General features: G+C 53.1%; 49 protein-coding genes and 1 riboswitch (2 of these 50 running past the window's edge). Of the genes, 25 read left to right on the forward strand and 24 right to left on the reverse strand.

All coding sequences use genetic code 11. The features are described from left to right. On the forward strand, positions 1-142 hold the 3' portion of the coding sequence (locus I2D83_RS03610; RefSeq protein ID WP_015841769.1) for a hypothetical protein. Its footprint begins 53 nt before the window's first position; the window shows 142 of its 195 coding nt (coding positions 54-195); the start codon falls outside the window, past its left edge; its stop codon occupies positions 140-142. A gap of 38 nt (positions 143-180) precedes the next feature. Here the strand turns inward: I2D83_RS03610 and apaH are convergent, their stop codons facing one another. The 6 genes from apaH to lptD all read right to left on the reverse strand — a co-directional run bounded on the left by apaH (position 181) and on the right by lptD (position 6,979). Beyond that, positions 181-1,026 carry a bis(5'-nucleosyl)-tetraphosphatase (symmetrical) ApaH gene (gene apaH, locus I2D83_RS03615; protein ID WP_015841768.1) on the reverse strand — a complete coding sequence of 282 codons (846 nt, stop codon included), beginning with the start codon at positions 1,024-1,026 and terminating at the stop codon, positions 181-183. Positions 1,027-1,028: 2 nt separating this feature from the next. Beyond that, the gene (apaG, locus tag I2D83_RS03620; protein WP_015841767.1) at positions 1,029-1,406 is read right to left on the reverse strand and encodes a Co2+/Mg2+ efflux protein ApaG; all 378 of its coding nucleotides are present in this window, start codon (positions 1,404-1,406) and stop codon (positions 1,029-1,031) included. Positions 1,407-1,418: 12 nt separating this feature from the next. Beyond that, positions 1,419-2,237, reverse strand: coding sequence for a 16S rRNA (adenine(1518)-N(6)/adenine(1519)-N(6))-dimethyltransferase RsmA (gene rsmA, locus I2D83_RS03625; protein WP_015841766.1), 819 nt, complete (start codon positions 2,235-2,237; stop codon positions 1,419-1,421). After that, on the reverse strand, positions 2,230-3,231 hold the full coding sequence (gene pdxA / locus I2D83_RS03630) for a 4-hydroxythreonine-4-phosphate dehydrogenase PdxA (protein ID WP_205947553.1): 1,002 nt from the start codon (positions 3,229-3,231) through the stop codon (positions 2,230-2,232). Before pdxA ends, rsmA begins: the two co-directional genes overlap by 8 nt. Further along, entirely contained in the window at positions 3,231-4,526 is a 1,296-nt protein-coding gene (surA, locus tag I2D83_RS03635; protein WP_015841764.1) for a peptidylprolyl isomerase SurA, read from the reverse strand. Before surA ends, pdxA begins: the two co-directional genes overlap by 1 nt. Positions 4,527-4,615: 89 nt before the next feature. Next, complete coding sequence (gene lptD / locus I2D83_RS03640) at positions 4,616-6,979, reverse strand: LPS assembly protein LptD (protein ID WP_241007269.1); 2,364 nt, start codon at positions 6,977-6,979, stop codon at positions 4,616-4,618. Between the two features lie 185 nt (positions 6,980-7,164). Here lptD and djlA point away from each other — a divergent pair, with 185 nt between their 5' ends. After that, positions 7,165-8,040, forward strand: a complete 876-nt coding sequence (gene djlA / locus I2D83_RS03645; protein ID WP_015841762.1) for a co-chaperone DjlA — start codon at positions 7,165-7,167, stop codon at positions 8,038-8,040. Positions 8,041-8,121: 81 nt separating this feature from the next. Here djlA and rluA read toward each other — a convergent pair whose 3' ends face one another. The 4 genes from rluA to I2D83_RS03665 form a co-directional block, all read right to left on the reverse strand. Beyond that, the gene (gene rluA / locus I2D83_RS03650; RefSeq protein ID WP_180741505.1) at positions 8,122-8,775 is read right to left on the reverse strand and encodes a bifunctional tRNA pseudouridine(32) synthase/23S rRNA pseudouridine(746) synthase RluA; all 654 of its coding nucleotides are present in this window, start codon (positions 8,773-8,775) and stop codon (positions 8,122-8,124) included. Positions 8,776-8,944: 169 nt separating this feature from the next. Beyond that, entirely contained in the window at positions 8,945-11,848 is a 2,904-nt protein-coding gene (gene rapA, locus I2D83_RS03655; protein ID WP_181829344.1) for an RNA polymerase-associated protein RapA, read from the reverse strand. Positions 11,849-12,056: 208 nt separating this feature from the next. After that, on the reverse strand, positions 12,057-14,423 hold the full coding sequence (locus I2D83_RS03660) for a DNA polymerase II (protein WP_205947554.1): 2,367 nt from the start codon (positions 14,421-14,423) through the stop codon (positions 12,057-12,059). Positions 14,424-14,535: 112 nt separating this feature from the next. Then, entirely contained in the window at positions 14,536-16,116 is a 1,581-nt protein-coding gene (locus I2D83_RS03665; RefSeq protein WP_194431108.1) for a sensor domain-containing diguanylate cyclase, read from the reverse strand. A 429-nt stretch (positions 16,117-16,545) separates the two neighbouring features. On the opposite strand from I2D83_RS03665, the gene I2D83_RS03670 reads away from it, so the two are divergent. Next, complete coding sequence (locus I2D83_RS03670; protein ID WP_181845837.1) at positions 16,546-17,316, forward strand: DedA family protein; 771 nt, start codon at positions 16,546-16,548, stop codon at positions 17,314-17,316. 35 nt (positions 17,317-17,351) lie between these two features. On the opposite strand, the gene ilvN (I2D83_RS03675) is transcribed toward I2D83_RS03670, so the two are convergent. Together ilvN (I2D83_RS03675) and ilvB are read right to left on the reverse strand one after the other, a co-directional pair. Next, the gene (gene ilvN, locus I2D83_RS03675; protein WP_015841756.1) at positions 17,352-17,663 is read right to left on the reverse strand and encodes an acetolactate synthase small subunit; all 312 of its coding nucleotides are present in this window, start codon (positions 17,661-17,663) and stop codon (positions 17,352-17,354) included. A gap of 5 nt (positions 17,664-17,668) precedes the next feature. Continuing rightward, positions 17,669-19,333 (reverse strand): acetolactate synthase large subunit, encoded by a 1,665-nt coding sequence (ilvB, locus tag I2D83_RS03680; RefSeq protein ID WP_205947555.1) that lies wholly within the window; start codon positions 19,331-19,333, stop codon positions 17,669-17,671. 534 nt (positions 19,334-19,867) lie between these two features. On the opposite strand from ilvB, the gene I2D83_RS03685 reads away from it, so the two are divergent. Then, positions 19,868-21,490, forward strand: coding sequence for a family 43 glycosylhydrolase (locus tag I2D83_RS03685; protein WP_205947556.1), 1,623 nt, complete (start codon positions 19,868-19,870; stop codon positions 21,488-21,490). 4 nt (positions 21,491-21,494) lie between these two features. Here I2D83_RS03685 and thiQ read toward each other — a convergent pair whose 3' ends face one another. From thiQ to I2D83_RS03705, 4 genes are all read right to left on the reverse strand, one after another. Next, on the reverse strand, positions 21,495-22,205 hold the full coding sequence (gene thiQ, locus I2D83_RS03690; protein WP_205947557.1) for a thiamine ABC transporter ATP-binding protein ThiQ: 711 nt from the start codon (positions 22,203-22,205) through the stop codon (positions 21,495-21,497). Further along, positions 22,192-23,799 carry a thiamine/thiamine pyrophosphate ABC transporter permease ThiP gene (gene thiP / locus I2D83_RS03695; RefSeq protein WP_205947558.1) on the reverse strand — a complete coding sequence of 536 codons (1,608 nt, stop codon included), beginning with the start codon at positions 23,797-23,799 and terminating at the stop codon, positions 22,192-22,194. The genes thiQ and thiP overlap by 14 nt, the downstream gene beginning before the upstream one ends. Beyond that, positions 23,775-24,758, reverse strand: a complete 984-nt coding sequence (gene thiB / locus I2D83_RS03700; RefSeq protein ID WP_205948137.1) for a thiamine ABC transporter substrate binding subunit — start codon at positions 24,756-24,758, stop codon at positions 23,775-23,777. Before thiB ends, thiP begins: the two co-directional genes overlap by 25 nt. Before the next feature lie 80 nt (positions 24,759-24,838). Further along, positions 24,839-24,936: riboswitch (TPP riboswitch) on the reverse strand. Positions 24,937-25,065: 129 nt separating this feature from the next. Next, positions 25,066-25,971: a LysR family transcriptional regulator gene (locus tag I2D83_RS03705; RefSeq protein ID WP_181845842.1), complete on the reverse strand. Its 906-nt coding sequence runs from the start codon at positions 25,969-25,971 to the stop codon at positions 25,066-25,068. A gap of 285 nt (positions 25,972-26,256) precedes the next feature. Between I2D83_RS03705 and I2D83_RS03710 the strand changes: the two genes are divergently transcribed. Then, positions 26,257-27,186: an aromatic alcohol reductase gene (locus I2D83_RS03710; RefSeq protein WP_205947559.1), complete on the forward strand. Its 930-nt coding sequence runs from the start codon at positions 26,257-26,259 to the stop codon at positions 27,184-27,186. Between the two features lie 49 nt (positions 27,187-27,235). Here I2D83_RS03710 and sgrR read toward each other — a convergent pair whose 3' ends face one another. Further along, positions 27,236-28,894 (reverse strand): HTH-type transcriptional regulator SgrR, encoded by a 1,659-nt coding sequence (gene sgrR / locus I2D83_RS03715; RefSeq protein ID WP_205947560.1) that lies wholly within the window; start codon positions 28,892-28,894, stop codon positions 27,236-27,238. 90 nt (positions 28,895-28,984) lie between these two features. Between sgrR and sgrT the strand changes: the two genes are divergently transcribed. Further along, the gene (sgrT, locus tag I2D83_RS03720) at positions 28,985-29,149 is read left to right on the forward strand and encodes a glucose uptake inhibitor SgrT (protein ID WP_015841746.1); all 165 of its coding nucleotides are present in this window, start codon (positions 28,985-28,987) and stop codon (positions 29,147-29,149) included. Positions 29,150-29,302: 153 nt separating this feature from the next. On the opposite strand, the gene I2D83_RS03725 is transcribed toward sgrT, so the two are convergent. Together I2D83_RS03725 and I2D83_RS03730 are read right to left on the reverse strand one after the other, a co-directional pair. After that, on the reverse strand, positions 29,303-29,860 hold the full coding sequence (locus tag I2D83_RS03725) for a helix-turn-helix transcriptional regulator (protein WP_205947561.1): 558 nt from the start codon (positions 29,858-29,860) through the stop codon (positions 29,303-29,305). A 28-nt stretch (positions 29,861-29,888) separates the two neighbouring features. After that, entirely contained in the window at positions 29,889-30,116 is a 228-nt protein-coding gene (locus tag I2D83_RS03730) for a hypothetical protein (RefSeq protein WP_181847207.1), read from the reverse strand. Positions 30,117-30,682: 566 nt separating this feature from the next. On the opposite strand from I2D83_RS03730, the gene I2D83_RS03735 reads away from it, so the two are divergent. The 4 genes from I2D83_RS03735 (at position 30,683) to I2D83_RS03750 (ending at position 34,520) form a co-directional block, all read left to right on the forward strand. Further along, positions 30,683-32,302 carry a methyl-accepting chemotaxis protein gene (locus tag I2D83_RS03735; RefSeq protein WP_182100542.1) on the forward strand — a complete coding sequence of 540 codons (1,620 nt, stop codon included), beginning with the start codon at positions 30,683-30,685 and terminating at the stop codon, positions 32,300-32,302. 212 nt (positions 32,303-32,514) lie between these two features. Next, positions 32,515-33,351: an AraC family transcriptional regulator gene (locus I2D83_RS03740; RefSeq protein WP_205947562.1), complete on the forward strand. Its 837-nt coding sequence runs from the start codon at positions 32,515-32,517 to the stop codon at positions 33,349-33,351. 126 nt (positions 33,352-33,477) lie between these two features. Then, entirely contained in the window at positions 33,478-34,212 is a 735-nt protein-coding gene (locus tag I2D83_RS03745) for an AzlC family ABC transporter permease (protein ID WP_015841743.1), read from the forward strand. Then, positions 34,209-34,520: an AzlD domain-containing protein gene (locus tag I2D83_RS03750; protein ID WP_181829330.1), complete on the forward strand. Its 312-nt coding sequence runs from the start codon at positions 34,209-34,211 to the stop codon at positions 34,518-34,520. Before I2D83_RS03745 ends, I2D83_RS03750 begins: the two co-directional genes overlap by 4 nt. Positions 34,521-34,588: 68 nt before the next feature. Here I2D83_RS03750 and leuD read toward each other — a convergent pair whose 3' ends face one another. Genes leuD through leuA form a run of 4 tightly spaced genes read right to left on the reverse strand, consistent with a single transcriptional unit; the run spans position 34,589 to position 39,297 of the window. After that, entirely contained in the window at positions 34,589-35,191 is a 603-nt protein-coding gene (gene leuD / locus I2D83_RS03755) for a 3-isopropylmalate dehydratase small subunit (protein WP_205947563.1), read from the reverse strand. Positions 35,192-35,204: 13 nt separating this feature from the next. Next, complete coding sequence (gene leuC / locus I2D83_RS03760; protein ID WP_015841740.1) at positions 35,205-36,605, reverse strand: 3-isopropylmalate dehydratase large subunit; 1,401 nt, start codon at positions 36,603-36,605, stop codon at positions 35,205-35,207. A 2-nt stretch (positions 36,606-36,607) separates the two neighbouring features. Further along, complete coding sequence (gene leuB, locus I2D83_RS03765; RefSeq protein ID WP_180776786.1) at positions 36,608-37,699, reverse strand: 3-isopropylmalate dehydrogenase; 1,092 nt, start codon at positions 37,697-37,699, stop codon at positions 36,608-36,610. Further along, positions 37,699-39,297, reverse strand: a complete 1,599-nt coding sequence (gene leuA / locus I2D83_RS03770) for a 2-isopropylmalate synthase (protein ID WP_015841738.1) — start codon at positions 39,295-39,297, stop codon at positions 37,699-37,701. Before leuA ends, leuB begins: the two co-directional genes overlap by 1 nt. A gap of 411 nt (positions 39,298-39,708) precedes the next feature. On the opposite strand from leuA, the gene I2D83_RS03775 reads away from it, so the two are divergent. From I2D83_RS03775 to cra, 4 genes are all read left to right on the forward strand, one after another. Beyond that, positions 39,709-41,514 (forward strand): AMP-dependent synthetase/ligase, encoded by a 1,806-nt coding sequence (locus I2D83_RS03775; RefSeq protein WP_205947564.1) that lies wholly within the window; start codon positions 39,709-39,711, stop codon positions 41,512-41,514. Positions 41,515-41,892: 378 nt separating this feature from the next. Continuing rightward, positions 41,893-43,611: an acetolactate synthase 3 large subunit gene (gene ilvI, locus I2D83_RS03780; RefSeq protein ID WP_015841736.1), complete on the forward strand. Its 1,719-nt coding sequence runs from the start codon at positions 41,893-41,895 to the stop codon at positions 43,609-43,611. 2 nt (positions 43,612-43,613) lie between these two features. After that, positions 43,614-44,105, forward strand: coding sequence for an acetolactate synthase small subunit (ilvN, locus tag I2D83_RS03785; protein WP_005975253.1), 492 nt, complete (start codon positions 43,614-43,616; stop codon positions 44,103-44,105). 396 nt (positions 44,106-44,501) lie between these two features. Then, positions 44,502-45,506, forward strand: a complete 1,005-nt coding sequence (gene cra / locus I2D83_RS03790; RefSeq protein ID WP_205947565.1) for a catabolite repressor/activator — start codon at positions 44,502-44,504, stop codon at positions 45,504-45,506. Between the two features lie 85 nt (positions 45,507-45,591). Here cra and I2D83_RS03795 read toward each other — a convergent pair whose 3' ends face one another. Beyond that, entirely contained in the window at positions 45,592-46,029 is a 438-nt protein-coding gene (locus tag I2D83_RS03795; RefSeq protein WP_015841734.1) for an L-alanine exporter AlaE, read from the reverse strand. A gap of 294 nt (positions 46,030-46,323) precedes the next feature. Here I2D83_RS03795 and I2D83_RS03800 point away from each other — a divergent pair, with 294 nt between their 5' ends. From I2D83_RS03800 to murG, 11 genes are all read left to right on the forward strand, one after another. After that, entirely contained in the window at positions 46,324-46,488 is a 165-nt protein-coding gene (locus I2D83_RS03800) for a hypothetical protein (RefSeq protein WP_205947566.1), read from the forward strand. Between the two features lie 423 nt (positions 46,489-46,911). Beyond that, positions 46,912-47,370, forward strand: coding sequence for a division/cell wall cluster transcriptional repressor MraZ (gene mraZ, locus I2D83_RS03805; RefSeq protein ID WP_015841733.1), 459 nt, complete (start codon positions 46,912-46,914; stop codon positions 47,368-47,370). Positions 47,371-47,372: 2 nt separating this feature from the next. Further along, a complete protein-coding gene (gene rsmH, locus I2D83_RS03810) occupies positions 47,373-48,317 on the forward strand; it encodes a 16S rRNA (cytosine(1402)-N(4))-methyltransferase RsmH (protein ID WP_015841732.1) in 945 nt (314 codons plus the stop codon). Continuing rightward, positions 48,314-48,634 carry a cell division protein FtsL gene (ftsL, locus tag I2D83_RS03815; protein WP_180741529.1) on the forward strand — a complete coding sequence of 107 codons (321 nt, stop codon included), beginning with the start codon at positions 48,314-48,316 and terminating at the stop codon, positions 48,632-48,634. The genes rsmH and ftsL overlap by 4 nt, the downstream gene beginning before the upstream one ends. Before the next feature lie 23 nt (positions 48,635-48,657). After that, the gene (locus I2D83_RS03820) at positions 48,658-50,421 is read left to right on the forward strand and encodes a peptidoglycan glycosyltransferase FtsI (RefSeq protein ID WP_180778509.1); all 1,764 of its coding nucleotides are present in this window, start codon (positions 48,658-48,660) and stop codon (positions 50,419-50,421) included. Further along, complete coding sequence (gene murE / locus I2D83_RS03825) at positions 50,408-51,895, forward strand: UDP-N-acetylmuramoyl-L-alanyl-D-glutamate--2,6-diaminopimelate ligase (protein ID WP_205947567.1); 1,488 nt, start codon at positions 50,408-50,410, stop codon at positions 51,893-51,895. The genes I2D83_RS03820 and murE overlap by 14 nt, the downstream gene beginning before the upstream one ends. Then, complete coding sequence (gene murF, locus I2D83_RS03830; protein ID WP_205947568.1) at positions 51,892-53,253, forward strand: UDP-N-acetylmuramoyl-tripeptide--D-alanyl-D-alanine ligase; 1,362 nt, start codon at positions 51,892-51,894, stop codon at positions 53,251-53,253. Before murE ends, murF begins: the two co-directional genes overlap by 4 nt. Then, positions 53,247-54,329: a phospho-N-acetylmuramoyl-pentapeptide-transferase gene (gene mraY / locus I2D83_RS03835; protein WP_015841728.1), complete on the forward strand. Its 1,083-nt coding sequence runs from the start codon at positions 53,247-53,249 to the stop codon at positions 54,327-54,329. Before murF ends, mraY begins: the two co-directional genes overlap by 7 nt. A gap of 3 nt (positions 54,330-54,332) precedes the next feature. Beyond that, positions 54,333-55,649 (forward strand): UDP-N-acetylmuramoyl-L-alanine--D-glutamate ligase, encoded by a 1,317-nt coding sequence (gene murD / locus I2D83_RS03840; protein WP_205947569.1) that lies wholly within the window; start codon positions 54,333-54,335, stop codon positions 55,647-55,649. Further along, on the forward strand, positions 55,649-56,851 hold the full coding sequence (gene ftsW / locus I2D83_RS03845) for a cell division protein FtsW (RefSeq protein WP_015841726.1): 1,203 nt from the start codon (positions 55,649-55,651) through the stop codon (positions 56,849-56,851). The genes murD and ftsW overlap by 1 nt, the downstream gene beginning before the upstream one ends. Further along, a protein-coding gene (murG, locus tag I2D83_RS03850; RefSeq protein ID WP_181845852.1) for an undecaprenyldiphospho-muramoylpentapeptide beta-N-acetylglucosaminyltransferase crosses the window boundary here: on the forward strand, positions 56,848-57,671 show its 5' portion. Its footprint extends 268 nt past the window's final position; 824 of the gene's 1,092 nt are visible here — the first part of the coding sequence; the start codon lies at positions 56,848-56,850; its stop codon lies beyond the right edge, outside the window. Before ftsW ends, murG begins: the two co-directional genes overlap by 4 nt.

Genomic DNA, 57,671 nt, shown 5'->3' on the forward strand with positions numbered 1-57,671 from the left:
CCGTGAATTACCCTCAGGCGATGTAGAAGCCGTTGGCCTGGCTGGGTTTCTTGGTGGTGGTATTTGGTCGATTCCCGCCGAGGAGTTAGCCGCTCCGCCGTCCAAAAAGGTTCAGTCTGGGACGGCCTTCCCCTTTCTGTAACGGTGGTGCGCTGCGCATGAGCGTATGAATCCGCACGTTCAGAGCGCGATATCACCAGAAGATTCGGTATTTGATGAAAGTGACGACTGCGTGAAATAGCGCTTATCGTCCCAACGCAGCATAGTCAACTCTCCCCCCCAACAGCACCCGGTATCCAGCGCGTAAATATTTTCCGGTGTGCCTTTCCCTTCCAGCGATGCCCAGTGACCGAAGGCAATAGCATATTCCCCGGCAACCTGACTTGGCAGATCAAACCACGGTTTTAGCAGAGAAGGGGCCTGACTCGGTGGCTCTTTACAGAGCATATCCAACTGCCCGCCGGAGAAGCAGTAGCGCATACGGGTAAAGACGTTGGTGCTAAAGCGTAGACGTGCCAGGCCGCTAAGTTCTGGACTCCAGTGGTTTGGCATATCGCCATACATGGCATCAAGGAAAAGCGGGTAGCTGTCGCTACTCAGGATCGCTTCGACTTCTCGAGCGCACATCTGTGCAGTAGGGAGATCCCACTGTGGCGTGATGCCCGCGTGCGCCATCACCAGTTTCAGATCGTCATCGACCTGTAGGATCGGCTGGCGGCGTAGCCAGTTGATGAGCTCGTCTGCGTCCGGTGCGGTGAGGAGGTCGCTGATACGATCTTTCGGTTTGTTGCGGCTGATGCCAGCATAAACGGCCAACAGGTGCAGATCGTGGTTGCCGAGCACCATGCGAACAGCAGAACCGAGAGAGCGAACGAAGCGCAGAACCTGAAGCGAATCCGGGCCGCGTGCGACTAAATCGCCGGTTAACCACAGCGTATCTTGCTCAGGATTAAAGGAAACTTGCGCCAATAGCGCTTTGAGTTCAACTAAACAGCCGTGAACATCGCCAACTAAATAGGTAGACATAATTAATGTATCAGTGAAGGGATAGCCAGACGGAAAACGGGGATGGAAACCTGAAACGCTTTACCCTGATGGTCAGTCATATGGTAGTGGCCTTCCATTGTACCGAGGGGCGTTTCTATAACGGCGCCGCTGGTATATTGGAACTCGCTGCCAGGGTGGATAATCGGCTGTTCGCCGACCACGCCTTCACCCTGAACTTCAGTTTGTCGGCCGTTACCGTTGGTGATCAGCCAATAACGCCCCAAGAGCTGGACTTCATGACGCCCCAGATTGCGAACCGTGATCGTGTAAGCAAACACGAAACGTTCTTCATCAGGCTCCGATTGTGATTCCACGTAGAAGCTCTGAACCTGTACACAAACACGGGGCGCATTAATCATGATGAACTCCAGTTATTCCTGTTTTGCCGGATGCTCACTTAACCAGTTCGCCAATCGGCAATATTGCTCAACGGACACATTCTCTGCGCGGCTGGTGGCATCAATCCCCAGCTCGGCGAGCACGTCTGGGGTGAACAGATTGCCCAGACTGTTACGCAGTGTCTTACGGCGCTGGTTAAATGCTTCCGTCGTGATGCGGCTTAGCACGCGAATGTCGCTGACCGGGTAGGGGATCTCGGTATGAGGCACGAGTCGCACTACGGCGGAATCAACTTTAGGTGCGGGCTTGAATGCCTCCGGTGGCACTTCAAGCACCGGTATCACCTGACAATAATACTGCGCCATGACGCTCAGGCGCCCGAACGCTTTGCTGTTCGGCCCTGCGACCAAACGGTTAACCACTTCTTTCTGCAACATAAAATGCATGTCGCGGATAGATTGAGTATAGCTGAACAGGTGGAACATCAGCGGTGTGGAAATATTATACGGTAGGTTACCGAAAACGCGCAGCGGTTGCCCAGCTTGCTCAGCAAGTGCGGCAAAATCGATCGTCATGGCATCTTGCTGAATAATTGTCAGCTTATCTTTCAGCGTCGGATGTGTTTCCAACCGCGCGGCCAGATCCCTATCCAGCTCAATAACGGTAAAACGATCCATCCGTTCGCCGACAGGCGCGGTCAGTGCGCCGAGGCCTGGCCCGATCTCTACGACTGCTTGACCCGGCTGAGGATGAATGGCCGACACAATGCTATCGATCACGAAGTGATCGTTTAAAAAGTTTTGCCCAAAACGTTTACGGGCGAAGTGACCTTGGTGTACGCGATTATTCATTACTGTGTTTTATCATTTTAATGGCAAGATTTAATGCCGTGATGAAGCTGCCGGGGTCGGCGCTACCCGTTGCGGCCAGCTCAAGTGCTGTTCCGTGGTCAACTGATGTGCGAATAAAGGGTAACCCCAGCGTGATATTAACGGCGCGCCCGAAGCCCTGATATTTCAGAACCGGGAGCCCTTGATCGTGGTACATCGCCAACACGGCGTCAGCGTGTTGCAGATATTTGGGCTGGAAAAGCGTGTCGGCAGGCAGCGGCCCAACCAGCGTGATGCCTTGTTGCCGAAGTTCGTCCAGCGCAGGGTTAATCACATCCAGCTCTTCACGGCCCATATGGCCGCCTTCACCGGCATGAGGATTCAATCCACAAACATAAATCTGTGGTTGAACGATGCCGAATTTTGTCTGCAAATCATGGTGCAAAATCGTGATGACTTCGTGCAGACTCTGGTGGGTAATAGCCGCAGAAACGGCCGCAAGCGGCAAATGCGTGGTCGCTAAGGCAACACGCAGTTCTTCCGTCGCCAGCATCATGACGACACGGTCACAGTGGCTGCGATCGGCGAAAAATTCCGTGTGTCCACTGAACGGAACACCAGCATCATTGATAATGCCTTTATGTACCGGGCCGGTAATCAGCGCGGCGAATTCACCGTTCAGGCAGCCATCACAAGCACGGGCCAATGTCTCAACGACATAAGCGCTGTTCGCGACATTCAATTGGCCGGCAATGACGGTTGCCGATGCGGCGATCGGCAGGATGGTGAGACTACCTGCCTGCTGTGGCTGTGCGGGCTGGCCGGGTTGATAGTCGCGCAATGTCAGCGGCATAGACAGCTGCAATGCGCGAGTTAATAACAGGTCAGGATCCGCACAGATCACTAGCTCTACAGGCCAGGCCTGCTGAGCCAGAGCAATCACCAGATCGGGGCCAATCCCGGCGGGTTCGCCGGGGGTGATCACAACGCGTGGCGTATTGCTCTCAGTCTGCATTAGTTCGTGGCGCCATTAATCACTTTGACATACGCCGATGCACGCTGTTCCTGCATCCAGGTTTGTGCTTCTTCGGCGAATTTACGGTTAAAGATCATACGGTATGCCTGCTCTTTTTGCGCCGCGTCGGTTTTATCCACCTGACGGGTATCCAGCAACTGAATCAGGTGCCAGCCAAAAGAAGAGTGAATCGGCTGACTGATTTCGCCTTTCTTCAGTTTCAACAGCGCATCGCGGAAGGCCGGATCGTACATGTCTGGAGAAGCCCAGCCAAGATCGCCGCCCTGATTCGCCGAGCCAGGATCCTGAGAAAGTAGTTTGGCTTGTGCGGCGAAATCGGTGCTGCCGTTTTTGATCTGCTGTGCCACGTCGGCCAGCTTGGCTTGCGCCTGACTGTCCGTCATGACGACAGACGGTTTGATCAGAATATGGCGAGCATGTGTTTCAGTTACCGATACGCTTTTGTTACCGCCGCGAATATCGTTCACTTTCAGAATGTGGAAACCCACACCAGAACGGATCGGGCCGACGACTTGGCCTTTCTGTGCTTGCGTTAAGCGTTCAGCAAACAGCGTTGGAATTTCCTGCAATTTGCCCCAGCCCATTTGGCCGCCTTTCAGCGCCTGAGAGTCAGCCGAATAGGTGATGGCCAGCTTTCCAAAATCCGCACCTTCACTGATTTGTTTCACCAGCGACGTTGCCAGGTTTTCCGCTTCATCAACCTGCTGTTGAGTGGGGTTTTCTGGCAATGGAATCAGGATGTGGCTCAGGTTCAGCTCATCGTTTTCACCGGTCTGGTTGGCGATCTGCTTAGCCAGCGTATCAACTTCCTGCGGCAGCACAGTAACGCGGCGACGGACTTCGTTGTTACGAACTTCCGAGATCAGCATCTCTTTGCGAATCTGGCTACGGTAGGTGTTGTAGTTCAGACCTTCATAGGCCAACTGGCTTTTTAGCTGGTCCAGAGACATGCGGTTCTGCGCGGCAATATTGGTAATTGCCTGCTCCAACTGCTCATCCGTCACCTGGATGCCCATCTTCTGCGCCATTTGCAGGATGATGTTATCCATGATCAGGCGATCGGTAATCTGATGACGCAGCGTGGCATCATCCGGTAACTGCTGTCCGGCCTGCTGGGCGTTCAGTTTTACCGACTGCAAAAGACTGTTTACATCACTTTCCAACACGACGCTGTTGTCGACCACTGCTGCGACTTTATCAACCACCTGTGGTGCTGCGAACGCGGTAGAGGCACTCAGTGCCAATCCGAGAATAAGCGTTCTCCAGTTCTTCATACCTTTCCCATTATTTCATCCGCAAGGCGGGTTAAAAGTTCCAACGTTTCAGTGAGACAGCCTGTTTGCTACTAGCACTCTGGATGACATCAGAATGCGCGCTGGTAAGGCAAAATACCTGAACGCAGCATTTTTTCAGAACCCAGACTGTAATTGCTGCTTAAACCACGTAATTCGATATTAAACGACACTTTGTTGTCGTATTCGCTGCTGCGGCTGGCGCTGTTCCAGTCGGTAATTTTACGTTCATAACCAACGCTCACGGCCCAACAGCAGGTATTGTACTGTAGGCCAATGAGCTGGTTTGCCGGCTGATTGGCTTTGGTATCGTAATAATAAGCGCCTACCACGGCCCAGCGTTCGACAATCGGCCAGCTCGCGGTGACGCCAACCTGTGAAATACCTTGCTGAGAACCCTGATTTGTTACGTTAGGCAACATATCGCGAATATATTCTGGGCTCGCGTAACGATAGTTCAACTGCACCAGACGTTCCGCATCACGGCGGTATTCTAACACGGCGTCGCCCAGTGCGACTTCGTTCAGACGGTTGTCATACTGCAGACCCCCGCGAATACCCCATCTGTCATCGATTTTCAGGAAAGTGTCACCAGCCCACACCTGGCTGCCGTTATTATCGCTTTTATCGAGTGACGTATTGCGGTCGCCGGTACGCGGACGATCAAAGTAATAGATTTGACCAATAGAAGCGTTAAAACGTTCAACCAACGCATCATCATAAATACGTGTGGTGACACCGGTCGCAATCTGATTGGCAGAGGCGATGCGATCCAGACCGCTGTAGCTGCGATCGCGGAACAGACCGGAGTAGTCGGTTTGCATCAGCGTGGAGTCATAGGTATGGATCCCGCTCTGATCGCGATAAGGGACGTATAGATACTGTGCACGAGGCTCCAGCGTCTGGGTATAGGCTTGCGACCAGTCCATTTCGCGTTCAAAAACCATTTTGCCATCCACTTTATACTGCGGCATGACACGGTTCACGGAACTCTGGAGCGCGTTTTTATTCACGTCGCTCACGGTAGGATCGGCACGATAGCGATCCAGATTGTCCTGCTGATAGTGCGTCGCTAATAGTTTGGCTTCGGTATTCAGGCTGGCCCAGCGGTTTGCCAGCGGAAGATTTAATGTTGGCTCAACGTGCAGGCGCGTCGCTTCTGGTCGGTTGTCGTTAACGTTGGTAAATTTTACCGCCTGACCATAAAGGTGCATATCAACCGGGCCGATATCATTCTGGTAATAATTGATATCGAGCTGCGGCTCAGCACGGTAGACATCGCGACTGGTCGCGTTGGAAAACACCTGGAACTGTCTGGTGGATACGGTGGCGTTCCAGTTTTGGTTCGCGTAACCCGCACTGAATTTTTGGGTGACGTAGCCATCAGTGGTTGAACCGTAATTCGAGTCCAGATCGGTGAAGTAACGGTCGTCGCTGACTTTTGTGTAGTCCGCGTTAAAACGCCATACCTGATCCATCACGCCGCTATGACCCCAGTGGAACAACCAACGGGTATCGTTATCGTCTTGCGGTGAGATTTTGGCGTATTCACGGTCACTAGGCAGCCAGTCGAACTGAACAACGCCAAGACCCGGTGTGGTCAGGTAGCGGAATTCGTTCTGCCACTGCATACCGCGTTTGGTTTGCAGGTGTGGTGTGATCGTGGCGTCAAAATTAGGTGCGATGTTCCAATAATAGGGTGTCAGCAGTTCAAAGCCATTGCTGCTACCATATTTGGCATTGGGGATCAGGAAACCAGAGCGTCGTTTATCGCCGATAGGAAGCTGTAAATACGGGCTATAGAACACAGGTACGCCAGCAATCTTGAAACGCGCGTTCCAGATTTCAGCAACCTGCTCTTCTCTGTCTTGAATCACTTCCGAACCGACGACACTCCAGCTATTATCTCCCGGCAGACAGGAAGTGAAGGAGCCGTTTTCCAGAATGGTGTAGCGATTGCTGTCACGCATTTTCATTTTGTCGGCGGAACCACGTCCTTGACGGCCTACCATCTGATAGTCGCCTTCATAGACGTCGGTATCTTTGGTGTTCAGGTTGGCCCAGGCTTTAGGGCCTTTCAGGATAACCTGATTGTCATCGTAGTGGACATTTCCCGTCGCAGTAATGGTTCGCGTGGGCGTGCTGCCCTGCGTTGCCGGATCCAACTGGTTCAGTTCCACCTGCTCGGCAGTCATGACGCTGTTGCCCTGCTGGATGTTAACATTACCGCTGAATTTGGCGCTGTCTGGGTAGTTGGCTTCGGTTTTATCGGCCTGAATATTGACCGGCAGCTGATTGGGATCGCCAGTGACCAGTGGTCTGTTGTACGTGGGTACACCCAGCATGCACTGTTCAGCGAGATCGGCCAGCGCGTGCTGGCTGTAAAGCGCCGACCAAACCAGAGTGGCCAGCAGAGTTGGGAAACTTTTTTTCATACGTGGTATCAGGTGTTCCGTCATCAGGGGCATCATGCCGGCAAACGGTCAGAGACTATATCACTCGTTAGCGTTGCGCCAGTGTTAAATCCCCACCGCCTATACGCACCGCCGTTAGGTGCAAAGATAAATGACAGGTATGATAAAGCAATTTTTGGCTGACGGCATGAGGATTTGAGGAGTATATGCGGTATTGGGGAAAGTTGCTGGGGTTAGCGCTGGGAATCGTCTCAAGCGCTGGCATCTGGGGAATGATCATGGGCTTACTGATGGGGCATTGGATTGACAAAGCCCGGGCATCGCGTCGCCGTGATTATTTTTCGGCCCAGTCTACCCGCCAGTCATTGTTCTTTCTCACCACCTTTCAGGCTATGGGGCACCTGACCAAATCCAAAGGTCGGGTGACGGAAGCCGATATCAAGATCGCGACCAAAATGATGGATCGCCTTGAGCTGTTTGGTGAGGCCAGAACCGCTGCTCAGCAGGCTTTCCGCGAAGGCAAGGCCGGTCATTTCCCTCTGCGCATAAAATTACGCAAGCTGCGCGATGCCTGCCTGGGACGTTTTGATTTAATTAAGATGTTTCTGGAAATCCAGCTTCAGGTCGCGTTTGTTGATGGCGTTTTGCACCCGAATGAGCGACGTGTGTTGTACGTGATTGCCGATGAACTGGGCGTGACGCGTGAACAGTTTGAATTTTTTATACGAAATATGGAAAGCTCCTCGGGGCAACAGTCCCGGCAGAATCAGTCACGACAGAACGGTAAATCGCATCAGCGTCGTAATAATGGCTATTCCAACGGTCACTCTTATGGCGGTCAGCGTCCTGCGTCACCGCCGCGCGGGCCAACGGTCGAAAGCGCCTGTCGTACGCTGGGCGTGCGTAGCAACGATGATGCCGCGACGATTAAGCGGGCTTACCGTAAACTCATGAGTGAGCATCATCCCGATAAGCTGGTCGCCAAGAAGCTTTCACCGAGGATGATGGAGATGGCCAAGCGCAAAGCGCAGGATATTCAGGCGGCCTATGAACTGTTGAAAAGCGCGAATCAGACAAAATAATCCACACCTTCCTCTTCTTTTTGCTTCCCTGCTTTACCACTCAGCTAAATCTGCTTTGCAAATACCGTCGGCGCGTTTGCCTCAGAAATCCGCTTCGCAACGAAAGTGCATCGGGGTATTGAACGCTGGGTGCGTAATTGCCAGTTCTTGTGCGTGCAGTAACAGGCGGGGCGCCATCGCTTTAGCATCAGGATGCGCATAAAAGCCATCGCCGAGGATTGGGTGGCCGAGTGCCAGCAGATGGACGCGCAATTGATGGGAGCGACCGGTAATCGGCATCAGCTTGACGCGCGTTGTTCCGTCATCGTCACGCGAGAGTACCTGATACTCCGTCTGTGCCGCTTTGCCTGTTTCAAAGCAGACTTTCTGTTTTGGCCGATTCGGCCAGTCACAGATCAGCGGCAGATCGATGACGCCTTCATCCTGCTCCATATGCCCCCAGACGCGGGCAAGGTAGGATTTCTTCGGTTCGCGCTCGCGAAACTGGCGCTTTAATTCGCGCTCAGCGGCTTTCGTGAGTGCGACGGCAATCACGCCGCTGGTCGCCATATCCAAACGATGAACGGATTCGGCCGTTGGATAGTCAGCCTGAATGCGGCTCATGACGCTGTCTTTGTGTTCTGGCGCACGGCCGGGAACCGACAGCAGACCGCTGGGTTTATTCACCACCATGATATGCTGATCCTGGTAAAGAATATGCAACCAGGGATCGGTAGGCGGATTATAGGGTTCCATCGGAGCACCTTTCAGGCAACGTATAATGTGTGATATTAGGGAGAACACGGGGGATGAGGTTCCCGCAGGGAGACTTCGCCCCGTGGTAGGCCCGTGTATCTCGATTTTGCAAACAACATGTCGTTATCGCAGCGGTATAGCATTATGCCTATACCGCTGTTAGAAACGCTTACTGATGCGTTACCACGACCAGACGGATCGCATCCAGACGCCAGTTGGCTTCGTGCAGGTTACTCAGCACCTGCTCACGCTGGTTTTCCAGCGCGGTCAGCTCATCTTCACGAATGTTAGGGTTGACGGCTTTCAGCGCTTCCAGACGTTCCAGCTCGCGGCGCAATTGTAGGTCAGCCTGCTCCTGCGCTTCGGTAATGAGCTGGCGTGCCTGCGCTTCAACTAATGCTTCCGCCTGCTGTAGCATGGCGTGGACGTCTGCTTGTACCGCATTCACCAGCTTGCTGGACGTATGCCGATTTACCGCGTTGAGCTGGCGGTTGAAGCTCTCAAATTCAACCTGTGCCGCCAGATTAGTCCCTTTACGATCCATGAGCAGGCGAACTGGCGTTGGCGGCAGGAAGCGGGTCAACTGCAGGTGCTTAGGCGCCTGTGCTTCTACAACGTAAACCAGTTCAGCCAGCAGCGTACCGACCGGCAGGGCTTTATTTTTCAGCAGCGACACTGCACAGCTTCCGGTATCACCGGACAGCACCAGATCGAGCCCGTTACGGATGAGCGGGTGTTCCCAACTGATAAACTGCGCATCTTCGCGGGAAAGTGCCTGATCGCGATCGAAAGTGATCGTACAACCGTCCTGCGGCAGGCCAGGGAAATCCGGCACCAGCATATGATCGGATGGCGTCAGGATGATCAGGTTATCGCTGCGATCTTCCTGATTGATGCCAACAATATCAAACAGATTCAGCGCGAATGTCACCAGATTGACGTCATTATCCTGCTCGGCGATGGCCTGCGCCAACAGCTGAGCCTGTTCGCCACCGTTAGAATGCATTTCCAGCAGACGATCGCGGCCTTGTTCAAGTTGCTGTTTCAGGTTGTCGTGCTGTTGGCGGCAGGTGTGAATAAATTCATCCAGTCCTTGCTGTTCACCAACAGTCGTCAGTCGCTCGATCAGCTGCGCATGGTGCGCATCATAGATGGTGCGGCCTGTCGGGCAGGTGTGCTCAAACGCATCCAACCCTTCGTGATACCAGCGCACCAGCATGGCCTGCGCGGTATTTTCCAGATACGGCACCAGAATCTGAATTTCTTTTGCCTGCCCGATACGATCCAGACGGCCGATACGCTGTTCCAGCAGATCGGGGTTGAACGGCAGATCGAACATCACTAAGTGGCTGGCAAACTGGAAGTTGCGGCCTTCGGAGCCGATCTCTGAACAGATCAGCACCTGGGCGCCTTCTTCTTCGGAAGCAAAATAGGCGGCGGCGCGGTCACGCTCCAGAATCGACAGTCCTTCATGGAAGACGGCGGCGCGGATCGCTTCACGCGTGCGCAGCACTTGCTCCAGCTGTAGCGCCGTGGCGGCCTGCGCACAGATCACCAGCACTTTTTCATCTCGGTTGGCGGTCAGGTAATTCAGTAACCATTCCACGCGCGGGTCGAAGTTCCACCAGGTGGCATCATCCCCTTCGAGCTGTTGATAAATCTGTTCCGGGTACAGCATGTCGCGGGCGCGGACTTCCAGCGTCTTATTCGCGTTCATAATGCCGGATACTTTAATGGCCGTTTGGTACTGTGACGGCAGCGGCAGGCGGATTTGATGCAGGATACGCTGCGGGAAACCTTTAACCCCCTGACGCGTGTTACGGAACAACACGCGGCTGGTGCCGTGGCGATCCATCAGCATGGCGATCAGTTCCTGACGCGCCTTCTGATTGTCATCGCTGTCGCTATTGATGGCTTTCAGCAGCGGCTCGATGTCCTGCTCGCCCAAGAGATCGCTCAGCGCATTCAGTTCAGCAGTCTGGGCTTTCTCGCCCGCTAACAGCAACGTGACGGCATCGGCGACCGGGCGATACTGCTGCTGCTCGGCAAGGAATTCCTGATAGTCGTGGAAACGGTTGGGATCGAGCAGGCGTAAACGTGCAAAGTGACTCTGTTGACCAAGCTGTTCCGGCGTTGCGGTTAACAGCAGAACAGCTGGCGTGGCGCGTGCCAGCGTTTCAACGGCCTGATATTCTGCGCTGGGACTCTCTTCGCTCCAGACCAGATGGTGGGCTTCATCGACTACCAGCAGATCCCAATCGGCGTTGACGAGCTGTGCAAAACGCTGGGCGTTGCGCTGCACAAATCCCAGTGAACAAATCACCAACTGTTCGGTTTCGAACGGATTACTGCTATCCAGCTTGGCTTCGGCATAGCGCTCGTCGTCAAACAGCGAGAACAGCAGGTTAAAGCGGCGCAGCATTTCGACCAGCCACTGATGTTGCAGGGTTTCCGGTACGATAATCAGCACGCGACTGGCTCGACCCGCCAGCAACTGCTGGTGGATGATCATACCGGCTTCAATGGTTTTCCCCAGACCGACTTCGTCCGCCAGCAACACGCGTGGAGCATGACGTTGGCCGACTTCATGAGCGATATGAAGCTGATGAGGGATGAGGCTGGCACGCATGCCGCGCAAACCGCCCCATTGTTGCAGCGCCTGCTCGTTCTGATGCTTGCGGGCGCGATAGCGCAGGGCGAAGCGATCCATACGATCAATCTGTCCGGCGAACAGGCGATCTTGTGGTTTATTGAACGTCAGTTTGCTGTCCAAAAAGACTTCACGCAGTTCCGCCGATGTTTCATCGTCCAGACGTTGGCCGCAATACACCAGCAACCCTTTTTCTTCTCGCACGTCATCAACTTTGAGCTGCCAGCCTTCATGGCTGGTGACGGTATCGCCGGGGTTGAACATCACGCGGGTGATGGGGGCGTCGCTGCGGGAATAAAGTCGGTTTTCACCGCTGGCAGGGAAAAGCAGCGTTATCATTCGCGTATCGACGGCAACAACCGTTCCCAGTCCAAGTTCGCTTTCCGTATCGCTGATCCAGCGCTGACCAAGTGTAAAAGGCATAAATTCTTAGCTCGATTTTCGTCTGTGTCGGGGGAATGTCTGATTACATTATCGGGTGTCGATAATGCTGCTGATGCAAATTCAGAAAGGGCGTTATGGTAATGGATGACGGTGCGTTCGTCACCCCTCAAACTTGCTGTACCGCGAATTAACACCTTTCATTTAAAAACAGGAATACACGTCATTTAAAAACAGGAAGGCGCATCATTTAAAACAGGCCCATCTGGCCTGTTACCAGTGTAGCAAAGTCATCATGCAGGAAAGGAAGAATGGCGTCCGCGACCGGCTGGAGCTGGCGTTCGACATAGTGCTGATAATCCAGCGGCGAATGTCGGGTTTCCAGCGGTTCGGGGCCGTTGACGGTCATCACATAGCTGATCCAGCCACCGTTTTGGTATTGCAGCGGTCGGCCTTGCTGACGGTTATAGTCATCGGCGATTTTTGCGGCTCTGGCGTGTGGCGGCACGTTACGCTGGTAGTCATCGAGCTGACGACGCAGCCGCTTACGATAGATCAGCAGATCGTCGAACTCTCCGTTCAGGGTGCGATCGACATAATCCCGCAGCCACTCCTGATAAGGCCGTTGCTGAAAAATCAGCAGATAGAGCTGTTGTTGAAACTGCTGCGCTAGCGGTGTCCAGTCGGTCCGCACGGTTTCCAGCCCTTTGAACACCATTTTCTCGCCTTGTGGTGTGTCGATAAGCCCGGCGTAGCGTTTTTTGCTGCCTTGTTCGGCACCGCGAATGGTTGGCATCAGGAAACGGCGGAAATGGGTTTCAAACTCCAGCTCCAGTGCGCTGGTTAACTGCTGAGTGTCGTGCAGATGCTGTGTCCACCACTGGTTAACGTGCTGCACCAGCGCGTTGCCAATCGTTGTGGCTTCCTCTTCGCTATGTGCGTGTTTAAGCCAGACGAACGTGGAATCGGTATCGCCATAAATGACCTGATAGCCTTGTGCCTCGATAAGCTCGCGCGTTTTACGCATGATTTCATGGCCGCGTAAGGTGATGGAGGACGCGAGACGCGGATCGAAGAAGCGACAGCCCGTTGCACCCAGCACCCCGTAAAAGGCATTCATGATGATCTTCAATGCCTGCGACAGTGGCTTGTTGTGGGTGCGCTTCGCGGCTTCGCGCCCCTGCCAGATTTGTTCGACAATCGCAGGCAGGCAGTGCTGTTCGCGCGAGAACCACGCGCCGCGAAAGCCGGGGACGGCGTGCTGCGCGTCTGGATTTTGCGTTCCCACCGCCAGCCCGACCGGATCGATCAGGAACGTGCGGATGATGGAAGGGTAGAGGCTCTTGTAATCCAGCACGAGCACCGAATCATACAGGCCGGGGCGCGAATCCATCACAAACCCGCCGGGGCTGGCTTCAAGCGCGACGTCGCCCAGATTCGGGGCGACATAACCCATGCGATGCATGCGCGGTAAATAAAGGTGGGAAAATGCCGCGACGGAACCGCCGCTGCGGTCGGCCGCCAGACCGGTGACGCTGGCACGCTCCAGTAAGAACGGCAGCAGTTCGGTTTTAGCGAAAATACGTGTGACCAGTTCGCAGTCCTGCAGGTTATAGCGCGCGAGTGCGGGCTTATCTTCGGCAAAGCGACGGTCTATTTCGTCCATGCGCTGATAGGGCGTGTCGATGGCTTTGCCTTCCCCCAGCAGCGACTGTGCGACAAATTCCAGACTAAACGAAGCAAAATTCCACGTCGCGGATTTGAGCGCTTCAATACCGTCAATAATCAGGCGACCGGTGGCGCGGGCAAAGAAATGCCCCTGCTTAAAGCCGTGCTCCCGCCATTCCAGCGCTTGGCCGTTGCGCCCCAGATTGAGCGGAATGTTGTAGCGCTCGGCATGTTTCTGTAAGACGCGCAGGTCAAATTGCACCAGATTCCAGCCAATGATGGCATCGGGATCGTGCTGCTGCATCCAGACATTCAGCTTTTCCAGCAGTTGCGGGCGGCTGGAGACGTACTCCAGCGTAAAATCCTCGTGTTCGGCAGGCGTGCCGTTCGGCGGGCCGAGCATGTAAACCTGGCGCTGTCCGCAGCCTTCCAGTCCAATGCAGTAAAGCTCGCCGTGGCGGTTGGTTTCGATATCCAGCGACACCAGTTTGAGCGTCGGGCGGTAATCGGGGTTAGGTTTCATACGGACGTCCGTCAGCAGGCCATCTGACGTGGGCGTACCGCTGAACCACACGGGCGCGGTGATAAAGCGCTCCATCAGAAAACGTTCCGTCGGGCGAATATCCGCTTCGTAAACCTGAACGTCGCCTTCACGCAGCAATTTTTCCAGCCGCAGTAGCTGCCGATATTGTGGGCAATACAGCCCCAGCAGCGGCTGATGGTGGAAATCCTGCATGGCGAGCGGTTTTAACTGCCAGCGTTTCTCCTGCTGTAAAAGCGTTCTTGCACGGGCTTCTTGCTGCGCGGGAATAAAGGCAACGGCCTGCTGTGGCGGCAGGCGTGCCAGCAGCGGCCCCTCATCGGTGGCCAACCAGAATTCAACCTGCGTGCCAGCTGGCGTGTCATTCCAGTGGCGGGTCAGTAGAAACCCCTGACGAACCTGAGTCACTAAGCGGCCTTTTATAGCGAGCGGGATAAGAAAGGATAGTGGGGTTAAGTATGGTTATTTATACAGGTGATGTCCAGCGACATCACCGATGATAAGAGAAGAGGAATTTGGATTACTGCTCGTTGCCGGAGGCAGACACCACGCGGTTGCGGCCTTCCTGCTTGGCTTGATACAGGGCTTCATCCGCCAGCTTAAAGGTACGCTCGATCGACGTATCGTTGGCACCCGGTTCCCACAGAGCAACGCCTAATGAGATGGTGATATTGCCCACGACAGGAATGGTTGACTCCTCCATGCGCAGCCGTAGCCGTTCAGCAATGCTGAGTGCGACATCGAGACTGGTTTCCGGCAGGAGGATCAAAAATTCTTCACCGCCGCTGCGGCACAGAATGTCGGAATCGCGTGAGCTGGTGCGAATAAGCTGTGAAAGATAGCGAATGACGTTGTCGCCTATATCATGACCGTAGGTGTCATTGATGCGTTTGAAGCGATCGATATCCAGAGCGATGACGGCAAAGCTTTTCTGCCCCATTTGCCAGTAGCGGAGGACGCTGTCCAACCCACGGCGGTTGAGCAGGTCGGTCATGGGATCTGAGTGCGCCTCAGAACGTAACTTACCGATTTTGCGCTGGAGTAGATCGATACCCAGCAGCATGGCCTGCTTGAGCTGTGAAGCCTCGAAATACCAGGAGTGGATATTTCTGATGTCGTCGGAGACATCCGTCGCATCCATCTTGTTGGCGCTGCGTGCCAGCAGCCACAGCGGCTGGGCGATGAGACGGGCAAGCAGCCAGACGCAGAATATGGTTAACAGCGCGAGTGGAAGCGTGTGGCGCAGCACGTTCAGCATCAGGCCATCTAACGGTTTCAGCGTAATGTCGGTTGGCCGGAGCGCCACGATCTGCCACTGTGAGGTAGACTCAACGGCATAGCCCGCTAACATCTTCTCACCCAGATAGTTCAGCATGTGCTGGCTACCGTTATGCTCATGTTGTGCGTCGATCTGTAGATTGTTGGTCTCTGTTTTACCAATCCGTTCCATATCGCGGTGGTACAGCATTCTTTTGTTCTTATCGGTGACATAAATATAAGAACCGTCACGGTAGTAGTGTTTGTCTAATAGCGCATTGAGAACGCTGGGCTGCTTAAGATAGATCGATCCACCAATAAACCCTTTATAGCGCCCATCTCGGGTGAAGATCGGCGACGATATCAACACGATTAAATTGTTGGCTGCGGATACATAGGGCTGGCTGATAAGAGGCTGTTTTTCTCTCAAGGCTTCAAGCACGCCGTCTGTGGTCAGGCTTCTTCCGATTAACTGGAACGTATCGGGTGACGTGGCTCTGACGATGCCTTTTTCATCTGCGATAACGACCGAGTTGAAATTGCTGGTCTGTAGCCGCAGGCGGTCTGCTTCTTTAAGCAGGCTGACCTTATCATCCATCTGAGTGGCGACGATATTGGCGCTGTAGGCTAACTGCTGTTGAGATTCCTTAAAGAAGGAATGGGTCATGGCCGCGAGTTTGGTGGCGTAAACACGGTTGGCTTCCAGCGTGTTATCAATCAGCAGCTCTCGTTGGACGCGATAACTGGCATAAAAACTGTTTGCCAGTGTTACCACAGCGCTCGCCACTGCCAAGAGTAGGATAAGACGTCGTAATCCGAAATGGTTGAGGAGTTTAAAAAACATAGTGGCAGTGTGGCACAGTGGCAAAAAATGACCGCTATCATAAGTGTTGGCGCTTGCTGGTGCAAAAGAATTGAACAGAAAACTGTATTACTGAAGTGGTGCTAACGGCTTGAATTGAAAAATGATATTGCTTGTGTCTTTATGACGGGAATAGTTGATATTTATCAAAAAGTACACGTTTTCTGTACCTGAAAACCGGAATCGTTTCAACGCAGGATAGATAAATCGCGCTACATATTTTCAGCCTGATATTGCAAGGTGTTGTGCGGGTAAACAGGAATCCCATCGCCTGAGAGACGGAACCAGACGGCAATTCGGCGTGCTCGATTTTTGTATTAACCCGAATCGGCCGATGGGGCGAAATCAGGAGTTGACGGCTTCTGCTATGATCCAGACAATCCTTGTTTTTATTCAATACGGGTAGGTTTTATGGAAGCGTGGCTGGATCATCTGGTTACTCAATCGTTAGCGTATTCACTGATCGCCGTCATGCTGGTTGCCTTTCTGGAATCTTTGGCTCTGGTAGGGCTGTTGTTGCCGGGGACGGTGATGATGGCAACGCTGGGGGCGCTGATCGGCAGCGGACAGATGGGGCTTTACCCGGCGTGGGCGGCCGGGATTATCGGGTGCCTGCTCGGGGACTGGATTTCCTATTTTATTGGCATGCGCTTTAAAGCACCGCTGCATAACTGGTCTTTCCTGAAAAAGTACCAGTCGTTACTGAGTAAAACCGAATATGCGCTGTATCAGCACCCGATGCCGACGATACTGATCGGGCGCTTTGTTGGCCCGACGCGCCCGCTCATTCCGATGGTGGCGGGGATGCTGGGGCTACCGCCTTATAAATTTGCTGTACCGAATATCATCGGCTGCCTGCTGTGGCCACCGGCCTATTTCTTACCCGGTATTTTGGCTGGCGTTGCGATTGATATTCCCGCCGGGACGAACAGTGCAGGGTTTAAGTGGCTGCTGCTGATAACCGCTGTCGTGGTGTGGGTGGCAGGTTGGCTAAACTGGCGCTGGTGGCGCAGTGATAAGCGTAAGCATCGTGACTGGTTTAGCAGAAAGCTGCCGCTCAGACGTCTGCGCTGGGGCGCACCCGTGGTGTCCGTGGCGGCGGTAGTATCGCTGGTCATGCTGATTCAGCACCCGCTGATGCCGGTTTATCGTCATCTGCTATGGCAGGTGTTGAACGGGTGAGGTGGGGCAGGCCGGGACAGACCCGGCCACGCCAGCTAGCAGTAAAACTCGGCGACTTGCTCGAAAATACGCATTTCTTCACCGTGACGACGTACCTGAAGGACGTCCTCCAGTTTTTCCACCTGACTGATCATCTGTGGTAGTCGATGGTCATCTTTGACCAGTAGCCAGATGCGGCTTTCTTCACCGTTGGCCAGCGGCATACACAGAATGCCTTCCACGTTAAATGCCCGGCGGGCAAACAGGCCGCAAACGTGTGACATGACGCCGGGATGGTTGCGCACAGAGAGTTCTAGCGTGACCTGATTTGAAGTTGGTTGAGTTGACGAAGTTAGTTGAGTTGACATAGTCATTAATCTCCGATCATATCGATGTTCGCTGCGCCCGGTGGCACGATGGGTAACACTTTTTCATTGGCGTCAATCAGTACATGGATCAGCGCAGGACCCGGCTGATTGAGTGCTTCTTGCAGGGCGGCTTGCGGATCGGCTGCTGCATTCAGATCGCAGGTTGCAAAGCCGAAACCTGCGGCAATCGCGAGGAAATTGGTACTGTAACGGTAATCGGCAGCGAAGATGCGCTGCTGGAAAAACATATCCTGCTGCTGGTGAACCAGACCGAGTGACTGGTTGTTCATCAGGACGATTTTTACGTTGAGCCCTTCTTCTGCCGCAGTTGCCATTTCCTGAATGTTCATCATCAGGCTGCCATCACCCGAGAAGCACACTACGGTGCGTTCCGGCTCGGCCAGCGCAGCGCCAATCGCCGCAGGCAGGCCAAAGCCCATCGTGCCAAATCCGCCGGATGTCAGCCATTGGCGCGGACGACGCAGCGGATAAGATTGAGCCACCCACATCTGATGCTGGCCGACATCAGTGGTGATGATCGCATCATCCGTCAGCGCCCGCGCCGTGGCCTGCACCAGACCATAATGGCTTAAAGGATCGTCAGCATTTGGCATGCTGAACGGAAATTCCTGTTGCAGCCCGCTAACGGTGGCGCGCCACACGTCACGCTGTTGCGGTGTAATATGCGGCAGCAACTGGTCCAGCGCCTGCGCGACATCCGCGTTGATCGCCACATGTGGCTGACGGATCTTGCCCAACTCGGCGGGATCGATATCGATGTGAATGATGCTGGCCCGCGGGCAAAACTGTTCTGCTTTACCAATCGCACGATCGTCAAAACGCGCACCCAGCACAATTAACAAATCTGCCTGCTGTAAGATCAGATTGGTTGATCGTGCGGCGTGCATACCCAGCATGCCGAGCGACAGGGGATGATCGACGGGCATGGCACCCAGCGCCATCAGCGTCATGGTGGTTGGCAGGCTGGAGCGTTCCGCCAGTTGAACCGCCTGTGCGTGTGCGGCGCTGCTAATGATCCCACCGCCCAGATAGAGAACCGGACGCTGAGCCGCGTTAATCATGGCTGCAGCTCGCTCGATCTCCTGCTGCGCGATGGTGGGCGGCGTATCGAGAGGAAAGACGTCCGGCAGTTCGCTCAGCTCAATGGTTGCGTTCTGAATGTCTTTTGGAATATCGATCCACACCGGGCCGGGACGACCCGACTGCGCGATGCGAAACGCTTCTGGGATCACGCGCGGCAGTTCGCTGATGTCGCGAACCAGATAGTTATGTTTGGTGACGGGAATGGAGATGCCATACGTGTCAACTTCCTGAAACGCATCGGTGCCGATCATGCTGGAAGGCACCTGGCCGGTGATACACACCAGCGGGATCGAATCCAGTTTGGCATCGGCGATGGCAGTGAGCAGGTTGGTCGCCCCCGGGCCACTGGATGCCATGCAAACGGCGGCGCGACCGCTGGCGCGCGCCATGCCTTGTGCCATAAATCCCGCCCCTTGCTCGTGGCGAGCCAGAACGTGACGAATAGTCTTACTTTGACCCAGAGCATCATATAACGGCAGAGCCGCGCCGCCGGGAATGCCCGCTACGGTGGTGATGCCCTGCTGTTCGAGCAGCCGAACAATTAACTGAGCGCCTGTATAACGCATGCTTACATCCTTCATCAGGGCCGGTGCGGTGTCGGAGCGGGGAGGGTAAAAACAAGAAACCCCGCTCGGCTGGCGCCGGCGGGGTTTGAGAATCTTCGATTCGGAACCCGTTACGGCGCGCTGCCGACGACGACGACCACGACTGCCACGCGCACGACGACGACCGCGTCAACATGCGCGGTGCTTAGTAGTGCTGAAGTGGAAGAAGAGTAGTGCGTCACGGGAATCCTATTTATTTATGTTGCGTTACTTATGTTGAGTTTATTTGCGTTAGTGATGGTTGGGCGTTGTATTCGAATGTGTCATCAGCCCATCACCAATTCATATAAGCACAGCAGTATAAAAAGACACAATACCTACAAGGTATAAAAACTGAATATGTCGAATTGGTCACAGTATATTGAAAATTTTACACCGTGATTACCGCTTGATTTTTCGCCACAGAACCAGAGAAGCGTGACTGTTTTCACAATTGGAACAGGGTTTCAATGTTATAAATTATAAAATAATCATTGGGATAGTGGGTGGTGATAAATGGGTGTGTCCCGGCTGGTAGGGAAGGGTGTATTGAGCGGTATCTTACTGATGGCAATGGGTATCGGTCAGGTAATGGCCTGTCAGGCTGGCCCTGCTAACGAATGGAAACGGGGTATTGAACAGCAGCGTCAGGCGGATTTGGGCAATGGCTGTTATCTCAATCCGATTATTGCGGGCGATCATCCCGATCCTACGATTATCAAGGATGGGGATGACTACTACATGACGTTCTCGTCATTTGACGATATTCCCGGACTGCTGATTTGGCACTCGCGCGATTTAGTGAACTGGCAGCCGCTTGGCCCGGCGATCGCGACGCCCGTTGACGCGATCTGGGCACCGGATTTGGTGAAACACGACGGCAAATATTATATCTACTTCACCACCAACCGGATTATCGACGCCAAAGGAACGAAAAAGAAAACGCTGTATGTGATTACCGCCGATGATATTCGCGGCCCGTGGACGCCGCCGAAGGATACGGGCTTGAAAAATCCGGCCAGCGATCCCGGTCATGTGGTGGGAGAGGACGGTAAACGTTACATCTTTATGTCTGGCGGCAATCGCGTGCAGTTAACCGATGACGGGCTGTCGACGGTCGGCGACATGGAGGTGGTCTATCAGGGGTGGCAATACCCGGAAGAGTGGGATGTGGAAAGCTTCTCGCAGGAAGGGCCGAAGATGCTGCGCCACGGCGACTATTTCTACATGGTGCTAGCGGAAGGTGGAACGGCGGGGCCGCCGACCGGACACATGGTGATTGCTGCGCGTTCCAAATCGATCAACGGGCCGTGGGAAAACTCCCCGCATAACCCGATTATTCGCACGCAGGATCGTTCAGAAAAGTGGTGGTCACGCGGCCATGCGACGCTGATCGAAGGGCCGGATAAAAACTGGTACATGGTGTATCACGGTTATGAAAACGGCTTTATGACGCTGGGGCGGCAGGCGATGCTGGAGCCGATCGTCTGGGGCAATGATGGCTGGTTTACGTCTGCCGGGTTTGATACCGGTAAACCGATTCGCAAACCGGCAGGGGGCGAAGCGGTGCCGCACGGTATTGGCTGGTCTGATAGCTTTACCGACGAGAAATTTCCGGCTCGCTGGCATTTTTACCGCGCCAATGCGGAAGAACTGAAACGGGTTACGCTCAGCGACGGCAAACTGCACCTTAAGGCAAAAGGCACATCGCCAAAAGACAGTGCGCCGTTGACGATGATCCCCGGCGATCAGGCTTACCAAATTGAGGTTACGGCGAATTTCGCCTCTGGCGCGCAGGCTGGCCTACTGTTGTTCTACAACGCGAAGCTGTATGTCGGGCTGTCGTTTAATCAGGATGGTACTGTCATGCACCGCTATGGGCTGGAAAGGGCGGAGAAGAAACTGCCGCACATTACAGGCAATGAGGTGCAGATTCTGATGAGAAACGATCGCCATATCGTGACGTTTTACACCCGAACGTCGGCTCAGGAACCGTGGAAGAAATACCCGGTGCAGATGGAAGTATCCGGCTACCATCACAATGTCGCGTATGACTTCCTTAGCTTGCGGCCCGCCTTGTATGCGTCGGGTGAGGGAGACGTGACGTTCAGCAACCTGCGCTATCAGGCGTTGCCTTAACGCTTCAATCCAAAGACGAGCGTGAAATTCCCAGGATGGCAGCCGCATCGGCGCTGCCATCCTGTAGCGCCTGGGTCGGCCCATCATAATAAATCTGTCCGTCCACGATCAGCACCGTACGCTTTGCGATCCGCATGGCATCATCCAGATTGTGAGACACCATCAACAGCGTGAACTCACGCTCCTGACACACGCTCTCAACCAGATCGAGCATCTCCTGACGCAGCGCCGGATCGAGCGCTGAGAACGGCTCATCCAGCAGCAGGATAGGCTGGTGGCGCACCAAACAGCGTGCCAGTGCCGCGCGCTGGCGCTGCCCGCCGGAAACCTGCGACGGTAGACGATCCAGAAGATCCGCCAGACCGACCCGATCGGCGATCTGTCGTAGCGTTTCACGCTGTGCGGCACTGAGCCGCAGGCCGGGGTGCAATCCCAGCGCGATGTTTTGCCCAATCGTTAGGTGTGGAAACAGGTTATTTTCCTGAAACAGAATCGAAACTGGCCGTTTAGCGGGAGGCGTCTCGCGGTGAGGTTCACCGTTAAGCCGTAATTCGCCGCTGTCAGCCATCAGGAAACCGGCAATCAGATTAAGCAGCGTACTTTTCCCTGCACCGCTGGGGCCAAGGATGGCGATGCGTTCGCCCGGTTTGACGTGAAAATCAAAACGCATGGGCAAGTGCTGATAGAAGTAGGTTAATTTCTCAAGCGCGATCATGACGGCCCGCCAGTTTCTCAATCAGGGTAAATAACATAAAGCACAGCAGCATCAACAGCAGTGCTGTGACTGCACCATCGGCGCTGCGATAGGAACCAATTTGCTGGTACAGATAGAACGGCAGCGTGCGGAACTGCTCATTGCCAAACAGCGCGATGACGCCAAAATCACCGAGCGACAGCACGCAGGCAAAGGCTAATGCTTGTGCTAATGGCTGCTTCAGTGCAGCCAGCTCGATCAGCTTCAGCCGCTGCCAGCCGCGAATATCCAGTGATGCGCAGAGTCGGTTGTAGCGCTCTGCAACGTCCAGCATCGGGTTCTCCAACACTTTGATCGCATACGGAATTGCCATCAGTGCGTTGGTGAACACCACCAGCGCGTAGGGGGATTGCGGCAAGCCAATGCTGTTATTCAGCAGCAGGAAAAAGCCGGTTGCCAGCACAATACCGGGCATGGCGAGGATGAGCATCCCGCTCAGATTCATCAACTGCCCGTAGAGTGGCTTCTGGCGTAACTTGAGTTCGCGGCTGCTCCAAAGCAGCATCATGGTCAGCATCAGACACAACAGTCCTGCGCCCAGAGCGATGCGCAGCGAGGTAAACAGCGTTTGCCAGAGCACGGGCTGTTGCAGCACGGTAACCAGCGATCGGTTCACGCCATCAACCACCACGGCCAGCAAGGGAGGAACGACCAGCAGCAACAGCGCGCCAATCAGCAGGCCATCGGTGAGACGGCTTAAAGCGCTATCCTGCGGGTTGCGCCAAGTGAGCTGCTGTGTGCTGCCGACGGGCAGAATGCGCCCCAGCCGCTGACTTAGCAGCACCAAACCGAGACAGCAAACCATCTGAATTAACGCCAGCAGCGCCGCGCGACCCGGATCGTAATCAAAGCTTAATGCCTGATAGATAGCCAGCTCAATCGTGGTCGCCTGCGGGCCGCCGCCCAGCGACAGCACCGTCGCAAAGCTGGCAAAGCAGAGCATAAAAATCAGTGCGCCAGTCGGTAAAATTTGTCGGCGCAGGGCAGGCCATTCCAGCAGGCGGAAATGTTGCCAGCTGTTCATGCCCAGATTTGCAGCCAGTTGGCGTTGCTCGGTAGCAATACCCTCCAGCGACTGCAACAGCAATCGGGTTGCCAGCGGCAGATTGAAGAACACATGCGCCAGCAGGATGCCCTGCAACCCATAGGGTGAAAACGTGTATTTCAGGCCAAACCCGCTCAGGGCAGAGGCTAGCCAGCCCTGACGTCCATATACGCTGAGCAGGCCAAAAACGGCAACCAGCACGGGTAGCACCAGCGTCATCGCGCACAGGCGCAGTAGCCAACGGTGGCCGGGAAAACGCCGTCGATACAGCGCTCTGGCGAGAAAAATGGCCGGAACGGTAGAAAACAGCGCAGAGAGAAAGGCTTGCCAGAAGGTGAACCGAATAACATGCCAGAGATAGCTGTCATGCCATAGCGTGCGCCACTGGCTGTCGGGCGCCTGTAACCAGAGTGCACCGAAAGCCAGTGCGGCAACGGAAATTAACAGCGTTGTGGCCAGTAGCCCCGGCCACAGACGTCCGCCGATTAGTGGCTGACGGCGCGTTGCCATGCCTGAATCCACTGGGTCCTTTGGTCAGCGACTTCTTGTGCGCTGAACTGCATGGCTTTTTCCGGCACCGTGAGCGTGGCGAAGCCCGTAGGCAGGTCAGTTTTAACGGCTGGGTACATCCAGTTCGTAGTGGGGATCGCCTGCTGGAAGGTTGGGCTCAGGATGAACTGCATAAAGCGTTTTGCCAGTTCGGGATTTTTGCTGGAAGCCAACTGCCCGGCGATTTCAATTTGCAGATAGTGCCCTTCGCTGAAGGTCGCGGCTGCGTAGTTGTCTTTCTTCTCTTCAATGATGTGGTAGGCCGGTGATGTGGTATAGCTCAGCACCAGATCGGCTTCCCCTTTCAGGAACAGGCCATAGGCTTCGCTCCAGCCTTTGGTGACGGTAACGGTTTTCTTCGCCAGTTTCTGCCAGGCTTGCGGCGCCTCATCGCCGTACACTTTCTGCATCCACAGCAGCAGACCCAGACCCGGTGTGCTGGTACGTGGATCCTGATAGATCACTTTCCACGGCGCGTTGCTATCCACCAACTCATGCAGGCTTTTCGGCGGGTTCTTCAGCGTGTTTTTGTTATACACAAACGCGAAATAGCCATAGTCGTAAGGGACGAAAGTCTTATTGCTCCAGCCACCCGGCACCGTAACGGCGCTGGTGTCCAGATTGTGCGGGGCAAACAGGCCGGTTTGCTCCGCTGCCTGCAACAGGTTGTTGTCCAGCCCCAGAATGATGTCCGCTTTGCTGTTTTTACCTTCCATACGCAGCCGGTTCAGCAGTGAGGCACCATCTTCCAGCGCGACGAAATTCAGTTCGCACTCGCACTCTTTCTCAAAGGCGGTTTTGATGACAGGCCCTGGACCCCATTCGGAAGCGAATGAGTCATAGGTATAAACGGTTAGCGCAGGTTTGGCGAATGCCGAAGCAGAGAGCAGTAACAGGCAAGGCAGGCTGATTTTCAGCACGGTGGCTGAACGCTGTAGTAATTGATTTAACACTTTGCACTCCTGAGAATCATAGGGTGGCAAAGGACTTTGAGGCAGCAATGAGCAGCACTCTCAAATCCCTTCGCCGGTATTAACCGGATCAGGTTCGACGGGTATCTTCTCAGCGAAAAAATCTTCCGCACCCCGTTGAGAACGGCACATTGTAAAGGGTTAAGCCGAGCAGCGAAAGGCTCTCGGCGTTCCGGTGGCGCGAATCAGGCGGATTTAAAATCAAACACTCACCCAGAGGCCGTGGTGTGGCCTCTGTTGTCCTGATTGTGGATATTCACCATTGCGCCGACTCTTGCTCGATTCGCGCAGTACACCAGTCGATAAAGGCGCGAATAGCTGGCGAGAGGTGGCGGCTTTGCGGGTAGAGGATGAAAATAGGTTCGAGCGGTGCCCCAATATCAGGAAATAGTCTGACAAGATGCCCATCAGCAAGCGGTTGGCGCACCATATAGCTGGCAATCCGTATTAGCCCCAAACCCGCTACGCCAGCGGCGACGTAGGCATCCGTGTCATTTACGCTGATCTGTCCTGCGAGCGGCATCGCTACGGTGTGCGCTTCATCATGAAACCCCCAGCGAGTTGAGCGGCCTGTTCGGCTGTGGATATACCCCACGGCGGTGTGCACTTTTAGCGAATCCAATGTTGCGGGATGTCCATGCTGTTCAAGGTAGCGTGGGGAAGCGCAGATATACCAATGGAACGCGCCGAGGCGTCGTGCGACCAGTCGAGATAGCGGCGGTTCTCCGGTTCTGATGACACAATCGATACCATGCTGGACAATATCCACAGTGGCATCACCCAGATGGAAGTCCAGCGTTATCCCAGGATAACGTTCACAGAAGTCGGGCAGTGCCGGAATGAGGAAGTTTTTGACCAGAGAAGGCGGTGCCCCGATTCTGATGGTTCCATTCAGCTCCCCTTTTTGCTGTGCCGTTACGCTTTCAGCCGCGTGCACATCACGCAGTATCGCTTTGCAACTGTCGTAATAGCGCAGTCCAACATCCGTAATGCTGAGTGCTCGCGTCGTTCGGTTGAGTAACCGGGCACCCAGATGTGATTCGAGTTCCTTGATGCTACGGGTGACGGTGGATGGCAGAACATGCAGGGTTTCCGCCGCTTTTTTGAAACTACCCGCATCGACCACACGAATGAATATTTCCATGGCCTGAAACCGATCCATACGATGATGTCTCCATTTTGCGATGAAACGTTGCTGACCGTGTATACGGCGTATCTTCTGTGTCAGCGACCAAAACGCTTTATAGTTTGATTTTTTCAAATTATGAAGTGGTGTGGCCGAATCTTATCATGTCCGCATTCTTGTATAACATAACCCCCGAACTCTGGTTTTCCTGACATTAATAAGCATGAGCAGGCCAGAGGCATGTTAGCACGCTGAATGCATAGGGGAACGCACACGACTCCCTATGATAGTGATAATTTGAAATTCTGAAGGAGTTAAGTAATGAATGATAGCGGATCCGCGTTGAAAGATATTCTTGTGCTTGGTGCCGGGCAGCTCGGTATGGCTGTATTGCGTGCTCTCGCGCCGCGTGCGCGTGCTCTGCCATTGTCGGTCACGGCACTGGTCTCACCGGGTACCATTAACGATCCGTCGGAGCAGAATAGGGCAACACTGGCCGAACTTCGCGCTCTGGGAGTTGACGTGATGGGGTTCGATCTGGCCTCGGATGAACATACCCTGACGGGGCTTTTCGGGAATTATAAGACGATAGTGAACTGCTCGGGATTCGTTGCGGGGCCTGGCACTCAGATGAAAATAACCAGAGCGGTGTTGGCTGCCAACGTCGCGCGCTATTTCCCCTGGCAGTTTGGCGTTGACTATGACGTCGTTGGTCGAAACAGCGGGCATCCAGTTTTTGATGAGCAGTACGACGTGAGGCAGTTGCTGCGCGGCCAGCAACGTACCGAATGGGTGATTGTCTCGACGGGCATGTTCACGAGTTTCCTGTTTGAGCCCGCCTTTGACGTGGTGGATCTGGAACGCGGAACCTTTCACGGTCTGGGAAGTTGGGATACCAAAGTGACCGTGACAATCCCCGAAGACATTGGCTGGCTCACGACGGAAATCTTGCTGGCTGAACCACGCCTGGTTAATGAGGTGGTCTACGTGGCAGGCGACACGATTTCATACGGGCAGCTTGCTGATGTCGTTGAACATGTCACGGGAAGGGTGTTTGAGAAGACCGTATGGACGCTGGACAAATTGCGCGCGGACCTGAAGGCTGCTCCAGATGATGTCATGACGCGCTACCGGGCAGCGTTCGCTTTGGGTGAGGGGATGTGGTGGGACAAATCCGGTACGTTCAATCAACGTAATGGCTACGAGACGGTCGACGTCGAGCATTTCTTGCGGATGCAACTGCAAAAATAGGCGGAAGGGTGCGGTGCAATTCTCTTTGCTCCGCACTTTTCAGATACCGTCAGCGTTCCGGCGGCGCGAACCAGGCAGATTTAAAATCAAACCAGCCCAGCATATTCATCCTGACGCCGCGCATACTGCGCTGCCCCTGAAGTTGCAGCCAATGATGCAGCAGAGGGTGCAGTTGACCGCTGGCGATCAGTTTTTCACACCACTCCGCCATCGGTAGCGTCTGGTTACGCCACTGCTGTGCATCTGCATGCAGATTGTCATCCAGACAGTGCTGGGCCAGCGGGAGTTCGTAGAGCATCGCGAACAGGGAGAATTCGATCGGCAGGTAACAATTCAGGCTACCAAACCAGATATCGCTGTCGGCATTGCCCTGATACCAGTCTTCATAGCTGACCGTCTGAATATGCAACGTGACGCCGTGCTGTGCCAGCAGCGTGCGCATAATCTCACTTAATATCCGGTATTCAGGATGTGCCTGATAGAACGTGAGCGTAACTTCTGTCAGCCCTTTAGGAATGGATTGCGGTACATCGGGATGGTGATGGTGCCAGCGCGGCAGCAGGCTGTAGGCGGGCGACCAGTCACGCTGGTTGCTGGTATTGGCGTGGTTGAGTAGCGAAATAGGGGTAAATATCTGCCTGAGCCATCGCTGAGCTTCCGGTCGTGATGCTAACGGCGAACGCTTGTCGAACAGCAGGAAATAGCCGCCTTCTTCCATCCGGCTTTCTAACTGTTCGTGACGAGAATTGTCAGACTGGAGCTGGATAGATACCGGCATTTCCTCCGGCTCGTCGGGCAGAACCCAGATATTGACCTCATCAATCAGCGCTCGATAGCCAAAATAGTCATCGAAGGCACGGATTTTCAATTGATTACTGTTATTGCGTACCACGGCATAAGGGCCAGTGCCAATTGGGTGCTGGGCAAAATCGGGTAGCGTTTGCCACTCTTGCGGCAAAATCATGGCGTGCACGCTGCCTAATAACCACGGTAGCCAGTTATCCGGGCTGTTTAACCGAATATCAATCACGAAGGGCATTGGCGAGGTGACGCTTTCAATATGAGAAAAGAGCGGGAGCGGAATAAGACGAGAGAGTGACGTGGTGATGTCATACATCGTGAGCTCTCGTCCGTGATGAAAACGGATAGCCGGGCGCAGATAGAAGCGCCAGTGCAGGGAGGAGACCCTCTGCCAGTGATGAGCCAGATCGGGTTCAACTTCCCCATTTTCCTCATTTATATTGGTAAGACCGCTGAAAATTTGCCGTGCGATGTGCATTTCAGAACGCCGCAGCGCCGATCCGGGCTGCAGATTGCGTAATGGGCGGTAATAGAGAATACGCAGAATATGCTTTCCCTGCCGGAAGCTCCGCCCGAGGTGAGCAAGTAACATCTGGCGTATCGCTTCTTTATCGCCGACCAACTGCACCAGTTGCTCAATACGATCCTGTTCCAGCAGATCTTCAGCGCGCTGCTGCTGTAGCGCTAATCCGGTATAAACAAATGACAGTTGAGAGCGCTTCCCCCTGCCAGCTTCTGCCTGCCAGACGAGCCAGCCTTCTTGCTGCATCGCGTTCAACAATGAGCGGATATGACGTCGGGAACAGTTCAACACCCCGGTTAGCTCTTGCAGCGTGGTGTCGGTGGTTTGTCCCTGAAAGTGTTGCCACAGGCGGATGAACTGTTGTTGCAATCGAGGAGAAGACATAAAAGAGGAACTCCCTGCACTAAAGTCATCAATTTATCTTTCCTTATATTACGTCGATACTTTCCAACAAGGAAAGAGAGGAGGTGGCTTATGGCGATTTCCCGTTTGTACCGGTTCTATCAAACCTACTTATCGACCTGTAAGGCAAAGTGGTTGCGATGGATGTCTACCCAACAGCGCGTTGCATTATTGCAGCAGGCAACGCAGTGGCACCTGAACGAAATGTCTGATGAAGAGTACCGTCATTGGCTCTAGGTGGTGTGAAGAGATGTATTCTGAGTAATGGTGATGTTTCACCAGCCAGCGAGTTTTCTCGCTGGCTTTTTTTATGGCGTTTACCTGCCACCTTATTAAGGAGCGTCGCGCCATTTTTTGGCTATTGCGGATAGCTTGCGTGACGAAGTGGCATCAGCGGCGCTGTTCACGTAATGGCTTGCCTTCGCTGAGCAGTGCACAATAGCGTGCCAATTCATCCTGCTGGCGGGCATTTCGTATCTGTAATGCCAGATTAATCGTGGCAAGCTCCCGAGCGTTGTCGGCTAATGCTTGTGGGATTTTTTTTTGTTTGGCCAGCCAGTCTGCGACATCGCTCCACTCCCACAGCGGTGATGTACCGCCTAAACGTTGGACTGGAGAGGGGAAATCGCCTGCGCCACGTTTTCCATCTTTGAGAAGCGCAATCGCCTGACGCGACATCGTAGACAAGGCTGCGATATCACTGATCCCAACCCAGACTGCATCAACGGAGTGGACTCTGGCCTGGATGCCTGCTGACTCGATATCATGAATAGCACTGATGACCGCGGTAGAAAAACGAGGGCTTTCTCGATCAAATTCGAGATAGACGGCGCTGCCATAGAAGCAGATCAAAGCGTCGTCGCAGCCGCTGGCAAAAAGCGCATCTTCCAGCCCAGCCGTATCTGCGGAAACGCCCGTTAGCGTGAGAGAAAAGTGATACGTTGTCATAAATTCCTCGGTAAGCCGTATATATCTTCTATTGTTTCAGTATTGTCAGGCCGTTATCGACGTTGCGGCGGATCTGCTTTGCATGATTTTCCGGGACTGATGGCGTGGACCAAATGCTCATCATATGAGTGCTGTGGTCCGGCGTGCCGCAGATAAGCCTGCCAAATGCATGCCCGTTGCTGGGATAAAAACGCCAGCCCTGCGCTAATGCGTATTCAATGGCTGCCTGAATATGCTTGTTTGGGTGTTTTTTCATCGCGATATAAGGTCATGGTATGTTCATGTGTTGACAGATGTCAACATTGATGATGGTCAAAAATGAAATATACCCGCTTATTTCGCTGACCATTGAATGGCGTGGTCAGCCTGCGTGCGGCTTCGCAAAAGCAGGTTGAAAGGAAGAGAGGAGGGGAGGAATACATCCCAGAGAAGCGTATTCAGATATTACTAACGTAACGTTTAATACCCAATATTGAATGTTAGGTTTAAAGCTATTGTCATTAAAATTAAACAATTCTATGAATGTGTTTCTATAATAGAGAGTAACGTAAGAATAATGACTAAGATAATTCACTAACACCATGTGATAGTTTGCTTTTTTAATAGTTATTAATTGAAAGGATTGTCGTTTAAATGACATTTTTCGTGATGGCGATCTTATAGGTAAATTATTTTTTATAGGCGACTGTTTTTTCTCTTGTATTTAACGCAGATTGTCACAATCTTTAAATATTATGTAACATGTGGCGGCGTTTTATTTTTCTTTGCTTGCCTGCAATTTACTTCACAGCAATTATTTTGAATAACCCGATGGATGTAAAAATGAGCGACGTCCCTTACCAGTCAATAGCGATTTACGAAAAACCAGAACCCCAGCATTCCGCTTCTGGATTGCATAACATCAAATTGACACCACTTTTTGTCGTTGTTTTTTCTGGTGTTTTGCTACTCTTTGCCTTGGCAATTTCCACATCATCGTATTTTCTTAAGCAGGCTGAACTGTCGCTAAATGACTCTACGCTGGAATTGAATGTGCGTATGGAGTTGGTGGATAGTGCGAATCATATGCGTGCGGCGCGTATGAATTTGCTGCATGCTGTGAATCATTTACGCAATGGCCTTACTGCTAACTATAACGCCAGTATGAAAGCCGCAGAAGAACGCCTGTCGTTGTCTCAGCAAATGTTTAATGGGTATCAAAATAGATCGGCTCGTTCTGATGTTGAACTCGCTCGTGATAATGAATTAAAAGCGCGTTATAGCGATTATGTTGAGCGCGGAATCAAACCCATGTTTGACATCGCAAAGAAGGGCAATGTTGAAGAGCTCAATGCGTTTGAGTCAACGGTGATGTCTAAATTGGATGATGACTACGATGTGCCGTTGAAAGCGTCTTATCTTTATCGGGTTGAAATGGCAAAAAATATTAACGTGACGGCTGAAAGGCATTCCACGCTGGGATATACGCTCATGACGGGTGCCTTTATTTTAGCCATCGTGTTGACGGGTATGACATTCTTATTAATTCGCCGAGTCATTATTAACCCAGTGCAGTATTGGGTATCGCGGATACAGGCGATTGCGCACGGAGACTTAACGCGCGCGAGTGTGGATGTGGGAAGAAATGAAATCGGTATTCTGGGGGACAATATCCAGCAAATGCAGGATTCGCTCTCCGAGACGGTTGGCTCGGTACGCGACAGTGCAGAGTCGATTCACAGCAGTTCGACGAAAATTGCCGTCGGTAATACAGATTTGTCTGCACGAACAGAACAGCAGGCCGCAGCGCTGGCGGAAACGGCAGCCAGCATGGAGCAGCTTACGGCGGCGGTGAAGCAGAATACGGATAATGCGCACCATGCCAGTGAGGTCGCGACGGAGACGTCAGCCAAAGCGGTGAACGGTGGCAATATTGTTGAACAGGTTGTGGGATCGATGGCGGATATCGCCAGAAGTTCAGACAAAATTTCCGAGATTATCGCGCTCATTAACGGGATTGCATTCCAGACCAATATTCTGGCGCTGAATGCGGCGGTTGAAGCCGCCAGAGCGGGTGAACAGGGCAAAGGTTTCGCGGTAGTCGCAGGAGAAGTGCGTAATCTGGCGCAGCGCTCGGCTAACGCCGCAACGGAAATTGCCGCACTGATTAAAGAATCCGAAACCAGAGTGACAGAGGGGACGACATTAGCATCCGAAGCGGGTAAAGCGATGGCCGAGATTGTCTCTGAAATTAATAACGTCACCCGCATTATCAATGAGATCGCACTGGCTTCTGATGAACAAAGCAGTGGTATCAATCAGGTGTCGTTAGCGATATCAGAAATGGATCGCGTCACACAGCAGAATGCGACGCTGGTGCTTGAAGCGTCCTCGTCGGCCTCCTCGCTGGAGCAGCAGGCCGAGCGCTTGAATCTTGGGGTATCCCGGTTCCATCTGATGTAGTCCCGTTGGTAAAAAAGCCAGAGCGGTAAAAAGACAAACATCATCATCTCGTGGCCAGCGACGTTGTCGCTGGCTTTTTTTCGCTGTTTTTTCCAGCATGGGATATGAATCCGCTTCTGATAGAATCAGTGAACAGGTGCGCCGTTTCTGGCAGATAAAGCTTCTCCTTCTCTGCCAGAGCAATTTTGTACAAACGATAAGAGGGTTAACGCGTGCATAAAAAGCCGGTAGTGCAAGAGCAGACGCACTTCAGACATCTGGAGACGCTCGGCGGGCTAGATATGCTGCAGGCACAGTATTACCAGCAACGCTTCCCTCGTCACGTTCATGATACCTATTGCATCAGTGTGATTGAGCAGGGCGCTCAGCGTTTCTATCGTTCTGGTGCAGAACACGTCGCGCCCAAAGGCGACATCATTCTGGTTAACGCGGACGATGTACACACGGGGAGTGCGGAGGTCGAAACCGGCTGGGCCTATCGCGCTATTTATCCGCATCCCGACCTTTTTCGCTCGATTAATCAGGATCTGCAACGCGCAAAGGATTCCATTCCGTGGTTCCCCGACGCCGTGGTTCACGATCCTGGACTGTCTGAGCAGTTGCTCATGACGTTCAATATGCTTGCTCAGCCGGGCAATATGTTATTGAAAGAGACGCTATTGTTGTCGTCATTAACCTGGCTGACGATGCGCTATAGCAAGACGCGTCTGACGCCACAGATGTTGCCCGTTGCGACCCAAAATATACTGAACGTTAAAGCCTTTATGGACAGCTATCCCGAGAGGGAGCTGGCTCTCGTTGAATTGGCTGCGCTGGCTGAGCTCAGCGTGTGGCATTTCTTACGACAGTTTAAAGTGGTGGTGGGGATTACGCCTCATGCTTATTTGATTCAGGCACGGCTGCGCAAGGCGAAGGCATTGTTGCGTAAAGGCGATGCGATCCTCGATGTTTCTGTTCGGTGCGGCTTTACCGATCAAAGCCACTTTCATCGCCATTTCAAAAACTCACTGGGGCTGACACCGGGTGAGTTTGCTAAAGGTAACTTGTAGATAGTACCCACTTCCTATTTGGAATATAAAATCCCACCCTTAACGGCAAGCAACTTTATCCAATACTCTTAAAAAACGTTTTGTTAATTTTTCACTATCGATTTATTTATGGTAGTGCACTGTTATATGGAAAATACCGTAGCCCGTTCATCGTCTGCATCAAAAGATACAATTAGCCCGTGGAAACACTTTATGACCGGCGTGGTTGAGATGCTTCCGCTCTGTTTATCCGTGGTGCCCTGGGGCATTCTGGCTGGTTCTATGGCTATCCAATCGGGATTATCTGTCGGGCAAAGTATCGGAATGTCCGCGATTATTTTCGCGGGGGCGGCACAGCTCGTCTCGTTAGGGCTCCTGATGTCCGGGGCGAATGTCGCGACGCTATTAATCTCTGTTTTTTTTATTACTGCCCAGCACCTGATATATGGCCTGACGTTGCGTGAATACGTTTCAACGCTGAAATTAAGAAAACGGCTTCCTATCGGGTTTTTATTATCGGATGAGCTTTTTGCACTCAGTGAAAAGAAAGACAGGAAGAACAACGTTAGTACCAGCTATTTAATCGGTGCGGGTTTCACCTTTTATATATTTTGGAATATCTTCAGCATTCTTGGCGTGGTGATGGCGTCATCTGTGCCCGATTTGGATAAGTATCATCTTGATTATTCTATCGTTGCTACGTTTATAACCATTGTCATACCGATGATAAAGAAGATCAGTACCTTCTCTGGTGTCCTGTTTTCTCTACTATTGTCGATGCTATTAACCTATTTCAAGATAGAAGGTGCCATCGCTATTGCTGGCGTCGGCGGCATGTTTTTTTCTGTGTTTATCGCGTCAGTGCTTAAGGAAGAAAAATGAGTTGGTTATTGATATTCGTTCTGGCGGCAATCGTGTTTTTTAATCGCTATATCTTTCTCGAACCCGCTGTGCCGGTAAAAATCCCGGTTTTACTCCACCGTGCATTAAAGTATTCCGCGCCTTGCTTACTCACTGCGATTTGCGGCCCGATTATTTTAATGGATCACGGCGTGATTCGCGCATTTCCCGATAATCCGTATTTTCTCGGTGCTATTGTGAGTGTCGTGATTTCCTTTTTTATCAGAAATATTGTGGTCGCGGTGCTTTTGAGCATGCTGGCTTTTTATATGATTGCCGCGCTGTTGTAATCAGCTCATTCTGCCAAAAGAAAAAGCCCGCAACACAGTGCGGGCTTCGGGCTATCTGTAATCTTGAATCAGTTCAAAAATGCAGGCTGATTCTTTTCATACTCGGTGATAGAGGCTTCGTGCTGCAGCGTCAGGCCGATGCTGTCTAACCCGTTGATCATGCAGTGACGGCGGAAGCTGTCAATTTCAAACGGGTAGCTTTTGCTGCCCGCCTGAACAACCTGATTTTCGAGATCGACGATAAAGTTAATGCCTTCCTGCCCGTCAACCAGCTTGAACAGCTCGTCCACTTCCTCGTCGCTCAGTTTCACCGGCAGCAGATGGTTGTTAAACGAGTTGCCATAGAAGATATCGGCGAAGCTTGGCGCGATGACGACTTTGAAGCCGTAATCGGTCAGCGCCCACGGCGCGTGCTCACGGGAAGAGCCGCAGCCGAAGTTTTCCCGTGCCAGCAGGATGCTCGCCCCTTTGTAAGGCGGCTTGTTCAGCACAAACTCAGGGTTAGGCTGTTGACCCGCATCGTCCAGAAAACGCCAGTCGTGGAACAGATGTTGGCCGAAACCGGTACGCGTCACCTTTTGCAGAAACTGCTTGGGAATGATGGCGTCGGTATCGACGTTAGCGGCATCCAGAGGAACCACCAGACCAGTGTGTTGAGTAAATTTAGCCATGTCGGTTTCTCTCTTAGTTCAACTCGCGGACGTCGGCAAAGCGACCCGTTACCGCTGCAGCCGCAGCCATTGCCGGGCTGACCAGATGGGTGCGGCCAGCGCGCCCCTGACGGCCTTCAAAGTTACGGTTGCTGGTTGATGCGCAACGCTCGCCGGGGTTCAGGCGGTCATTGTTCATCGCCAGACACATGGAACAGCCCGGTAAGCGCCACTCAAAGCCCGCTTCGATGAACACCTTATCCAGCCCTTCCAGCTCCGCCATGGTTTTTACCGGGCCGGAACCGGGTACGACGATAGCCTGAACGCCTGCGGCAACTTTGCGCCCTTTGGCGATTTCTGCTGCGGCGCGCAAATCTTCAATACGCGAGTTGGTGCAGGAGCCAATAAAGACTTTATCGATCTTCACGTCGGTCAGTTTAATACCGGGTTGCAGATCCATATACGCCAGTGCTTTGGCTGCAGAGGCGCGCTCTACCGGATCGCTGAAAGAGTCAGGGTTAGGGATTTCCTGATTAACGGCGATAACCTGACCAGGGTTGGTGCCCCAGGTGACTTGTGGCGCGATCTGAGCTGCGTCCAGCGTGACAACCGTATCGAACTGTGCGTCATCATCCGATTTCAGCGTGTTCCAGTACGCAACGGCGGCATCCCAGTTGGCGTCTTTCGGCGCAAACTGACGGCCTTTCAGGTAGTTGAAGGTCGTCTCGTCCGGCGCGACCAGCCCAGCTTTCGCGCCCATTTCAATCGCCATGTTGCACAGTGTCATACGGCCTTCCATGCTCAGCGCACGGATAGCTTTGCCGCAGAATTCAACGACATGACCCGTACCGCCTGCGCTACCGGTTTTACCGATGATCGCCAGCACGATGTCTTTTGCGGTGATGCCGTGTGGGGCATCACCGGTGACTTCAATCTTCATGGTTTTGGCGCGACCCTGCTTCAGGGTTTGCGTCGCCAGCACATGTTCCACTTCCGACGTACCAATACCGAAGGCCAGTGAACCAAATGCGCCGTGCGTTGCCGTGTGCGAGTCACCACAAACGATGGTCATGCCTGGCAGCGTCATTCCTTGCTCAGGCCCAATAACGTGAACGATACCCTGATACGGGTGGTTCAGGTCATACAGCTGAACGCCGAATTCCGCACAGTTTTTGATCAGCTCCTGCATCTGGATGCGGGCCATCTCGCCGCTGGCGTTGATGTCTTTGGTTTGCGTGGACACGTTGTGGTCCATGGTCGCGAAGGTTTTCCCCGGTTGACGAACCTTGCGGCCCATCGCGCGCAGGCCGTCGAAAGCCTGCGGGGAAGTTACTTCGTGTACCAGATGTCTGTCGATATACAGCAGCGGCGTTTCGTTTGGCGCTTCATGAACCACGTGCGCTTCAAACAACTTTTGATATAACGTCTTACCCATGGTTATGCCCCTTGCGCCACAAAACGCGCAATCACGTCGCCCATCTCATTAGTACCGATCGCGTTGCTGGTACTTGCCAGATCGGCGGTACGATAGCCTTCAGCCAGTGCGGTATTGACCGCTTTTTCGATCGCGTCTGCGGCATCATCCGCACCCAGGCTGTAGCGCAGCAGCAGCGACAGCGACAGAATCTGCGCAATCGGGTTAGCAATGTCTTTACCGGCGATATCCGGCGCGGAACCGCCAGCAGGCTCGTACAAACCGAAGCCTTGTTCATTCAGACTTGCGGAAGGCAGCATACCCATTGAACCGGTAATCATGGCGCACTCGTCGGACAGAATGTCTCCGAACAGGTTAGAACACAGCATCACGTCAAACTGAGACGGATCTTTGATTAACTGCATTGTCGCGTTATCGATATACAGATGGGACAGCTTCACATCTGGATAGGCTTTGGCAACTTCATTCACGATCTCGCGCCACAGAATAGAGCTTTGCAGCACGTTGGCTTTATCGATAGAGGTCACGATACCGCGACGTTTACGGGCGGATTCAAACGCGATATGCGCGATGCGCTCAATCTCGAAACGGTGATACACCTCGGTATCGAAAGCGCGTTCATACTGGCCGCTACCTTCACGTCCTTTTGGCTGACCGAAGTAGATGCCACCCGTCAGTTCGCGGACGCACAGAATATCAAAGCCTTTCGCGGCGATGTCGCTGCGCAGCGGACAAAATGCTTCCAGCCCCTGATACAGACGAGCAGGACGCAGGTTGCTGAACAGTTTGAAGTGTTTACGCAGAGGCAACAGTGCACCGCGCTCAGGTTGCTCTGCCGGTGGCAAATGTTCCCATTTCGGGCCGCCCACGGAGCCGAACAGAATCGCATCGGCCTGCTCACAGCCCGCGACGGTCGCTTGCGGCAGCGGCGTGCCCTGACGGTCAATAGCGATACCGCCAACGTCATATTCGCTGGTGGTAATGCGGATGCCAAAACGCTGGCGTACTGCATCCAGTACTTTGTGCGCCTGTGCCATTACTTCCGGGCCAATGCCGTCTCCGGGTAAAACGGCGATATGGTAGCTCTTTGTCATCACACTGTTTCCTGACTGTTTTGTTGTTTGCTATCGTTTTGTTGTTGGTTATTGTGCTGCTGCAGACGTTGAATTTCTTTTTCTACCTGCTGAGCACGCTTGATGTTGTTTAATACATTTACCATTGCCTGTGCGGAAGATTCAACGATATCCGTCGCCAGACCAACTCCGTGGAAACGGCGACCCTGATAATCCGCAACGATATCAACCTGACCCAGCGCATCACGACCCTGGCCTTTGGCGGTCAGTTGGTATTTAACCAGCGAAACCTGATAGCCCGTAATGCGGTTGATTGCTTGATAGACGGCATCTACCGGGCCATTCCCCGTTGCGGCTTCTGACTGGGTTTCTTCGCCGCAGATCAGTTTGACAGAAGCGGTTGCCATTACGCTGGAACCAGACTGGACGCTGAAATAATCCAGATGGTAGAACTCAGGCTCTTCCTGCTGACGATTGATAAAGGCCAGCGCCTCCAGATCGTAATCAAAGACCTGACCTTTCTTATCTGCCAGTTTCAGGAAGGCGGAGTACAGATCGTCCAGATTGTAATCGCTATCCTGATAGCCCATCTCTTCCATACGGTGTTTTACCGCGGCACGACCAGAACGGGAAGTCAGGTTCAACTGTACTTCTTTCAGGCCGATGGATTCCGGCGTCATGATTTCGTAGTTTTCACGGTTCTTCAGCACGCCATCCTGGTGAATACCGGAAGAGTGGGCGAAGGCATTGGCCCCCACAACCGCTTTGTTCGCAGGGATAGGCATATTACAAATTTGGCTGACCAACTGGCTGGTGCGATAGATTTCCTGATGATTGATATTGGTATGCACATTCAGGATGTTATGGCGGGTTTTGATCGCCATGATGACTTCTTCCAGTGAACAGTTACCAGCACGCTCGCCGATACCGTTCAATGTGCCTTCTACCTGACGAGCGCCTGCGTGCACTGCCGCCATGGCGTTGCCGACGGCCAAACCCAGATCGTCATGGGTGTGAACAGAAATAATGGCTTTATCGATATTAGGAACATGTTGGTACAAAGAGGAGATGATGTTGCCGAACTCATGCGGCATGGTGTAGCCGACGGTGTCCGGGATATTAATGGTACGAGCACCAGCGTTGATGGCGGCCTCAACCACGCGACACAGATCTGGGATTGGCGTACGACCCGCATCTTCACAGGAGAACTCGACATCGTCTGTGTAGTTACGCGCTCGCTTAATCATGTAGATAGCGCGTTCGATGACTTCGTCCAGCGTGCTGCGCAACTTAGTGGCGATGTGCATCGGTGAGGTTGCGATAAAAGTGTGAATACGGAAGGCTTCTGCGACACGCAGCGCTTCTGCGGCCACATCGATATCCTTTTCGACGCAGCGGGTCAGGCCACACACACGACTGTTTTTGATATTGCGGGCAATGGTCTGAACGGATTCAAAATCGCCGGGAGAGGACACAGGAAAGCCAACTTCCATGACATCAACGCCCATACGCTCCAGAGCGAAGGCAATTTGCAGTTTTTCTTTTACACTCAAACTCGCCTGTAAAGCCTGTTCACCATCGCGTAATGTGGTATCAAAAATAATGACTTGCTCGCTCATCGGTTTAGTTCCTTGTCGTGTCTACTTGTACTTGGCGCTCGGCGAGTAAAAAAAAACCCGCGCATTAGCGCGGGTTTTTTGTATCGTGTGGCGAGAAACTTAGTTCTGAACTCTGCCCACAAACCTACCGCGCAAGAAGGATGCGTTTAGTAGTAGGCCTAGTAGGACAGTAAAGTTGAACATGGTGTCTCGTCATCTAAAATTCAGTGTTGCTTTATTGGTACGCGATTATCAGGGATATGTCAACTTTTGATTGGTGTGATGTGCGTCAAGTAAACCAGTGATAGCCTGCGGCGAATGAACGAAAGATCGTTGCGGTTTTGAACAATGACGGTAGACTGCACGCCAAATAATGTACAGCTGTACGCTGAAACGCTGTCGACTTCACTTCCCTTATAAATTCTTTTACAGATGACTAATCATTTACAGCCATATCATGTGGTGCACCGGGTTCAAGATCGGATCAATCACTGCGCGGGTCGTATTGCGCTGCGCGAGTGGACGCCTGCGGGCGAACAACAGCTCACCTGGACACAGGCCGGACAGCGCATTCGGCGGATTGCCAGCGCGCTCCTGGCGCTGAGAGTCGACGTTCAGGAACGGGTAGCGATTTTCTCTCATAACTCGATGAATTGGTCGCTGGCCGATCTGGCGTTGCTGCACCTGCGTGCGATCAGTGTGCCAATCTATGCCACCAATACGGCGGCACAGGCGGCGTTCATCATCAATGATGCCGATATCCGTACGATATTTGTTGGTGGTCAGGATCAGTTGGATGCGTTGCTGTCGTTACGTGAGAGCTGCCCGCAACTGCGAAATATTATCGTGATGGATGAGGGCGTTAACCTACGCGGTAGCGACATCGTTCAGTCCTTACATGAGTTTGAAGCGCAGGCGGTAGACGAGTTCTGGCGTGATGAATGGCAAACGCGTATCGACAGCCGCGATCTCAACGATCTGTTTACGCTGATTTATACCTCTGGCACCACCGGCGAGCCGAAAGGTGTCATGCTGGATTATACCAACATGGCGATGCAGCTTAAGCTGCACGACGATCGTCTGGATATGTCAGAAAATGACGTATCGCTCTGTTTCTTACCGCTTTCACACGTATTTGAGCGCGCATGGAGCTTTGTCATTATGCATCGCGGCGCACAGAACGTGTACCTCCGTGATACGAATCTGGTACGTGCCGCGATGCAGGCGGTGAAGCCTACGGTGATGTGCGCGGTACCGCGTTTTTATGAGAAAGTGTATAGCGCAATCCATGAAAAAGTGGCGCAGGCACCGTGGTATCGCCAGCGGCTCTTCAACTGGGCTGTTACGCAGGGGCAATACGTTTTTCTGGCTAGCCAGACGGCGAAAAAAGCGGGACTCTTCCGCCGCATTATGCATCGCTATGCTGACCGTCTGGTGCTAGGGAAACTGCGCCAGCTTCTGGGAGGCGAGATTCGTTTTATGCCAGCCGCAGGCGCGCGACTGGATGACAATATCATTCTGTTTTTCAGCTCGATAGGGATTCGCATCATCTATGGTTACGGTATGACCGAAACCTGTGCGACGGTTTCCTGTTGGGAAGAAAATCGTTTCCGCTTAGGTTCTATTGGCACGCCGCTGCCGGGTATTGAAGTCCGTATTGGTGAGGAAAAAGAGATTCAGGTGCGTGGGGCGACCATCATGCGCGGCTATTTCCATCGCCCGCAGGAAACCGTAGAAGCCTTTACCGAAGACGGCTGGCTGAAAACTGGCGACGCAGGGGAACTGGATGCCAACGGTAACCTGTTTATTACCGAGCGCTTGAAAGATCTGATGAAAACCTCGGGGGGGAAATATATCGCCCCGCAGCATCTGGAAGGGACGCTGGGACAGGATCGCTTCATCGAGCAGGTTGCGATTATCGCAGACACGCGTAAGTACGTCTCTGCGCTGATTGTTCCCTGTTTCGAGGCGCTGGAGGAATACGCGCACTCTATCAATCTGAAATACCACGATCGTCTGGAGTTACTGCGCCACAGCCATATTATTGAGCTGTTCGAGCAGCGCCTGCGGGAGATGCAGAAGGAACTTTCCCGCGTTGAGCAGGTAAAGAAATTCACGCTGCTGCCTGTGCCGTTTTCGATGGCGGAAGGGGAGTTGACGCCAACGCTCAAGCTGCGCAGAAAGATCATCAACCAGCGTTACCAGTTGGAAATTGATGCGATGTATGCCGAATCCTGATGGTGTTGGAGGCCGAGACGCTCGTTTCCTGAAAAGAAATGTGGTTTTTCGGCCTCAAGATTTCACTCTGTAATTTATGGCCTTTATGGACGATCTCTCAGGTCTGAAGGTTCCCGGTTAGTATTTTATCTCAGTTCTTTTTTCCCTCACGTTCGATTCCCCCTCGTCCTGATTAAGGGCGGTGGTTTTTTGCCGTTTGTCTGCGTCATAATCTGGCGTTATGTTAATGGGCCGTCAGTAATCCCTATAATATTTCGTATTCTTGTACTAAAAATTAACAGTATTAACACTTAACCTTATTAACCCAAGGTGAGCGCGGGGATTTCCCCCGGTCAATACAGAAGCGGATTCCGCTTTCTGAACAAAAGAGGCAGACCCATGGAGATGTTGTCAGGCGCCGAAATGGTGGTCCGATCGTTGATCGATCAGGGCGTAAAACATGTGTTCGGTTATCCGGGCGGTGCGGTGTTGGATATTTACGACGCCCTGCATACGGTTGGCGGTATCGAGCATATTTTGGTGCGGCATGAGCAAGGTGCGGTACATATGGCTGATGGCTATGCACGTGCGACGGGTGAAGTCGGCGTCGTGCTGGTCACGTCGGGTCCCGGTGCGACCAACGCGATTACCGGTATCGCTACTGCATATATGGACTCCATTCCTATGGTGGTGTTGTCCGGTCAGGTTGCGACTTCGCTGATTGGCTATGACTCCTTTCAGGAATGCGACACGGTGGGTATTTCCCGCCCTATCGTGAAGCACAGTTTTCTGGTCAAAAAAGCTGAAGATGTCCCGACGATTCTGAAAAAAGCGTTTTATCTGGCATCGACCGGACGCCCAGGGCCGGTGGTGGTCGATCTGCCGAAAGACATCATGAATCCGGCGAATAAACTGCCGTACGTTTATCCTGAAAGCGTCAGCATGCGTTCCTATAATCCGACGGTTCAAGGTCACAAAGGTCAGATTCGTCGCGCGTTGCAAACCCTGCTGGCGGCAAAAAAACCGATTATCTACAGCGGCGGTGGCGTAATTAATGCGGAGTGTCACGAAGAGTTGCTGACGCTGGCGGAAAAACTGAACCTGCCAGTGACCACCTCTCTGATGGGACTGGGCGGTTTTCCCGGCACGCACCGCCAGTGCCTCGGTATGCTGGGGATGCACGGGACATATGAAGCCAATACGGCTATGCATAATGCCGATGTGATTTTCGCCGTAGGGGTACGTTTCGATGACCGTACAACGAACAATCTGGCAAAGTACTGTCCGAATGCGACGGTACTGCACATTGATGTCGATCCCGCGTCGATTTCCAAAACGGTAAACGCCGATATCCCTATCGTGGGCGATGCTAAACAGGTGTTAACCCTGATGCTGGAGTTGCTGGCACAGGATGGCGCACAGCAGCAGTTTGATGCGCTGCGCGACTGGTGGCAGGGTATCGAACAGTGGCGTGGGCGTCACTGTCTGAAATACAGCACCGAAGGCGATAAGATTAAACCGCAGGCGGTGATTGAAACGCTGCATCGGCTGACCGAAGGCAAAGCCTATGTGGCATCAGACGTCGGTCAGCACCAGATGTTTGCCGCGCTGTATTATCCTTTCGATTTACCGCGTCGCTGGGTGAACTCCGGTGGGCTGGGTACGATGGGCTTTGGCCTGCCTGCTGCGTTGGGTATCAAGCTCGCGCTGCCGGAAGAAACCGTAATCTGCGTAACGGGCGACGGCAGTATTCAGATGAATATTCAGGAGCTTTCTACGGCGCTGCAATATGACTTGCCCGTTGTGGTGATTAACCTGAACAACCGTTTCCTCGGTATGGTTAAGCAGTGGCAGGACATGATCTACTCTGGCCGTCATTCCAGTTCTTACATGGAATCGCTACCGGATTTCGTCAAGCTGGCTGAAGCGTACGGTCACATCGGGATTTCTATCGATACGCCGGACGAACTGGAAAGTAAGCTGTCGCAAGCGCTGGCGCAGAAAGATCGTCTGGTGTTTGTTGATATCAACATCGACAGCAGCGAGCATGTTTACCCCATGCAGATTCGTGGCGGGGCGATGGATGAAATGTGGCTGAGCAAAACGGAGAGGACCTGATCATGCGGCGGATTTTATCAGTATTACTTGAGAATGAATCGGGCGCTTTGTCACGTGTCGTCGGCCTGTTTTCACAGCGCGGCTACAACATTGAAAGCCTGACGGTAGCCCCAACCGAAGATCCTACGCTGTCTCGTATGACTATCCAGACGGTAGGCGATGAGAAAGTGCTGGAGCAAATCGAAAAGCAACTGCACAAGCTGGTGGATGTCCTGCGCGTCAGTGAACTGGGGCAGGGCGCGCACGTTGAGCGTGAGATCATGCTGGTGAAGCTGCAAGCCACAGGATATGGTCGCGAAGAGGTGAAACGCTGCGCCGATATTTTCCGCGGCCAGATTGTGGATGTTACCGCTTCGCTTTACACCGTACAGCTTGCTGGCACGAGCGATAAACTGGACGCCTTCCTCAGCGCTGTGCGTGAAGTTGCAGAAATTGTTGAAGTGGCACGCTCCGGGATCGTCGGCGTATCACGCGGCGATAAAATCATGCGTTAATCGACTTTTCGCTGCTTTTTCCTTTAAGAGGCCCGATAATAGTATCGGGCCTTTTTATTTCCCTTATCTTATATATACCCGTCATACTTCAAGTTGCATGTGCGTTGGCTGCTTTCACTCACCCGAATCACTTACCTGAGTAAGCTCATCGGGATTCCTTCTCTTGCCGCCTTCCTGAAACTCGAATTATTTAGGGTATAGGCGCAATATATTTCAGGTTAAAAGACGTCCATTATTGATATGACAGCTTGAAATATGCGGGTAACGTGATAAAAGCAGTTGCCGTACAAAAGCTTCTGCTGTTAGATCTACGCCATATCCATGATGATTTTATGGTCATCGCACTATTTATTATTTATCCGGCCTATTTATTTTCCGGCCTACTAAGGGGTTACCGTGAAACTGGATGAAATCGCGCGTCTTGCGGGTGTTTCACGCACGACAGCCAGCTATGTTATTAACGGGAAAGCAAAACAATATCGCGTGAGCGATAAGACCGTTGAGAAAGTCATGGCTGTCGTCAGGGAGCACAATTATCATCCCAACGCCGTCGCGGCTGGATTACGTGCTGGACGCACACGTTCAATTGGTTTGGTTATTCCCGATTTGGAAAATACCAGCTATACACGCATCGCCAATTATCTGGAGCGTCAGGCCAGACAGCGCGGATATCAGTTATTAATTGCGTGTTCAGAAGATCAACCGGACAATGAGATGCGCTGTATTGAGCATCTGTTACAGCGCCAGGTTGACGCTATTATCGTTTCTACTGCATTACCTCCCGAGCACCCATTTTATCAGCGCTGGATAAACGGCAACCTGCCGATTATTGCGTTGGATAGGGCGTTGGATCGTGAGCACTTTACCAGCGTGGTCGGTGCCGATCTTGAAGATGCTGAAATGCTAGCGCAGGAATTACGCAAAGTGCCTGCGACGTCGGTACTGTATCTTGGCGCCTTGCCTGAGCTTTCCGTCAGTTTCCTGCGTGAACAAGGGTTTCGTCAGGCGTGGGCGGGCGATCCGCGTGAGGTGAATTATCTCTATTCCAATAGCTATGAACGTGTAGCCGCCGCCGCCGCATTTATGGATTATTTGAAAAATAATCCTATGCCTGAAGCGCTGTTCACGACCTCATTCCCGCTCTTGCAAGGGGTGATGGATGTTAATCTGAAGATTAACGGGCGTTTGCCGAATAATCTGGCTATCGCGACCTTTGGGGATAATGAATTGTTGGATTATCTGGAATGCCCGGTATTGTCTGTCGCTCAGCGCCATCGTGAAGTGGCGGAACGCGTACTGGAACTGGTGTTGGCCAGTCTGGATGAGCCGAAAAGGCCGAAGCCTGGTTTGAATCGTATTCGACGGAATCTGTACCGTCGTGGCTCACTGAGCCGCGTGTAATCCCTTGCCTTTCTGCGCCATAGATGACTATGGCGCTTCTCTTTTTTTGCTCAACGTCGATTCACTACCGACTCTCAATTTACGTTTATGGCAATGCCACGCGGAATAACCGACGGCAATATTCCAGGAAATAACCGTATATCACACCTGTCACCATCGATATCACCAGATTACTGGTAACGGCAGTCAGGATTTGTGCGGGATTTGCCCCGATAACCCAGAGAATGATGGCGTAAACCGGGGATTGGAAACTGACATAAGCAAAGAGATCGGCAAGGCTGCGCACCAGAAAATGCTCACCACCGTGACGTTTGGCGATATTCAACACGCGATCGCGATAAAGCCCGTACGGCCAGGCAATGGCGATATTCACGGGGATAGACAGTAAACGCGAAGACAGCGATTGCTCGAAACTCATCCCGGAAAGCATGATTTCTATCGCCATGCCAGTGATGAAACAATAGACAACGAGCGCAAAGGTATCTGCGGTGGCACTTCGCAATCGTGACGTCGGGGAAAACATACCGGGCTGCTCCATTCTTAGGGCGGATAAACTGGTGTAATGATATTTTGTGGTTTTTTGTCATGCTTTATTTTGTTTGTGTAGTTTACATCACTGAATGATTAGCTTTGTACTAGGTAAAAATATTTATTTTTGAGCATTTTTTATACTTTCTCGCTACTTTATATCTAGCCGGTAAGTTTCCCGTTTTTTTATCGTGACAAGGGATTTAAAGTTATTTAAAAACAATTTGTTATGGTTTTTCAGGCCGAGGCGTTTCTGTGAGGCTTTAATGACATTAAAGCAAGTGAGTAAATGACCGATAAAAAGAGGCTGCTTGTAGTGTTCCTTTTCATGCTTTTCTGGATGTATGGATTGCACACGTTATTCGATCCGTTTTCTGGGCCTGCGTTTCTTTTTCAGGAAATCGCCTCCCTTGGTGAGGAGAATATTGAGCAGGGTAAATCGGCTGATGAATAAAGAATCGATGATGTTGATGTTAAAAATGTGACATTGAGCAAGTGTTAGCTATCACGGTATGATCTTGTGGGTTCGCACAAGCCTTGGTATTCAAGGTGTTTGGGGTAATAAGACTATTCTGAAAACAGCGGTCTTTGGTATCAGCTTGTGACAATAAAAATAATCGAGATACCGGAGTCGATAGCAATATGTTTGCAGTGTTCCCATTCTGTTATGAATTTTTCTTACATTATCATGACGTTAATCTTCGTTAATTTTCACTCCTTATTCCTTTTACCTCTATGCCGGCCCCAATTCATTCAGGAATAATCCCAAAGCGCGCCAGCTCTGGCTTGACAAGGTTTTCATACCCTCCGTACACTCTTAAAGGTGGGATTTTGTGGGGTAAAGTGGTGAAAAAGGTTATGAAGGGGTAACTCAGGTATGTTTCGTGGGGCTACGCTGGTTAACCTCGACAGTAAAGGGCGCCTTGCTGTGCCTACCCGATACCGGGAAATGCTGAACGGGGAATCGCAAGGTCAAATGGTTTGCACCATTGACCTGCATCAGCCATGCCTGCTGCTTTATCCCTTACCTGAATGGGAAATTATTGAACAAAAGCTGTCTCGCTTATCGAGCATGAATCCAGCTGAACGCCGCGTTCAGCGGTTGTTATTGGGGCATGCCAGCGAGTGTCAAATGGATAGTGCAGGGCGTTTGTTGATTGCGAATACGTTAAGGCAGCATGCGGACCTTAAAAAAGAAGTGATGCTAGTCGGGCAGTTCAACAAGTTTGAACTGTGGGATGAACAGACTTGGTATCAACAGGTCAGGGATGATATTGACGCTGAACAATCGACTCAGGAACCTTTGTCTGACCGGTTGCAGGACCTATCGCTATAGTCATGCTGGAAAATTATAAACATACCACCGTCCTGTTGGATGAGGCAGTAAATGGCCTGAACATTCGCAGCGGCGGCATATACATCGACGGCACATTTGGCCGTGGTGGTCACTCTCGTCTGATTCTTTCCCAACTGGGGCCGGAAGGGCGTCTGTTAGCTATCGATCGCGATCCTCAGGCCATTGAAGCGGCCAAGGCGATCGACGATCCTCGTTTCTCTATTATTCACGGGCCGTTTTCCGCCATGGCGGAGTATGTGGCTGAACTCGGACTGACCGGGCAGATCGACGGTGTTCTGCTCGATCTTGGTGTTTCTTCCCCACAGCTTGATGACCCTGAACGTGGGTTTTCATTTATGCGCGACGGTCCGCTGGATATGCGCATGGATCCGACGCGCGGCTTATCCGCTGCCGAATGGCTGATGAAAGCGGAAGCGGACGACATTGTCTGGGTGTTGAAAACGTTCGGCGAAGAGCGTTTTGCCAAGCGTATTGCTCGCGCCATTGTAGAACGCAATCGCACTGAGCCGATGACGCGGACAAAGGAGCTGGCGGAATTGATCGCGGCTGCCAGCCCGGTGAGAGAAAAACATAAGCACCCGGCAACGCGCAGTTTTCAGGCGATCCGCATTTACATCAACAGCGAGCTGGAAGAGATCGAGCGTGCGCTAGAAGGCGCGTTAAGCGTACTGGCTCCGCAGGGACGTTTGTCAGTCATCAGCTTCCACTCGTTAGAAGATCGTATCGTAAAACGGTTTATTCGCCATCAGAGCCGTGGGCCACAGGTGCCTGCTGGCCTGCCGTTAACGGAAGAGCAGTTGCGTAGTCAGGGCGGCCAGACGTTAAAAGCCGTCGGAAAGAAACTGATGCCTTCGGAAGCAGAAGTTGCGGAAAACCCACGCGCGCGCAGTTCTGTTCTGCGCTTCGCTGAGAGACTGCCAGCGTGATCGGTAACGAACGGCATACTCTGGTCGGCGTCATCGGTGAGGATTTGCTGCGTAATGCAAAGCTCCCCATGTTGCTGATGATTGCCGTACTGGTTTCTGCCGTTTTTGTGGTGACAACGGCGCACAAGACGCGCTTGCTGACAGCGGAACGCGAGCAGCTTCTGCTGGAGCGTGATGCGTTGGATATCGAATGGCGAAATCTGATCCTGGAGGAGAACTCTCTCGGGGATCATAGCCGCGTTGAGCGGATCGCGACGGAAAAGCTGCAAATGGGGCATGTCGATCCGTCACAGGAAAATATTGTGGTTAAGCAATGAATTAAATAGGCAACTAGTCAAGCATGAAAGCAGCCCGTACAGGAAAGTTAAAGCGCCAGGAAGATCAAGCCAGCTTTGTTAGCTGGCGTTTTGCGTTGCTTTGCGGCTGTATCCTGCTTGCGATGTTTGGCTTGATGGCGCGTGCGGCTTACCTTCAGGTGATCAATCCAGACAAACTGGTGCGCGAAGGCGATATGCGTTCCCTGCGTGTACAGGAAGTGCCGACGGCACGCGGTATGATCAGCGATCGCGCTGGCCGTCCTTTGGCCGTCAGTGTACCGGTGAATGCCGTTTGGGCGGATCCGAAAGAAGTGAACGATCGTGGCGGTATTACGCTGGATACGCGCTGGAAAGCACTGTCTGACGCGCTCGATATCCCATTGGATCAATTGGCCACGAAGATCAACGCTAACCCGAAAGGGCGCTTCGTGTACCTCGCTCGTCAGGTAAATCCAGCCATTGGCGAATACGTCCACAAACTGAAGCTGCCGGGCATTAATCTGCGGCAGGAATCTCGCCGGTATTACCCTTCCGGACAAGTGACCTCTCACCTCATCGGCTTCACCAATATCGATGGTCAGGGTATTGAAGGGGTCGAGAAAAGCTTTGATCGCTGGCTGACAGGGCAACCCGGTGAACGTACCGTGCGTAAAGACCGCTTTGGCCGCGTGATTGAAGATATCTCTTCTGTTGATAGCCAGGCTGCACATAATCTGGCGCTGAGCATTGATGAACGTCTGCAGGCGCTGGTTTACCGCGAACTCAACAACGCGGTTGCCTTTAACAAAGCTGAGTCAGGAACGGCCGTGCTGGTTGATGTGAATACCGGTGAAGTGCTGGCGATGGCGAATAGCCCGTCTTATAACCCGAACAATCTGGCGGATACGCCGAAAGAGATTATGCGTAACCGCGCCATCACCGATATCTTCGAACCGGGTTCTACGGTGAAACCGATGGTGGTGATGACGGCGTTGCAGCGCGGCGTCATCAAAGAAAATAGCGTGCTCAACACGCTGCCTTACTACGTCAACGGTCATGAAATCAAAGACGTGGCGCGCTACAGCGAATTGACGCTGACGGGCGTGCTACAGAAATCGAGTAACGTCGGTGTTTCCAGACTGGCGTTAGCGATGCCTTCCTCTGCGCTGGTAGATACTTACTCGCGCTTTGGATTAGGAAAAGCGACCAATTTGGGGTTGGTCGGAGAAAGCAGTGGCTTATACCCTCAAAAACAACGGTGGTCTGACATAGAGAGGGCCACCTTTTCTTTCGGCTACGGGCTGATGGTAACACCGTTACAGTTAGCGCGAGTCTACGCCACGATCGGCAGTTTCGGCATTTATCGTCCGCTGTCGATTACTAAAGTTGATCCACCGGTTCCTGGCGAACGCGTCTTCCCTGAAGCGCTGGTGCGTTCCGTGGTGCACATGATGGAAAGCGTTGCGCTGCCCGGCGGCGGCGGTACCAAAGCGGCCATCAAAGGCTACCGTATCGCGATTAAAACCGGTACGGCTAAAAAAGTCGGCCCGGATGGCAAGTACATCAATAAATATATTGCCTATACAGCGGGCGTGGCGCCAGCCAGTAACCCACGTTTTGCTCTGGTTGTCGTGATCAACGATCCGCAGGCAGGGAAGTACTACGGCGGTGCAGTTTCTGCGCCAATCTTTGGCGCCATCATGGGTGGCGTTCTGCGTACGATGAATATCGAACCGGATGCGTTGCCGTCAGGCGACAAAAACGAGTTTGTAATTAATAGAGAAGAGGGATCAGGTGGCAGATCGTAATTTGCGCGATTTACTTGCGCCGTGGGTGCAAGACACCCCGGCGCGCGCGCTGCGGGAAATGACATTAGACAGCCGCGTAGCGGCTGCCGGGGATCTGTTTGTCGCGATTGTCGGGCACAAAACAGATGGACGGCGCTATATTCCGCAGGCAATTGCGCAAGGCGTAGCAGCGATCGTTGCTGAAGCTGAAGGTGAAGCTGCCGATGGCACCGTTCGCGAAATGCACGGCGTGCCAGTGGTCTATCTCAGTAATCTGAACCAGCGGCTTTCCGCGCTGGCAGGCCGTTTTTATCAGCAACCTGCGGAAAAGTTACAGCTGATTGGTGTAACAGGAACCAACGGAAAAACGACGACGACTCAGCTTCTGGCGCAGTGGAGCCAGGCGCTGGGCGAAACGAGCGCAGTGATGGGCACCGTAGGCAATGGCTTATTGGGCCGTGCGATTCCGGCAGAGAACACGACGGGTTCTGCTGTTGATGTTCAGCAGGTGCTGAGCCAGTTAGTCGATCAAGGTGCCACATTCGCTGCAATGGAAGTCTCTTCCCACGGGCTGGTGCAGCATCGCGTGGCGGCGTTGCCATTCGCGGCGGCGGTGTTCACTAACCTGAGCCGCGATCATCTTGATTACCACGGCGATATGGAAAGCTATGAAGCGGCCAAATGGGCGCTGTTCGCCGATCATCTCGTAGGGCAGATGATTATCAATGCCGATGATGAAGTTGGGCTGCGCTGGTTGGCAAAGTTGCCGGATGCGGTTGCTGTCACGATGGAGAACAATCTGGTCCCCGGCTGCCGTGGGCGCTGGCTGAAAGCGACACAGATTGATTACCACGACAACGGTGCCACGATTGCGTTTGATTCAAGCTGGGGACACGGCGAAATCGAAAGTCGCCTGATGGGCGCGTTTAACGTCAGCAATATGCTGCTGGCGCTGGCAGCGCTGCTGTCTCTCGGCTATCCACTCGACAAGCTGGTCATTGCTGGGTCGCAGTTGCAACCCGTATGTGGCCGCATGGAAGTTTTCCATGCTGAAGGTAAACCAACGGTCGTTGTTGATTATGCCCACACGCCGGACGCGCTGGAAAAAGCGTTGGAAGCGGCGCGTTTGCACTGCCAGGGGAAACTTTGGTGCGTGTTTGGCTGCGGCGGCGATCGTGATAAAGGTAAGCGCCCACTTATGGGCGGCATCGCAGAACAGCTGGCCGATCGCGTTGTAGTGACTGATGATAACCCGCGCAGTGAAGAACCTCAGGCGATCGTCGCCGATATTCTCTCCGGGCTGCTGGATGCCGGGCGGGTTCAGGTGATTCACGGGCGTGCTGAAGCGGTCACCAGTGCGATCATGCAGGCGCAGGAAAATGACGTCGTGCTGGTTGCGGGTAAAGGGCACGAAGATTACCAACTGGTCGGCAATCAGCGTCTTGATTATTCCGATCGTATCACCGTTGCTCGTTTGCTGGGGGTGATTGCATGATTCGCGTCTCCCTGCAGCAGCTTGCCACAGTGCTGAATGCGCAGCTGATTGGTGAAAGCATTGATATTGAAGATGTTTCAACCGATACGCGTAAGCTGACGTCCGGCTGCCTTTTTGTTGCGCTGAAAGGCGAGAAATTCGACGCGCATGATTACGCTGCGGATGCGGTAAAAGGCGGTGCGGCGGCTCTGTTAGTCAGTAAGCACTTACCTATTGATATACCGCAATTGCTGGTGAGCGATACGCGTCTGGCGTTGGGGCAATTGGGTGCCTGGGTTCGCCAGCAGTCAACGGCGCGCATAGTCGCACTGACCGGTTCTTCCGGCAAAACCTCGGTTAAAGAGATGACGGCGGCGATTCTGCGCCAGTGTGGTTCCGTGCTTTATACCGCTGGTAACTTCAATAACGACATCGGTGTGCCGCTCACGCTGTTGCGTCTGACAGCGGAACATCAGTTTGCGGTGATTGAACTGGGGGCAAATCACATTGGTGAGATTGCTTACACCACCGATCTGGTGCGGCCTGAAAGCGCGCTGGTTAATAATCTGGCCGCTGCACATCTGGAAGGTTTTGGTTCACTGGCTGGTGTGGCGCAGGCGAAAGGTGAGATTTTTGCCGGTTTGCCAGCAGACGGCGTGGCGATTGTGAACGCAGACAGCAATGATTTCCCGCACTGGCAGGTCACGCTGAATCATAAAACCGTCTGGCGTTTCTCGCCGCAGGCCGCTTGTGATATCGATTTTTTTGCCAGTGACATAGACGTTTTGGCGCAGGGTACACGTTTTACTCTGCACACGCCATTTGGTGATACGCAGGTTCTGCTGCCTTTACCGGGTAAACACAATATCTCGAACGCACTGGCGGCGGCTTCGCTGGCGATGTCTGTCGGGGCGACGCTGGAAGCGGTCAAAGCCGGATTATCTCAACTGCAGGCGGTGCCGGGGCGACTGTTCCCGATTACCTTGTCTGAAGGCAAGCTGCTGCTGGATGACAGCTATAACGCCAATGTGGGTTCCATGACGGCGGCGGCGCAGGTACTGGCGGAGATGCCGGGCTACCGCGTGATGGTCGTTGGTGATATGGGCGAACTGGGAGATGACGCTCCAGAATGCCATCGCCAAGTGGGCGAGGCGGCACGGGTTGCGGGCATCGATCGCGTATTAAGTGTGGGAACGTTAAGTGAATTGATCGGCACTGCCAGCGGCAATGGTGAGCATTTCCAGAATAAAGCCGCGCTGGTTTCACGTTTGAAGGTGCTGATGTCAGAACATAACGTCATCAGCGTATTGGTCAAAGGCTCACGCAGTGCTGCGATGGAGCAGGTTGTACATGCATTACAGGAGAATGCGCAATGTTAGTATGGCTGGCCGAACATTTGGCCAAACTTTATACCGGCTTTAACGTCTTTTCTTATTTGACGTTCCGCGCCATTGTCAGCCTGCTGACCGCATTGGTTATTTCCCTGTGGATGGGGCCACACATGATCGCCTGGCTGCAACGTTTGCAGATTGGGCAGGTGGTGCGTAACGAAGGGCCTGAGTCACATTTCAGTAAGCGCGGAACCCCGACGATGGGGGGCGTGATGATCCTGGTGGCGATTATCGTTTCCGTTTTGATGTGGGCAAATCTGTCTAACCCGTATGTCTGGTGCGTACTGCTTGTGTTAGCAGGCTACGGCGCGGTCGGTTTTGTTGATGACTATCGCAAAGTCGTCCGTAAGGATACCAAGGGGCTGATTGCCCGCTGGAAATATTTCTGGCAATCCGTGATTGCGCTCGTGGTGGCGTTCTCCATGTATGCCATTGGCAAAGATACGCCGGCTACGCAGCTTGTTGTGCCGTTCTTCAAAGATGTGATGCCGCAGTTGGGTCTGCTCTATGTTGCGTTGGCCTACTTTGTGATTGTAGGCACCAGCAACGCGGTAAACCTGACTGATGGTCTGGATGGATTGGCAATCATGCCGACCGTGTTTGTGGCCGCTGGCTTCGCGCTGGTTGCATGGGCAACAGGGAATATGAATTTTGCTGGTTACCTGCACATTCCGTATATCCGTCATGCCAGTGAACTGGTGATTGTCTGTACCGCGATTGTTGGCGCAGGGCTTGGATTCCTGTGGTTTAACACCTATCCGGCTCAGGTCTTCATGGGGGACGTCGGGTCGCTGGCATTGGGCGGTGCGTTGGGCACTATCGCGGTTCTTCTGCGTCAGGAGTTTTTGTTGGTGATTATGGGCGGTGTCTTCGTGGTCGAAACACTGTCGGTGATTCTGCAAGTCGGGTCCTTTAAGTTACGCGGGCAGCGGATTTTCCGCATGGCGCCGATTCATCATCATTATGAACTTAAGGGCTGGCCGGAACCGCGTGTGATTGTGCGTTTCTGGATTATTTCGTTGATGCTGGTGCTGATTGGCCTGGCAACGCTGAAGGTACGATAAGACATGGTGGACTATCAGGGTAAAAAAGTCGTCATTATCGGGTTGGGTCTGACCGGGCTCTCCTGTGTTGATTTCTTTGTCGCACGCGGTGTGATTCCGCGCGTGGTGGATACCCGTATCAGTCCGCCGGGTCTGGATAAGTTGCCGGAGCAGGTAGAGCGACACCTCGGCAGCCTGAATGAAGACTGGCTGATGAGCGCAGATTTGATCGTCGCCAGTCCCGGTGTTGCGTTGGCGACGCCGATTCTGTGTGATGCTGCCGACGCTGGTATTGAAATTGTCGGTGATATCGAGCTGTTCTGCCGTGAAGCGCAGGCTCCGATTGTGGCGATTACCGGTTCTAACGGTAAAAGCACGGTGACGACGCTGGTCGGTGAAATGGCGCGTGCCGCAGGCTGGCAAGTGGGGGTTGGCGGCAATATCGGCCTGCCTGCGCTGCAACTGCTTGAACAGCCCGCTCAGCTTTATGTATTGGAGCTGTCGAGTTTTCAACTGGAAACGACGAGCAGCCTGCATGCCGCTGCGGCAACCATTCTGAACGTGACGGAAGATCACACCAACCGTTATCCGTTTGGTCTACAGCAGTATCGGGCGGCCAAATTGCGTATTTATGAGCATGCAGATTTATGTGTTGTGAACGCTGATGATGCGCTGACTATGCCGGTTCGCGGTGCGGATGCGCGCTGCCGTAGTTTTGGTGTCGATGTCGGCGATTATCACCTTAATCGTCAGCAGGGAGAAACCTGGCTGCGTGTTGATGGCGAACGTGTGCTTAACACCCGTGAAATCAAGCTGGTCGGGCAACACAATTATACGAATGCATTGGCGGCGCTGGCGCTGGCGGATGCCGTGAAGATCCCGCGGGCTTCTGCGCTGACGGCGCTGACGACGTTTACCGGGCTGCCGCACCGTTTTCAAATGGCCTTCGAGCATAACGGCGTGCGGTGGATCAACGATTCTAAAGCCACCAATGTGGGCAGCACTGAGGCCGCATTGAGCGGCTTGACCGTCGAAGGCACGTTGCACTTGCTGTTAGGCGGTGATGGGAAATCTGCCGATTTCTCTCCGCTGGTGCCGTATTTACAGGGTGAGTGCATTCGTTTGTATTGCTTCGGTCGTGATGGACAGCAGTTGGCTGCGTTGCGCCCGGAAATTGCTGAACAAACAGAAACGATGGAGCAGGCGATGCGCGTCATCGCCGAACGCGTTAAGCCGGGTGATATGGTGTTACTGTCGCCAGCCTGCGCAAGTTTGGATCAGTTCCGCAGTTTTGAACAGCGAGGCGATGAGTTTGCTCGTCTGGCGGAGGAGTTAGGCTGATGCGGTTCTTCGGGCAGGCGTTTATCGAACGCATCAAGAACTGGGTTATGGGAACGCGCGAAAGCGATACGCTGAGCGTGGTTCTCTACGACAGGACGCTGGTGTGGTTGACGCTTGGGCTGGCCGTGATTGGTTTTGTGATGGTGACGTCGGCTTCGATGCCTGTAGGGCAGCGTCTTGCCAGTGACCCATTCCTGTTTGCGAAGCGCGATGCGATTTATATCGGGTTGGCATTTGGCTTGTCGTTAGTCACGCTGCGTATCCCGATGGAGATATGGCAACGTTACAGCCCGGTGCTGCTCTTGCTGGCGATGGTTATGCTGTTGGTCGTGCTTGCTGTGGGTAGCTCTGTCAACGGCGCATCCCGCTGGATTTCGCTGGGGCCGTTGCGTATTCAGCCTGCGGAGTTATCTAAGCTGGCGCTGTTTTGTTACCTGTCCAGCTACATGGTGCGCAAAGTTGAAGAAGTGAGGAATAACTTCTGGGGCTTTTGTAAACCGATGGGTGTGATGGTGGTGTTGGCGGTGCTGCTGTTGGCACAGCCTGACCTCGGTACTGTGGTTGTACTGTTTATTACGACGCTGGCGATGTTGTTTTTGGCTGGTGCCAAGATGTGGCAGTTTCTGGCAATTATCGGCTGTGGCGTGTTTGCCGTTGGCCTGCTGATTGTCGCTGAGCCCTACCGTATGCGGCGTGTGACGTCTTTCTGGAATCCATGGGACGATCCGTTTGGCAGTGGCTACCAGTTGACGCAATCCCTGATGGCATTTGGGCGTGGCGAATTCTGGGGACAAGGGCTGGGGAATTCAGTACAGAAACTGGAATATCTCCCAGAAGCACATACCGATTTCATTTTCTCTATTTTAGGTGAGGAACTCGGCTATATCGGTGTGGTTTTAGCGTTGTTAATGATATTCTTCGTCGCTTTTCGCGCGATGTCTATCGGGAAGCGGGCGTTGGAGATCGATCAACGTTTTTCGGGCTTTCTGGCGTGTTCAATCGGTATCTGGTTCAGCTTTCAGACGCTGGTGAACGTAGGCGCGGCGGCGGGGATGCTACCGACGAAAGGGCTGACGTTGCCGCTGATCAGTTACGGCGGTTCCAGTTTGCTGATTATGTCGACGGCGATTGTTTTGCTGTTACGCATTGATTTTGAAACGCGTCTGACGAAAGCGCAGGCGTTTACGAGAGGTGCCCGATGAGTGGCGAAGGCAAGCGTTTGATGGTGATGGCTGGCGGTACGGGCGGGCATGTTTTCCCCGGGCTGGCGGTTGCACACCACCTGATGGCGCAGGGCTGGCAGGTTCGCTGGTTAGGTACGGCGGATCGAATGGAAGCCGATTTGGTGCCTAAGCATGGTATCGAAATTGATTTTATCCGCATTTCTGGCTTGCGTGGTAAAGGCATTTGGGCGCAGCTAAGCGCGCCGATTCGTATTTTTCAGGCAGTGCGTCAGGCGCGGGCGATTATGCGCCGTTACCAGCCTGATGTGGTGCTGGGTATGGGCGGTTACGTTTCCGGCCCCGGAGGCTTGGCTGCCTGGCTGTGCGGCATCCCGGTTGTACTGCATGAGCAGAACGGGATCGCTGGGCTGACCAACCGCTGGTTATCCCACATCGCAAAAAAAGTATTACAGGCGTTTCCGGGGGCGTTTCCCAAAGCGGATGTTGTGGGTAACCCGGTCAGAACCGATGTGCTGGCGTTGCCTGCGCCGGAAACACGATTAGCCGATCGCTCAGGCCCTGTGAGGGTGCTGGTTGTTGGCGGTAGTCAGGGCGCAAGAGTGCTGAACCAAACGCTACCTGGCGTGGCGGCACAGTTGGGCGAGCGTGTGACGATTTGGCATCAGGTCGGTAAAGGTGCGTTATCAACCGTTCAACAGGCTTATCAGGATGTTGGACAGACGCAGCACAAGATTACCGAGTTTATTGATGACATGGCGGCAGCTTATGCCTGGGCGGATGTTGTGGTGTGCCGTTCCGGCGCATTAACCGTCAGCGAAATTGCGGCGGCTGGGCTACC

Source organism: Pectobacterium aroidearum, assembly GCF_015689195.1.
GTDB classification, from domain to species: domain Bacteria; phylum Pseudomonadota; class Gammaproteobacteria; order Enterobacterales; family Enterobacteriaceae; genus Pectobacterium; species Pectobacterium aroidearum.

Bases quoted from the DNA above. Each gene is read 5' to 3' on its own strand.
- apaG (WP_015841767.1), bottom strand. From the start codon at position 1,406: ATGATTAATGCGCCCCGTGTTTGTGTACAGGTTCAGAGCTTCTACGTG.
- sgrR (WP_205947560.1), bottom strand. From the start codon at position 28,894: ATGTCTTCTCCTCGATTGCAACAACAGTTCATCCGCCTGTGGCAACAC.
- I2D83_RS03800 (WP_205947566.1), top strand. From the start codon at position 46,324: ATGACCGATAAAAAGAGGCTGCTTGTAGTGTTCCTTTTCATGCTTTTC.
- I2D83_RS03775 (WP_205947564.1), top strand. From the start codon at position 39,709: ATGACTAATCATTTACAGCCATATCATGTGGTGCACCGGGTTCAAGAT.
- surA (WP_015841764.1), bottom strand. From the start codon at position 4,526: ATGAAGAACTGGAGAACGCTTATTCTCGGATTGGCACTGAGTGCCTCT.
- rsmA (WP_015841766.1), bottom strand. From the start codon at position 2,237: ATGAATAATCGCGTACACCAAGGTCACTTCGCCCGTAAACGTTTTGGG.
- I2D83_RS03795 (WP_015841734.1), bottom strand. From the start codon at position 46,029: ATGTTTTCCCCGACGTCACGATTGCGAAGTGCCACCGCAGATACCTTT.
- leuA (WP_015841738.1), bottom strand. From the start codon at position 39,297: ATGAGCGAGCAAGTCATTATTTTTGATACCACATTACGCGATGGTGAA.
- I2D83_RS03745 (WP_015841743.1), top strand. From the start codon at position 33,478: ATGGAAAATACCGTAGCCCGTTCATCGTCTGCATCAAAAGATACAATT.
- I2D83_RS03705 (WP_181845842.1), bottom strand. From the start codon at position 25,971: ATGGATCGGTTTCAGGCCATGGAAATATTCATTCGTGTGGTCGATGCG.
- leuB (WP_180776786.1), bottom strand. From the start codon at position 37,699: ATGACAAAGAGCTACCATATCGCCGTTTTACCCGGAGACGGCATTGGC.
- murF (WP_205947568.1), top strand. From the start codon at position 51,892: ATGATTCGCGTCTCCCTGCAGCAGCTTGCCACAGTGCTGAATGCGCAG.
- rapA (WP_181829344.1), bottom strand. From the start codon at position 11,848: ATGCCTTTTACACTTGGTCAGCGCTGGATCAGCGATACGGAAAGCGAA.
- I2D83_RS03730 (WP_181847207.1), bottom strand. From the start codon at position 30,116: ATGAAAAAACACCCAAACAAGCATATTCAGGCAGCCATTGAATACGCA.
- djlA (WP_015841762.1), top strand. From the start codon at position 7,165: ATGCGGTATTGGGGAAAGTTGCTGGGGTTAGCGCTGGGAATCGTCTCA.
- mraY (WP_015841728.1), top strand. From the start codon at position 53,247: ATGTTAGTATGGCTGGCCGAACATTTGGCCAAACTTTATACCGGCTTT.
- I2D83_RS03820 (WP_180778509.1), top strand. From the start codon at position 48,658: ATGAAAGCAGCCCGTACAGGAAAGTTAAAGCGCCAGGAAGATCAAGCC.
- ftsW (WP_015841726.1), top strand. From the start codon at position 55,649: ATGCGGTTCTTCGGGCAGGCGTTTATCGAACGCATCAAGAACTGGGTT.
- rsmH (WP_015841732.1), top strand. From the start codon at position 47,373: ATGCTGGAAAATTATAAACATACCACCGTCCTGTTGGATGAGGCAGTA.
- I2D83_RS03670 (WP_181845837.1), top strand. From the start codon at position 16,546: ATGGAAGCGTGGCTGGATCATCTGGTTACTCAATCGTTAGCGTATTCA.
- I2D83_RS03725 (WP_205947561.1), bottom strand. From the start codon at position 29,860: ATGACAACGTATCACTTTTCTCTCACGCTAACGGGCGTTTCCGCAGAT.
- I2D83_RS03750 (WP_181829330.1), top strand. From the start codon at position 34,209: ATGAGTTGGTTATTGATATTCGTTCTGGCGGCAATCGTGTTTTTTAAT.
- I2D83_RS03710 (WP_205947559.1), top strand. From the start codon at position 26,257: ATGAATGATAGCGGATCCGCGTTGAAAGATATTCTTGTGCTTGGTGCC.
- thiQ (WP_205947557.1), bottom strand. From the start codon at position 22,205: ATGATCGCGCTTGAGAAATTAACCTACTTCTATCAGCACTTGCCCATG.
- pdxA (WP_205947553.1), bottom strand. From the start codon at position 3,231: ATGCAGACTGAGAGCAATACGCCACGCGTTGTGATCACCCCCGGCGAA.
- leuD (WP_205947563.1), bottom strand. From the start codon at position 35,191: ATGGCTAAATTTACTCAACACACTGGTCTGGTGGTTCCTCTGGATGCC.
- ilvI (WP_015841736.1), top strand. From the start codon at position 41,893: ATGGAGATGTTGTCAGGCGCCGAAATGGTGGTCCGATCGTTGATCGAT.
- lptD (WP_241007269.1), bottom strand. From the start codon at position 6,979: ATGAAAAAAAGTTTCCCAACTCTGCTGGCCACTCTGGTTTGGTCGGCG.
- thiP (WP_205947558.1), bottom strand. From the start codon at position 23,799: ATGGCAACGCGCCGTCAGCCACTAATCGGCGGACGTCTGTGGCCGGGG.
- leuC (WP_015841740.1), bottom strand. From the start codon at position 36,605: ATGGGTAAGACGTTATATCAAAAGTTGTTTGAAGCGCACGTGGTTCAT.
- ilvN (WP_015841756.1), bottom strand. From the start codon at position 17,663: ATGTCAACTCAACTAACTTCGTCAACTCAACCAACTTCAAATCAGGTC.
- apaH (WP_015841768.1), bottom strand. From the start codon at position 1,026: ATGTCTACCTATTTAGTTGGCGATGTTCACGGCTGTTTAGTTGAACTC.
- ilvN (WP_005975253.1), top strand. From the start codon at position 43,614: ATGCGGCGGATTTTATCAGTATTACTTGAGAATGAATCGGGCGCTTTG.
- ilvB (WP_205947555.1), bottom strand. From the start codon at position 19,333: ATGCGTTATACAGGCGCTCAGTTAATTGTTCGGCTGCTCGAACAGCAG.
- murD (WP_205947569.1), top strand. From the start codon at position 54,333: ATGGTGGACTATCAGGGTAAAAAAGTCGTCATTATCGGGTTGGGTCTG.
- I2D83_RS03685 (WP_205947556.1), top strand. From the start codon at position 19,868: ATGGGTGTGTCCCGGCTGGTAGGGAAGGGTGTATTGAGCGGTATCTTA.
- sgrT (WP_015841746.1), top strand. From the start codon at position 28,985: ATGGCGATTTCCCGTTTGTACCGGTTCTATCAAACCTACTTATCGACC.
- rluA (WP_180741505.1), bottom strand. From the start codon at position 8,775: ATGGAACCCTATAATCCGCCTACCGATCCCTGGTTGCATATTCTTTAC.
- mraZ (WP_015841733.1), top strand. From the start codon at position 46,912: ATGTTTCGTGGGGCTACGCTGGTTAACCTCGACAGTAAAGGGCGCCTT.
- I2D83_RS03735 (WP_182100542.1), top strand. From the start codon at position 30,683: ATGAGCGACGTCCCTTACCAGTCAATAGCGATTTACGAAAAACCAGAA.
- I2D83_RS03665 (WP_194431108.1), bottom strand. From the start codon at position 16,116: ATGTTTTTTAAACTCCTCAACCATTTCGGATTACGACGTCTTATCCTA.